A 56152-nucleotide genomic window follows, 5' to 3' on the forward strand; every position below is an offset into this window, starting at 1 on the left:
ATAACCATGAACTACAAGCAGTTAATGATATAGCAAACGCCAGAAGGAGAAGGGAAAATTTCATCACAAATCTTACAATATTCAAAATAATTCCTTTATAAAGCTTAGTAACCTGTTTATTATTTATAGCTAGTTGTGGATTATATACTAATAATTAATGAAAGTGCAGAGTGCTTTTTATTGATATGACAAAATCAGGGTGACATTAATGACCAAAACTGTAAATTATGATGAACTTAATCATGAATTAAACTTAAATAAAATGGGTATTACTGCTGCTGAATTACATGGTTTTATTTCGGGTATTTTAGCCGGAGGCAATCATGATGAAAGTTGGCGCCCTTTAGTTGAAGATATGCTCAATAATGGGCAAAAAATACCAGAATCTTTAAATAAGAAAATGGTGGAACTTTATTGTATTACCAAGCAACAATTTTTGGATGATGATTTTGAATTTCAATTGCTACTTAACGAACATGATCTTTTTTCACAAATAGATGATTTAGTCGGTTGGGTTAACCATTTTTTATTAGGGATTGGATTAGTTCAACCAAAATTAAATCGTATTCAAGGTGATGTAGGTGAAGCAATTTATGATTTAAGGCAAATTGTGAAGCTAGGTTACGATGAAAACGAAGATCAGCAAGAGTTAGGCTTTGCATTTGAAGAGATCAAAGAGTATGTTCGCATGACTTCGATTCTCTGTTTTGATGAATTTAATGAGGCTGATATCGCACCAACCATTCATTAATATTAACTTGTTTTTAAAAGGTTATCACTATGCTAAATATCGATACCAAAAAAGAGCTTTTTTCTCGTCGAGAAAAGCTTCTTTCGCAGATGCAACCTAACAGCGTCGCACTTTTTTTTGCCTCACCCGAAGTCGTCAGAAGCAATGACACGCATTATCCTTATCGGCAAAATAGTGATTTTTGGTATTTTACCTGTTTTGATGAACCCGAAGCCGTATTAGTGATGATTAAACAACAAGATAATCATGTTCGATATGTGCTGTTTAATCGTAAAAAAGACCCTCTGGCTGAAACATGGACAGGCTATCGTTTAGGGCAGCAAGCTGCGTTAGAAACCCTTGGCGTTGATGAAGCGCATCCTTTTGATAAAATTGATACTATTTTGCCTGAGTTGTTGAATGGTAAACAGGCAATTTATCATGCTGATTTGCAATATGATTATGCTGACACGATTGTCAAAAAAGCCCTTACGATTTTAAAACAAGGTGCAAGATTTAAGCTTTCAGCACCCAGTAGTGTGATTGATTGGCGTCCTATTGTGCATGAAATGCGGATGTTTAAATCTAATTTTGAAATAGACCTTTTACGTCAAGCGTGTAAAATTAGTGCCCAAGCCCACTGTCGAGCCATGCGTAGCTGTAAACCTTCGATGTATGAATATCAGTTAGAGGCAGAAATTTTACATGAATTTGCCTGGCATGGTGCGCGTTCTCCTTCCTATAATACAATTGTAGGAGCCGGAAACAATGGTTGTATATTGCATTATGAAAATAACAGTGCGCTTTTAAACGAGGGTGATTTAGTGTTAATCGATGCCGGCTGTGAATATCAATATTATGCAGGGGATATAACACGGACTTTTCCTGTTAATGGTCAATTTAGCCAAGCGCAACGGGATATTTATCACATTGTTTTAGCTGCTCAATATCAAGCAATTGATCTGTTTAAACCCGGAACATCGATTATGGAAGTAAATGATCATGTTGTTAAAACAATGGTGACGGGCTTAGTTAAATTAGGCATTATGCAAGGGGATGTCGATTCGCTCATTGCTGATAAAGCTTATACCGCATTTTATATGCATGGTTTAGGGCATTGGCTCGGCATTGATGTACATGATGTCGGTAGTGGAAGGGATCGTATTTTAGAGCCGGGTATGGTGTTGACTGTTGAGCCGGGGCTTTACATCAATCACGATGCAGATGTGCCGGAGTGTTATAAAGGTATTGGTATTCGTATAGAAGATAATATTTTAATCACAACATCGGGTAATGAAGTATTGACCAGTGATGTGCCAAAAGAACCAGAGCAAATCGAAAAATTGATGTTATCGGATCAATAATCTTATCGCTAAAGCAATAATCTTCAAACTGTGATTATTGCTTTTGTTTTGATTATAGATAATAAAATCGTATTTTATTATTTTAAGAAACTGTTCAGACGATTAATTATCTAATCTGATTGATTTATCCCGATTAAAAATTATTTTTATTTTTAAATCTTTTGCTATTTTACCTTCGTATTTCCACGTTTTCATCGCTGTGATAACTGAACGATTAAAAATATTGTTCGGTTTGGTTTCGATAATTCGAATATTTTCGACCCGCCCATTACTATTGATATCAAAGAGTACAACGACATAGCCTTCTATGCGCATATCAAGTGCCCGACGAGGATATTCTGGCTGATTACGACTAATTGGCGAGGGATTACCCGAATGTTGACGGCTATCAGAAATGGAAGATGCGACGGCTGTTTTGGCAAAGTTATCCGTGATCACTTCTTGTCTGACTTGCTGACGAGACTCTTTTTGAATCGGTTTGGATTCCGTTCTTGGTTTGGGTTTTGGCTTCGGTTTCGGTTTTTGCTCGATGACAATGTTATTTTCGGGCATGACTTCCGGTTTTTTTTCAACGATAGGTTCCGGTTTTTCTTCATTAGTCATTTGGGTTTCAATAACTGGCTCAACTATCGGTTCTGGTATTGGTTTATTATCGATAATGTCACTTTCTTTTACCCCTTTGATATCAGGTGTATTTTCAACTAATGATTGTTCAGGCGCTGCCATTTGCGATATATCAATCATGATCGCTTTAATTGAGTTGTCACCTTCATCAACGATGATATTTTTGGCAAAAAGCATAGGGCTGAACAGCAACGCCAGTAAAAATAGATGTGACACAATCGAAAGTGACGTGAATAAATAAACACTCTTGGGTTTGATATGTGTTGGCGATTGAGGCGCTTTTTCGTTGCTAATGTCTATATCAAAATTGATTTTCATAACAATTATCATGTTTAACTTAGGGTAATCATTCTAAATGAAAATGCTTATCATTTGTAGTCTTTTTTAAAATATGCTAATCCAACACCTTGTTGCTCGGCAATATTTATCAGATAATAGCAATTAAATATCTATTTTTTTAGTGGTTTGGGTGATGAATAATCCTTCAATGAGTCAAATACTCGATCTTGTAAAAGATGACTTAGTTAAAGTTAATGAGGCAATTCAGGCGGAGCTTAGTTCGGATGTTGTGCTTATTAATCAATTAGGTAATTATATTATTAGTAGTGGCGGTAAGCGTATTCGCCCTATTATTGCGTTGTTAGTTGCCAAAGCACTTAATTATCAAGGTGACAAGCACATCGTTGCCGCTGCGTTCATTGAATTTATTCATACTGCTACATTATTACATGACGATGTCGTTGATGAGTCCGATCTCAGGCGTGGAAAGTCAACCGCGAATGCATTATTTGGTAATGCAGCCAGTGTTTTAGTTGGTGATTATATTTATACGCGTTCTTTCCAAATGATGGTACGGACTGAATCTTTCAAAGTTTTAACTATTATGTCGGCAGCAACAAATGTGATTGCTGAAGGTGAAGTGCAACAATTAATCAATTGTAATGATCCCGATATTACTAAAGAACAATATTTAGAAGTCATTTATCGTAAAACCGCTCGTTTGTTTGAAGCAACTTCTCATTCGGCAGCGGTATTAGCTGGCGCCAATGCAGAACAAGAATTTGCCTTACAAGAATATGGAAAATATTTAGGTACGGCCTTCCAAATTATTGATGATTTATTAGATTATAGTGCTGATAGTAATCAAACCTTAGGTAAGAATTTGGGTGATGATCTTAATGAAGGCAAACCAACTTTACCATTGTTACATGCGATGCGTCATTGTCAAAATGCTGAGGAAGCCAAGTTGATTCGTCAAGCCATCGAGCAAGGAAACGGGCGACATTTGTTGGATCGTATTTTGCAGATCATGAATGAGTGTGGTTCACTTGAATATACTTTACAAATAGCACAGCAAGAAGCCCAAAAGGCTTTTGATGTGATTGCTATCCTGCCAGACTCTCCCTATAAAAAAGCATTGCAAGATCTCGCATTGCTCTCAGTAAAAAGAGAAAATTGACAGGAGTTAAATCGAAGTATGGATTGAAAACATTCCTACTCGTACTTATATGGACATTTTATATTAAATCATCATTAGCAATGATCAAAAATTGATTTCTTTAGATTTCATCGTATGTTGTGAAATGACGAGCAATTTTTTCTGATTATATTAACAAGGTAATTAGGCATGTTTAAACGATCTTGGCCGGTCTTTATTATTTTTATCTCTATGATTTCGTTACAATCAAGTGCATCTATGGCCAAATATCTTTTTCCGGTATTAGGCCCTGAAGGGATGACTGCTTGGCGATTAACTTTTTCATCCTTGATGCTTATCATTATTTTTAAACCATGGCGTAAACCCATTACTAAACAAGCTTTTAAGTATGTGTTTTTATATGGTGTAGCAACCGGTTGCATGAATTTGGCTTTTTATAGTGCCATTGCCAGAATTCCGCTTGGTATTACCGTTGCGATAGAACTTACTGGACCGATAGTTGTCGCAATGTGTTATTCGCGTCGGTTAGTTGATTTTATTTGGTTAGGCGTTGCAGTTATCGGGCTTGCGATACTTTTACCGATTCATCAAGCTTCTGGTGATTTAGATCCCGTTGGCATTTTAATGGCATTATTAGCCGGTTCAGGTTGGGCATGTTATATTGTCTTTGGGCGTAAAGCTGGGGCATTATATGGTTCATCAAGTGTTGCGATAGGGTCTTTGATAGCGTCGTTATTTGTATTTCCTATTGGTGTGTGGGATAGTGGGAGTGCTATGTTTTCTTTGGAACTTCTTCCTTTAGTGTTTGTGGTTTCATTATTGGCGTCGGCCATTCCTTATGGATTAGATATGATAGCGTTGCCAAGATTACCCGCTCAAACATTTAGTACATTAATGAGTTTGTCGCCAGTTTTTGCTGCTTTGTCAGGCTTCATTGTTTTGCAAGAGCAATTAACGCGCTATCAATGGTTAGCCATTACATTTATTATTGTTTCATCAATCGGGACGGTATTGACAATGAGCCGACCAACTAAAATTAAATCGGTTAATCCATAATGTTTTTACCAGCATTACGCAGATTAATACGCAATGCTCGTGTAAATATCGCTTGTTATACTTTGTTTAAAGCATAACAAGCGAGTTGATATCAGCTTATTAGCGGTGGGGGAAGCCCATTCCGCCACCCATAAGTCCTTTCATTTGGCGCATCATTTTCATCATGCCGCCGCCTTTCATTTTTTTCATCATTTTTTGCATATCTTCAAACTGTTTAAGTAGTTTGTTGACGTCTTGTACTTGAGTACCTGATCCATTAGCAATTCGACGTTTTCGAGATCCTTTGATGATTTCAGGATTGGCTCTTTCTTTTAACGTCATTGAACTAATAATCGCCTCCATTTTAATGGTAATTTTATCGTCCATTTGCGCTTTAATGTGTTCAGGTAGTTGCCCCGCACCGGGAAGTTTTGCCAACATAGCTCCCATTCCACCCATATTTCGCATCTGTTTAAGTTGATCTTGGAAATCGTTAAAATCGAACTTGTCGCCTTTTTTTAACTTCTTGGCAATTTTTTCTGCTTTTTCACGATCAACATTCTGTTGCAACTCTTCGATTAAGGAGATGACATCTCCCATACCTAAAATTCGTGAAGCAATACGATCTGGGAAGAATGGCTCTAAAGCATCTGTTTTTTCTCCCATTCCTAAGAATTTAATCGGTTTGCCCGTAATATGACGAATCGATAACGCCGCACCACCACGGGCATCACCATCAACTTTGGTTAAAATCACACCGGTAAGTGGCAAAGCATCATTGAAGGCTTTTGCGGTATTGGCGGCATCTTGCCCTGTCATTGCATCAACAACAAATAACGTTTCGATTGGGTTGATAGCCTGATGCAGTTCTTTGATTTCATCCATCATGTTGCTATCAATATGTAAGCGTCCCGCTGTATCGACAATTAACACATCGAAGAACTGAAGTTTAGCGTGAGAAATGGCTTTATTAACAATATTCACTGGTTTTTCGTGAATATCCGATGGGAAAAATTCCACATCAATGGCTTTTGCAAGCGTTTCTAATTGTTTAATTGCAGCCGGACGATAGACGTCAGCAGACACAACCAGCACTTTCTTTTTTTGCTTTTCTTTTAAAAATTTAGCTAATTTAGCGACGCTGGTGGTTTTACCTGCCCCTTGCAAACCAGCCATCAAAATAACAGCGGGGGGCTGTGTTGCCAAATTGAGGGTGCTATTAACTTCACCCATAGCCGATGTGAGTTCAGCCTGCACTATTTTGATAAATTCTTGACCCGGTGTTAAGCTTTTAGAAACGTCCAGACCAACGGCTTTTTCTTTTACTTGATTAATAAATTCACGTACAACAGGAAGTGCTACGTCGGCTTCAAGTAATGCCATACGTACATCACGTAGTGCTTCTTTAATATTATCTTCAGACAGTCGTCCTCGACCACTGATATTACGGAATGTCTGCGATAAACGGTCGGTTAAATTCTCAAACATGTTAACTCTCAATAAACAAAAAAATTGTGATTATCATAACAGAAAATCTTAAGAAGTCCCATGATCATAATTTTGTTCTTACTTGACACTAAATAGTGTTCCTGTTCAAATGTTGAAAATTAACTTAGCATAATATTCCCCTTTATTTTTTTAGCAAGGGCAGATGATTACAGGAGATATTGATATGAAAAAAATCATTAATACAGATAACGCACCCGCAGCAATAGGACCTTATGTACAAGGCGTTGATTTGGGTAATATGTTATTTGCATCAGGACAAATACCGTTAGATCCAGTTACCGGTAAAATGTCAGATTGTGTCAAAGAACAAGCTAAACAAAGTTTAGCAAATGTAAAAGCTATTATCACGGCGGCGGGTTATCAAGTTAGTGATATCGTTAAAACCACCATTTTTTTAGCTGATATGAATGATTTTGCGGTCGTTAATGCAATTTATGACGCCTTTTTTACAGAACATCATGCTGCGTTTCCTGCTCGTTCTTGCGTACAAGTCGCCAGAATACCCAAAGATGCTAAGGTTGAAATTGAAGTCATTGCTGTAAAATAAACGCAATACATCCTTTACTCTGAAAAATTTTGGACTTATACCTAGTGCCCAAATCGAATTGGTGTAGTCACTTGGTGACTACTTTTTAATTGCATGAATTTTCGCCCTTCATTTCCGCTTTTTTTAGATAATCCTATAAGGTAGTCAGTATACTCGTTTAGGTGGACAAACATCTTTTATGATCAGCAATATCTAAAGAAATTTTATCGTTTAAGCCTTGCCATATTTATCTTTTTTTACATTAATCATTCAAGTGAATGATTAATCATACCCAGAACGTGTAAACTTCTATTTAATGATTGATTGCCGATTGAGTTGATGCAATAATCTACAATTATTTATCATTAGTTGCCGTGTAATTAGGTTGCAAATATGTTTGAAAAAGTTGAGTCGTACGCAGGGGATCCTATTTTATCATTAGTTGCTGAGTTTAATCAGGATAACCGAATGAATAAAACAAATTTAAGTATCGGTTATTATTATGATGAAAACAGTGTTGTACCTCAATTAGCATGTGTAAAAGTTGCACGGGATTTTATCTATCAAAACGATAAAACTGCATCACTTTATTTACCGATGAGTGGATTACCTGATTATTGTCGAGCTATTCAATGTTTGCTATTTGGTGAAGCACACAGCGCTCTTAAAGATAAACGCATTGCAACCATTCAAACTTTAGGTGGTTCAGGTGCATTAAAAATAGGTGCTGATTTTTTGTTTCGCTATTTTCCGAAATCAGAAGTTTGGGTCAGTGATCCAACATGGGAAAATCATATAGACATTTTTCATGGTGCTGGATTTAAGGTAAATAAATATCCGTATTTTGATTCACAAACTTGTGGCGTTAAGTTTGATGCAATGCTTGAAACTTTACATCAATTACCGGCTAAAAGCGTTGTTTTGCTACACCCTTGTTGCCATAATCCAACCGGTGCCGATTTAACACATGCACAGTGGGATCAGGTTATTGATATATTAAAAACACGCGATCTTATTCCCTTTATGGATATTGCCTATCAAGGATTTGGTAAGAGTATCGAAGATGATGCATATGCAATTAGACGAGTGGCAGAGTTAGGAATATGTGGTTTTGTGTGTAACTCTTTTTCAAAAACATTTTCGTTATATGGTGAAAGAGTGGGTGGTTTATCCGTTTTATGTGATAACGGCGAAGTCGCTAATCGTGTACTTGGACAACTTCAAGCAACCGTACGTCGAAATTATTCAAGTCCTGCGGCCTATGGTGCTCATCTTGTTAGTTATATTTTGAATAATGTCGAACTTAAAACCCAATGGATTAATGAAGTTACTGCAATGCGTGAACGTATTATTTCAATGCGAATAAAGCTTGTTGAATTACTAAATAAGTTAGTACCCGAAAACAATTTTGATTATCTGATCAAACAGCGAGGTATGTTTAGTTATACTGGATTTTCTGAAGAACAAGTCACACATTTAAAAAATAACTTTGCTGTTTATTTGGTGGGCAGTGGACGGATGTGTGTGGCGGGTTTAAATCACCATAATATTCATCGAGTAGCAGAAGCGTTTGCTACATTAAAATAACCATGTAATTAATTAGAGGAGTATTTAATATGTTCCGAAAAATGTTAATGTTAATGCTAGGGTTAGTTATGGCAACGTTTGTCGTGGGTTGTAATACGGTAAGTGGTGTCGGTAAAGATGTTCAATCTGGTGGTAAAGCAATTACCCATACGGCTAATGAAGTGAGCGATAGATTATAAATGGAGTAGTGAGTCGAAATATACATAATTTATCATTCACATTTACTTCTAAAATAAATCTATTTTTCTCATAAAAGCACAGTTCGTCAAGTTGACGAACTGTGCTTTTAATCAAGTAACTGTTGGATATTTAATAATATATATTAATTCATATTGCGTCAGATCTTATTTTTTTTGAAATGAATATTTACATAAAATGATTTTTGATAAGTTATTAAATTGAGACAAGCTAATACTAATACAAAAAAATTGTAAGGATTAGAGGGTTAATTCATTGTAGTCGACATTGGTATTTTTTAACTTATTTTTTATTAGCTATTAACTTTATGATTGATTACATATGATGTTTTCGCTGTTTTTAGGAAGAATTTGTTTATAGTAATTCACATCATTTTATTCCATATATTGATAAGTTGTTTTTATTTGAACTAATTGGGAATTCGCTGTTAATTGTTATAAACATCTATTTAACTTACTTATTTTCTAAAACAATATAAATTTGCTAACGCATTCGTTTTTTTACAGATTATCAATACTATTTTTATAGTAGGCGATCATGGTCTATACCAAAATCTATTGGTTCAATTTTTTAGACCAGTTTGATCGAAAAAAGATGTAGAGAGCATTTATTCATACACTTATTTTGATACCTTTTATGTTAAAGTCTGTGAGCGTTAAAAATACCATTTATTAATGGTCGTCCAACGGAAGCAAATTATGATAGTATTAGCCGTTAATTTTTTTGAGGAATGATTATGTCATTTAATTTTGAAAATTCCCTAAAGGGTAAAGTAAAAAAAGCGGTTATCCCTGTTGCTGGTCTAGGAACACGCATGTTACCCGCAACTAAAGCAATTCCTAAAGAAATGTTACCTGTTGTGGATAAACCACTTATTCAATATGTGGTTAATGAATGTATTGCAGCTGGTATTACCGAAATCATTTTTGTTACGCATTCATCCAAAAATTCAATAGAAAACCATTTCGACACCAGTTTTGAATTAGAAGCCATGTTAGAAGCACGGGTGAAGCGTCAATTGTTGCAAGAAGTACAAAGTATACTTCCTAAACATGTAACGATAACAAGTGTTCGTCAAGGTTTAGCTAAAGGGCTTGGTCACGCTGTTTTATGTGCCTATCCTTTAGTGGGCGATGAACCTTTTGCAGTAGTATTACCGGATGTGATTATTGATGAATATGAAAGCGATCTGACTTGTGACAATTTAGCTGCCATGATTCATAATTATCACGAAACTAAACATAGTCAAATCATGGTTGAACCTGTGCCTAAGGAGTTAGTGTCTTCATATGGTATTGTCGATTGTCGTGGTGAAGAACTTGCCGCAGGGAATGTGGCACAGATGTATAGTGTGGTTGAAAAACCGTCGGTTGAGGATGCGCCATCAAATCAGTCTGTGGTTGGGCGTTATGTATTATCTGAGAAAATTTGGCCATTACTTGCTAAAACGCCATTAGGTGCTGGCGGTGAAATTCAATTAACAGATGGCATTGCAATGTTACTTGAAGAAGAGCCTGTCGATGCGTACTGTATTAAAGGACAAAGTCATGATTGTGGTAATAAACTTGGTTATATACAAACGTTTGTTCAATATGCCATGCGTCACAAAACATTAGGTAAAGATGTTTCTGATTGGTTGAAATCACTTTAATTGGTTTGAATTGTTTTATTAACCTAAAAAAGGACGCTTAATCGCGTCCTTTTATTATTGAATATATATAGTTGCTACTTAAGCTTCGGCGTTGTCATTATCCAGAGTGACATTCGGATCGTTAAAGACATTCATATTCATCAATCCTACTTCACGATCTGTGGCAACCGCTGCGGTCATTGCCCCCGATACGTTAGCTAAAGTTCGAGCCATATCAATAATTGGATCGACAGCGAGTACCATACCAATTAACGGGAAGTATTCGACCATTCCCATCCCAGATAAAACCACTGTTGCTGCAACGGTTGCTGTTCCTGGAATGCCTGCAATTCCTATTGATCCAATGACAACGACTATTACAAGCATAATGTAAAATTGAACATTGGTATCTATTCCAACCATATGCGCAACCATTACCGCTAATAACGCAGGAAAAAATCCAGCACAACCATTCATACCCATGGTGCTGCCAAGTGAGCCAACTAAGTTTGCTGTACCGGTGTTGACCCCCATTCTGACGGTTAATGTTGAAATAGTCATTGGTAAGGTGCCCACTGACGAGCGGCTAGTGAATGCTAATAGCCATGTTCCTAATGCTTTTTTGATAAACATTACTGGTGAAATACCATGAATTAAGACAATTAATACATGTACGATAAGCATAACGAGAGTTGCAATATAAACCGCTGCAACAAAACTTGATACTTCAACAATTGCAGGAATACCATTAGATATGATTGTACGGGCGAGTAACGCAATGACAGCATACGGCATATATTTAATAATGGTCATTGCAATTGACATAACAATTTTATATAGCGCTTCAATAAATGTTTTAAACAAGGCAATCGGTTGAGGGTTTTTCTTTTCCATTCTATTGGCGGCAAGCCCCATTAATGCTGAAAAGATAACTAATCCTACAATATTTTCTTTTGCCATGGCTCCGATAATATTGCTAGGGATCAGATTAACGAAGGTATCAATAATATTGGTATAATGTTTAGCTTGAGCGTGATGTACTGATGTTGAGCTTATTTCACCGAGTTCAAAAACGTTAGCTAAAACAATGCCGACTATACAAGCGATTGCCGTGGTGAAAAGTAACCAAAAAATTCCACGGAATGCTATTTGGGGTAAATTCTTTTTTCCCGAAAAATCAATAATAACTTTAACAATTGAGACAAATACCAGTGGAATCACTAGCATACGTATAAAGGCAATAAAGGCACGCCCAAAAAGACCATACCATGTTGCAATCTCTTGCATCCAAACTGTTGAACTTTTTGGAAAACCTGCCGACCATTGGATTCCCAGACCAAGAACCGCCCCAAGTATCAAGCCAACTAACATGCGTACAGAAAAATTAACTTTTTTGTCTTGTAATGGTTTCATTATGACAAAAAAACAGATGAGTAATAACCCAAGACCAATTAATGTTTGGTAATAAGTAATGGATAGGAACTTTTCAAAAAAAATACCGTGAAAAATGGCATCTGACATAATCGATCCTCGCCCTTTTAGGGTGTATATAATTAAATAATTATCAATAATGCTTTAATTTTATCTATTAATCAATTTGTTAAGTGCTTTAAGAGTTTGTGTTGAGACTAAAGCCGTTGATTAACAAATTTAATTTTTTTATTGACTATTTTTGAGTGATTAGTAAACACTCTTTTCATCATCTCTATTTGGCAATAGAACCTGCAATATTTAAAATATCCCAAGGCCGTGAAAAAGGTGGTGCATACAGAAAATCTAACATTGTAAGTTCGTCAATCTTCATTTGTGACCATATTGCTGTGGCTAATACATTTATTCTCAATGCAGAACCAGTGCCGCCGACTAATTGTCCCCCCAAAATCTTGCGTGTTTCAGCATGATAAATAAGTTTAGCCGTAACGGGTGATTGACCTTCGACATAATTACTGTGGTTTTTATCGTTTACTAAAACCGTTTTATAGGGGATACCTAATTTGATGGCTTCATTTTCAGTTATTCCTGTTCGTCCTGCTTCAATATCAAATACTCGGAGTGCTGATGTGCCTAATGTACCAGGAAATTGACAATTGCCACCTGCAATGTTTTCACCTACAATTTTCCCCAATTTGTTTGCGCCAGTTGCTAATGGAATATAGACTTTAGTTTGGCTGACTTTATGGAACAGCGTGGCACAATCTCCAGCGGCATAAATATCAGTGATATTTGTTCTACCTAAATCATCGGTAATAATGGCACCATTATTTAGGGTATTAATGCCAATGTTTTTGTAGATTTGACTATTTGGTCTAACACCGGTAGCGATAATAACCAGATCAGCAGGATATTGTCCTTTATTTGTAATAACCTGCGTCACTTTATCTTGACCAACAAAACCTTGGACACTTTCTTGTAAATGTAAGTCACAATGTTGCTCAATATTTTCCTGAATAATGTCAGTAAGTTGCTCATCGAATGCTTCGACTAATACTCGATTGTCTAATTGAATTAATTTTACTTTCTTTTTTAATGCAACCAGTGATTCGGCTATCTCCAATCCAATATAACCAGCTCCAACAATAATAATATTTTTGCATTCCGGTTTTGACAGTGCTTCTTTGATTGCTAATCCATCATAAAGATTGCGTAACGTAAAAATATTTTCCAGCTGATCATTCGCCAGTGTTGGAATAATTGGACTTGCACCTACAGCAAATAGCAATTTGTCATAGCTATCTTCAATGTTTTCACCGTTACTTAAATCTTTAATAAGTAATTTTTTTTGTTTAACATCAACAGATATCACTTCATGCCGTGTTTTTATTTCAATACCATCTTTTTGAAATTGTTCAGGTGTTCGGGATATCATTTCATTAGCATCAGTAAAATGATTGCCAATATAATAAGGTAAGCCACACGCACCGAATGAAACAATATCCGATTTTTCATAGATACGAATTGTTGCATTAGGGTTTATTCTTTTGGCTTTAGCTGCAGCACTCGCCCCAGCTGCTTGAGCTCCAATAATGATTATTTTCATCTATTATTCTCCTTTGTGCGCCTATTTTGAACACTTATCTGCTCATTGATCAAGGTAAAGTAACAAAGCATATCGATAAGTATTCATAATTGTCCATTTTAATTGTAATAAATGTACAATGATGTGTTAAATTTAACATTTCACTTGCAAATATAGTTTTAATCTTATTTTAAATCAAATTAATCGAAAAAAAAGTCGGATCGGTTTTTAAGATTCCGTCTGATGTATGAGATCGATGATAGTATTAATATGTTGTTGTGAATCATTTAATGCAGGGATGTAATGAAAGTGTTTTCCTCCTGAATTAAGGAATATTTCTCGATTTTCTTGATCTATTTCATAACAAGTTTCAATACAATCCGCAGAAAATCCTGGGCACATCACATGAACACGAGTCACGCCATTTAAAGCTAAATTTCTAAGTATGTCACTCGTGTTTGGTTCCACCCATTTTCCTTTTCCAAATTTTGATTGATAGGCCATTTGTATTGGCAGCGTGATGTCGTTCGCTAAACACTTTTCAATTAATAATAAGGTGGTGAGTTCACATCGCTCGATATAATCATCATGGCGTTTAATAATATAGCGCTCAGGCATACCATGATAAGAAAGGAGTAAAACATCGGGTTGCCCTTGTTCTAAAAAAGCCTGTTTTATCTGTAAATAGAGTGCATTAATGTAACTTGGGTGATCAGCATAGTCTCGAATATAGTGAATATTACTTCTTATAATATTGGTATCATTTAATTGTTTGATTTTATCCAGAACGGCAAGTGTTGTGGTTGTAGAATATTGCGGGAATAGGGGTAACAATGTAATTTTTTTACAGGATTTTAAGTTATTTAAGGCAGCTTGAAGACTCGGCTCACCATACGTCATGGCAAGCTCACATTTTATATTGGGTAAGTGTTGCTGCAATTTTTTGTGTAACAATTTACTGTAATATAACAAGGGGGAACTACCCTCTATCCAGATTTTTTGGTAATGCTTGAGAATGTACGGAATGCGTTTAGGTAAAATAAAATATTTTAAAATTGGATACCAAATAAAGCTGGGCAGATCAACAACATGTCGATCAAGCAAAAATTCTGTTAAATACTGTTTTATAGCATCTGGCGTTGTCGCGCTAGGTGTACCTAAATTAACCAATAATAAACCGTTTTTTTTATCCACAGCTTAGCCTCATTTGATATTAAGATAATGGTTAATAACTACTAAAAGTCTACTGAGTGCTCCTTGATTTTGCTTCAAAACGAGATAGGCATTTTCGCCCAGTTGTACTCGGCGACTATTATCATTTAATAGGCGATCTATTGTTGAATATAAATCATCCGCTGAGTTTGTGCAAACAATCATTCCTTGCGCTTCAATCAACTGTTCACAAATCACTTGGAAATTAAAAAAATATTCACCGGTAATAATAGCAATATGGTGCAGTGCAGGCTCTAAAGGATTATGTCCACCCTGTTTTACTAGGCTACCACCAACAAAAGCGATATCTGCCATTGCGTAAAGCTCTACTAGTTCGCCCATTGTATCGCCCAAAACTATTTGAGTTTGTTCTGTAGGTATTTGATTTGTACTACGCTTTAAATAATTAAAACCATTATCACTAATGAGTTTTTCAACCGTTTTAAAACGTTCAGGATGACGTGGAACCAGAATTAACAATAAATTGGCATGTTTAAGCAGTAATTTTTTAAATGCAGTTAAAATAATTTCATCTTCGCCACTATGGGTACTTGCTGCAATTAACACAGGCCTTTTTAATTGCCATTGTTGTTTTAACTGGTTTATGTTTTGGCGCTGCTCATTGGATAAGTTAATATCAAACTTTATGCTGCCTGTTATTGCTAAATGATCAGCAGGTAAACCAAGTGAAACAAATCGTTCACCATCTTGCTGATTTTGAGCTGCCACCATACTGATTTTCGAAAATAATTGTTTGACTGCTTTGCCTAATTTGCCATAGCGAGCAGCAGATCGTTCTGATAATCTGGCATTTGCAATAATTAAAGGAATTTTTTGTTTATAACATTGGCTAATTAAATTAGGCCAAAGTTCAGTTTCCATAATTATAACAATTTTAGGCTTTGTGGTTTTTAAGAATCGTTTTATGGCTCCGGGCAGATCATAGGGTAGATAAACATGACTGACACTGTCTTTTAATAACGATTTTACTCGCTCAGAACCTGTCGGTGTCATGGTGGTAACAGTGATTGGTAACTGTGGATATTTTTGTTGCAATGCTTTAATTAGCGGAATCGCCGCTATTGTTTCACCTACGGATACGGCATGCACTAAAATACCATTTGGTTTGACTTTATTTTTGCAAAAACCATATCGTTCTAACCAGCGCTGACGGTAGGCTGGCGCTTTACGACTGCGCCATAATAGTTTTAGCCAAACAAATGGCTGAATTAGATATAATAAAAGGGTATAGATAATTTGCATGCACGTTAATGATCTAGATTAAAAAAATGCTGACGATAATAGACAAGTTCTGAAATGGAATCACGAATATCGTCAAGCGCTTGATGGGTACCTTGTTTTGTAATGCCTTTCAAAATTTCGGGTTTCCAACGTTTTGCTAATTCTTTAATAGTACTGACATCTAAATAACGATAATGAAAATATTTTTCTAACTTCGGCATATAGTTAAATAAAAACCGTCGATCTTGACCAATCGTATTACCACATATTGGTGAGCAGTTTTCTGGTACCCATTGTTGTAAGAATGCGATGGTTTGTTGTTCGGCTTGCTGTTCTGAAATAGTACTTTTGCGTACACGGTCGATTAATCCCGAATTACCATGAGTGTTTTGATTCCATTCATCCATGAGCGCTAATTGTTCATCTGATTGATGAACAGCAATAACCGGACCTTCTGCAAGAATATTAAGGTCAGAGTCAGTTACAATAGTGGCAATTTCAATAATACGATCAGTTTTTGGATCAAGTCCCGTCATTTCAAGATCAATCCAAATTAGATTACTACTATTAATTTGAGAGTGTTTGATCATAATTTGCTGTGGAAATTTTCTTTTTAATGCCGAGTAGTGTAGCATATCTGTCAAACTGTTTAGTAAAAAATTCGTAACTGTGGCAAAAAATCAATTATCAAAAAATCAAAAAAGGCGTGTAGCTGCTAAACATCAGCAACGATTAGAGACAAGACAAGATGACAACTTGTCGAGTTTTTCGTTGTCGCGTGAAGGTGTCGTTGTGAGTCGTTATGGTAAATCCGCTGACGTCGAAGATGATACTGGACTAATTTATCGTTGCAGTATTCGCCGTACCTTACCGTCGTTGGTTACCGGTGATAAAGTAATATGGCGAGAGAGTTTGGAACCCAATACTAATGGTATTATTGAGGCAGTACATCCTCGACACTCAGAATTGGTGCGTCCGGATTTTTATGACGGTGTAAAACCTGTCGCAGCCAATGTCGATCAGATTGTCATTATATCGGCAGTTTTACCGGAATTATCCTTGAACATTATTGATCGTTATTTAGTGGCTTGTGAAGCAACCAATATTCAGCCCATAATTGTGTTAAATAAAATTGATTTACTTACCCCTGAACAGCGTACGGAGATTGAAAAGCAGTTATCAATTTATCGGGATATTGGTTATCCGTTATTGTTTGTCTCTTGTCAAAATCAGCAAGGGTTAGCCCCTTTGCAAGATGCGTTGCAAGGAAAAGTGTCTATTTTGGTTGGTCAGTCTGGCGTAGGTAAATCAAGCATTATTAATCTGTTATTGCCTGAACAGGCACAATCAGCTTTAACAGGCGATATCTCTGAATTATCGGGTCTTGGTCAACATACCACAACCTCTACACGGCTTTATCATCTACCCAATGGTGGCGATATTATTGATTCGCCGGGGATTCGTGAATTTGGATTGTGGCATCTTGAACCTGAACAAGTTATTCATGGCTTTATAGAGTTTGATGATTATTTAGGCGGGTGTCAATTCCGTGATTGTAATCACTTAAATACACCAGGGTGCTTGTTACAAAAAGCGGTACAAGAAGGAAAAATAGCACCATCGAGGCTTGATAATTATCATCGTATTTTACTATCCATGAAGGATGTGAAGGCTAAAACAAATAAAAGCTATAAATAGCCTGCTTTTCAATACGTTCAGAAAATGACAGTGAGATTGAATGAGTTAGAAAACATTGCTCATAATCCCAAAACACTTTATTATGAGCAATTAGTATAGCTATTTTAACTATTGGCGCTTTTTAAGTGCAAAACCGATAGCAACATACGCCCAACCTTGGAAAATAAGGTCAATTCCTAAAAACATGCCCAATACCCAAAGACTATCGTATGGCCAGCCGGCAATAATCATTAAACCTAAAATTAGCGTAATAATCCCCGATGCTAAAATCCATCCCCAACGTGGTATTTCTCGGTTATTTAATGAAGCAAATATTTGTGTAAACCCACTGATAACCAGTAAGAGTGAAATCAGTAATGTAAATGCAGAAGAAACGGCAATAGGTTGGAAATACGCCATTAATCCGATAAAGATATACAAAATGCCCATTACCGCCCATAAGGCTGTTTGACCAAATCCTTTAATATTAAAGGCATGTATTATTTGTGCAATACCTGCAATTAAAAGTAATGAACCGATAAAGTAAACAGAAAAGACAGTTGCAATAAACTGGTAGCCTAATGCTAAGCATCCCAAAATAATTAAAATCACACCGATAAAAATAAACCAGCCTGTTTTTTGTTTAAGATCTTGAGTGTTATTTTCAGTAGATATCATATTAAATTCCTATTTTATATGGTTAACTTTCGGTTGTAATCAACATAGCCTTTCAATTCAAACTTGCCAGACGTTTTTAGCGAGCGAAAAGAAAGCATGACGGAGGTAATGCTAAATGTGCAAAGAAAATGCGTACCATTTCCTTTGCGTATAATAATTAATCAATATAATAAAACTAATTGTCCTTTTAATTTTTATCTTTCAGTGCTTCATCTAATGTTGAATAAAACATTAATTTATTCGAAATCGGTATAAACTTGGCTCTGGCTAATGTTTTCAATGGTTGGAATTGTAATTCACAAATAGATAAATCTACTTGTTCTGGCAATTCATCAACAAAATGGCGTAATGCATTAAGCCCACCCGCATCAAGAATAGGCACCGCATCCCACTGTAATACGATGTGCTCATAGCCATTTATTTTCTGATAGATTTCAGAAAAGGTACGTTCAGCAGCGGCAAAAAATAGTGGTCCATTAATGCGAAGTACTAATGTTTTTTCACTGCTTCGATTGAGTTCAACCAATCGTGTCATGTGTGCAATACGACGCATAAATAGGATTGAAGCTAAGACTATGCCAAGTGTTATAGCAATAACCATATCAAATAATACGGTTAAAGACATGCAAATAAGCATGATTAAAATATCATCTTTAGGTGCGCATTTAATTATATATATCACTCGTTGCACAGCGCTCATATTCCATGCCACAATTAATAACAAGGCTGCCATTGCTGATAAAGGGATATAGGATAATAATGGTGCAAAACAAATGAGTGCAAGCAATACTACAATCGAATGCAGCACGGCAGCAATAGGTGATGTTGCGCCTGCTTTGACATTAGCAGCGGAACGGGCTATAGCGGCTGTTGCTGAAATCCCTCCAAAAAACGGCGCAATGATATTGCCTAATCCTTGTCCGATAAGTTCACTATTTGAGTGATGTTTTGTATGGGTCATTTCATCTAATACGACGGCACATAATAATGATTCAATTGCGCATAGCATTGCCATTGTAAGCGAAATTGGAAGCAGAGCGGATAACATTGACCAATCCCATTTAAAATCAGCGTGCTGCCAAGGTAAGATAAATTCGGGTAAAACGGACGGGATACCATGACCGATGCTATTATCAGGTAAAATATAGGTAAATCGAGAACCGATAGTTTCAATTTCATAGCCAAATTGATTCAAAATAAACATGACCAAAATACCCGTTATTAATGCCGGTAAATGCCCGGATATTTTTATTCGAAGTTTCGGCCACACAATCAGTACTATCAGCGTTACAATCCCTACTAAAGTATCGGCAAAATTAATAGTTGGAAAGGTTTTAACTAAAGCGGTTACCTTGCTAATATAGCTTTCCGGCATGTGTTCAAGTGTTAAACCAAAAAAATCTTTGATTTGCATGGTGGCGATAGTTATTGCAATGCCAGAGGTAAAGCCTAAAACAACAGGTAAAGGAATATATTCAATTAATCGACCAAGTCGAATTACTCCCATGATAATTAGAAAGACACCGGATAATAAGGTCGCAACAAGTAATCCAGACAAACCAAATTGTAATGAAACGGGATATAAAATCACGACAAATGCAGCTGTTGGACCCGATACGCTGAAGCGTGAACCTCCGGTTAATGCAATGACAAAACCTGCAATTATTGCGGTGTAAAGCCCATGTTGTGGTGGAACACCACTCGCTATTGCTAAAGCCATGGCTAATGGTATAGCAATAATACCAACCGTAATACCAGCAATTAAATCCTTAAAAAAACGGGTAGATGTGTAACGCTCTTTTATGCACGCTGCGATAAAAGCGCAACAAATTTTGGTGCCAGTTATGCCATATAATTTCATTATTTTTATTCGACTAATAGAAGTTTTTTGAAATGCTTACTAAGATAATCTTTTTTACAAAAATTAAAAGAGTGTTATCAAAATAATTTATATCGTCATTAAATTGCGTTAGGCAATTTTCCAATTGCGGTATAATGAATTTATCAAAGATGATTCTATAAATTGTTGCTAATATGCTTTTTCTATTGATTTGATACCGGTAACGTTTAAAAATAATGTCGTAGACTCATTCGCTTTTCTCGATATGGTATGATTAGTAGGAGCAATGTATGGTAGTAATTAATCAAAACGTGTTTGTTCATTCTTCTAGGGGAATAGGTACAATTATGTTACTTGCTTTCTCTTCATTTTGTTTTGCATTACCACAACTAGCAGGCTCAAAAACCGCCTATCATTATGATACTAAGCAAACCATTACCCCTGCTCCAAAAGGCTATCAAGCATTTTATATTAATCATATTGGTCGTCATGGTTCTCGCTATATTAGTAAATCAAAATATGAAGAGATTGTTTATCAGACATTATTATTAGCCGACAAAGATAATCAACTCACTGATGAAGGAAAATCATTATTCAAGCAAGTTTTGTATATTAAACAGTTGAATAATAATCACTATGGAGAGTTAACCGATTTAGGGCGTCAAGATATTGGTCTCATCAGTCAGCGAATGTTAAAAAATAATCCAACGGTCTTTAAAGGCCATAACATTGCGGTAATTTCATCTACGTCGCCTAGGGCTAAAGAGACGGCTGAAATTTTTGTCCAACCCTTTAAAGCAAAATATCCTCATATTCAAGTCACCAACCAGCCCGAAAATGGACAAACGTTGTTACGCTTTTTTAACTATTCGCCTGCTTATGATAAATATAAACAGAGTAAATCGGTTAAAAATGCCTTAAAAACAATTAAATGTTCACCTAAAACTGTCGCACTGAGTCAAACCGTCGCCTTAAAATTTTTTACCCATAATTTTATTAAAAAATTAAATGTAGGAATGGATATTGGTGAATATAATTCGATTAAAACCGAAGATTTTAGTCTGGCCGTTTATCAACTCTATCAAGAGTTACAGGCATTACCCACAGAGGTATTAGTTAATCATCAACTTAATTTTGATGATTATTTTTCAGAGGAAGCAAATGCGTGGTTTAATACGGTTGTCACTGCCAAAAATTATTTACAAATTGGTCCGGCATTTGATGCCAATGGTATTCAAATTAAAATTGCTGCACCTTTATTAAGGAATATGCTAATGACGGCCGATAACGCAATTACCAATAATAATGTTGATGCTAATTTGCGTTTTGCTCATGCAGAGACGCTTTCACCATTAGCAACGCTAATGGAAATAGAGGGTACAGCAAAAGTTGCCAAGACGCTATTTGATTATCCGACTGTCTGGCATGCAGAAAAAATTATTCCTATGGGCGCCAATATACAATGGATTTTTTATAAAAGTGAACAACCACATCATCCGATACTAGTTAAAATCTTATTAAATGAACAAGAAGTCCATCTGCCAATTAGTACCCAACAATATCCTTATTATCGTTGGCAGGATGTTAAACAGTATTATACCAATAAATTAAATCAATTAGGCTTAAATGAAAATCAATCCGATATCGATATGCTTAAAAAATTAAAATGATTCTAGATTGAGCATATGGTAAATGACTGTTTTACTGAATTAGGTAAAGTAGAAACTATTTCTGCATAAGACTATGATCCGTTAAATGACTAAACCTGAAGCCAGAAGGTTACCGGTCCATCATTAATTAATGATACTTGCATATCTGCTGCAAACTGACCGGTTTGCGTCTTAATATTTTTTTTGCATTGCTCAACAAAGAATTGATACAGTCTATTGGCATCTTCTGGTTTAGCCCCTTTGGTAAAGCTTGGACGCATTCCTTTTTGGGTATCTGCAACTAAAGTAAATTGGGATACAACAAGAACTTCACCTTGAGCTTGATTAACATTAAGGTTCATCTTACCGTCGCTGTCACTGAAAATACGGTAGCCAAGGACTTTTTCACATAATCGAATTGCTTTTTGTTCATCATCATCTTGCTCGACACCGAGTAATATCAACAAACCATGATTAATTTTTCCAATAATCTGATCTTCAACAGTGACAGAAGCTTGTTTAACACGTTGGATTAAGGCAATCATAAAAATATTACTCCGCTTGAGCTTGGTTATCCGATATTCGTTTTTTAGGGCGGTTAAATTCGGTTAAGGTTGCTGCAAATTCAGCGCCAAATAAGACAATACACCAAGAACAGTAAATCCAAACAAGCATGATTGGAATAGAAGATACTACGCCATAGATTAACTGATAAGTTGGAAATGAACTTACATAAAACGCAAAGGCACGTTTACCTATTTCAAACAATATTGCTGCAACAATCGCACCAATGAATGACTCTTTAAAAGGAACGGATTCAGTAGGGATAATACTGTAAAGTAACCAAAATCCAACGACAGAAATAATAAACGGTAAACTACTCAGCATAATATTCCCCGTTGCTCCAGTTGATAACCAGTTTAACGAAAATATATACGAACTGACAGCTACACTTGAGCCCGCTAAAATAGGCCCCAAAGTCAATATTGTCCAGTACATAGTTAGATTATACATAAATGAGCGTTTGCGTTTCGTTCTCCAAATATGATTAAGCGCACTATTAATTGAGTTAATAAGCAATAATGAGGTAACGATTAATCCAACTATACCCACTACCGTCATCTTTTTAGTATTGGTGATAAATTGTTCTAAGTAATTTTGAATGGTATCACTTGCGGTAGGCACGAGATTACTGTAAATGAGCTGTTTTAGCGATAGGCTAATTTCATCAAACATTGGAAAAGCGGATAATAATGAAAAAATAACAGTGATAAGCGGAACAAGTGCCAGTATTGTGGTATAGGCAAGGCTGGCAGAGGATGTGGTCAACTGATCCTGATTGATTTTAGCCCACAACATTTTTAAGAACAACGTTATCTGCTGAAATGTTTTCATGGTTTTTTCTATTTGTTAGAAAGAATACAATTATTGATCCCACTATTTTTTAATGAGTTCAACGCCTTATCAGCTTCGCTTTTGCTAGTATAGGGCCCAGCTGTAACGCGATATAACTGACCAGAAGAAATATTACCATTTATACCTGTCATAGCAAGTTGAGCTTTTAGGGTGTCCGCATTGGCTTTTTCCTTAAAAGCACCACATTGTAATGTCCATTTCGTTGTTGTCGATGAGGTTTGATTGGTATTCGATCGTGTATTGGTGTTATTCGCAAAACTATCTAAAATCTGTTGCCGTTCGCTTGCAACTGAATTCGATGTTGCGTTTGAACTGGCATTGGGCGTTTCTAACGCTTTAAGGTATGTCCAACGTTCCTGAGGTTGCTCTGGTAAGGTAACGGCAGGTGGAGGCGTTTTGACTTTTGGTTGTTCAACGGGTTTGTTAGGTTTATTATTGGTAATTAAATAGAGAATGGCGGAAAATAAGACAATAAGAACAATTGCCATAAATATCATAAATTTTGGCATAAAGCTTGATTTGTTTTTTTTCGGTCGACTTTTTCTTCTCACATAATCACGCTGAACCACAATATACTCTCTTATTTTTTTTATTGATATGGAATAACTGATTATTATACAAATAAAAAAAGTGGCTTACACCACTTTTTAGCATTTTCTTTAACTATAATAGTTAACAGATTCGGGCATTAAGCCAATGCTTTAATCTGTTTAATTAAATTTGCTTTATGACGTGCAGCTTTATTTTTGTGGATTAAGCCACGAGCCGCTTGACGGTCAACAACTGCTTGCATGTCTTTGAATGCTACTTCAGCTGTTTGTTTATCACCAGCTGCAACAGCTGCGTAAACTTTCTTGATATAAGTACGCATCATTGAACGGTTACTAGCATTATGTTTACGGCGTTTTTCGGATTGAACCGCACGTTTTTTAGCTGATTTGATATTAGCCAAAGTCAACTCCCAAGTTTAAATAAAATTACATATTAATAAGGCGGCAAAATATGCCTGATTTTCTGCCAGTTGTCAATGCTGTTACATAAAAAATTTGCAATTTATAAATTACACATTGATGACAAATGTTTACTATTTGAACAATAATCGCTATAACCTAAAAAGAATTTTTATGTTAGAATACGTGAAGTTTATTTTTATTTATATTTTTTTATTAAGAGGAAGTCTCATGTCTGTTATTAGAATGCAAGATCTTGATCTAAAAGGGAAACGTTTATTTATTCGTTCAGATCTTAATGTACCAGTCAAAAATGGTAAAGTCACTTCTGATGCACGTATCAAGGCATCATTACCGACAATTGAAGAAGCAATCAAAAAAGGCGCTAAAGTGATGGTGACTTCTCACATTGGTCGTCCAACAGAAGGAGAATATAACCCTGAATTCTCATTGCAACCAGTCGTTGATTACTTAAAAGAACATGTTTCATTTCCTGTCCGTCTTGTTAAAGATTACCTTGATGGTGTAGATGTTAAAGAAGGCGAATTAGTGGTTCTTGAAAATGTACGTTTCAATGTGGGTGAAGGTAAAGATGATGAAACGTTATCTAAAAAGTATGCCGCACTTTGTGATATCTATGTAATGGATGCCTTTGGAACAGCTCACCGTGCTCAAGCTTCAACGCATGGTGTGGGTAAATTTGCACCTATCGCATGTGCTGGTCCTTTATTAGCTGCGGAACTTGATGCATTAGGAAAAGCACTTGATAACCCAGCTCGTCCAATGGTTGCGATTGTTGCGGGTTCTAAAGTATCAACTAAACTTACTGTACTTGATTCGCTTTCAAAAATCGCTGATCAAATTATTGTCGGTGGCGGTATTGCTAATACTTTCATTGCGGCTGAAGGTTATAATGTAGGTAAATCACTATATGAAGCGGATTTAATCCCAGAAGCGAAAAAATTGATGGCTAACTGCCATATTCCTGTTCCAACTGATGTACGTGTTGCGACTGAATTCAGTGAAACAGCAACGGCTACAGAAAAATCAGTTTCTGATGTTAAAGAAAATGAACAAATTCTTGATTTAGGTGATAAATCAGCTGAAGCATTAGCTGATATTATTAAAAAAGCGAAAACCATATTATGGAATGGTCCAGTTGGTGTATTTGAATTCCCTAATTTCCGTCGTGGGACTGAAATTGTTGCTAAAGCAATTGCTGATAGTGAAGGTTTTTCAATTGCCGGTGGTGGTGATACGTTAGCTGCAATTGACTTATTTGGAATTGAAGATAAAATTTCTTACATCTCAACTGGTGGAGGTGCCTTCCTTGAGTTTGTTGAAGGTAAAAAACTTCCTGCTGTTGCAATGTTAGAAGCGAGAGCAAAAGCATAATATAGATTCAGTAAAAAGGATGAGATGATTACTCATCCTTTATTTTTTATAATAATTAAATCATAGGTAATAAAATGGCTACAAAGATTTCTGATGTCGTTAAACCCGGTGTTGTAACTGGTGATGATGTTCAAAAAGTATTTCAAATCGCTCGTGAAAATAACTTTGCTTTACCAGCAGTTAACTGTGTTGATACCAACACAATTAATGCGGTAATTGAAACAGCGGCAAAAGTAGGTTCCCCTGTTATTGTTCAATTCTCAAATGGTGGTGCACAGTTCATCGCTGGTAAAGGTCTTAAATTAGAAGGACAAGAATGTGCAGTACTAGGTGCTATCTCTGGTGCAAAACATGTTCATTTAATGGCTGAAAAATATGGTGTGCCAGTGATTGTTCACACTGACCACTGTGCAAGAAAATTACTTCCATGGGTTGATGGTTTACTTGATGCTGGTGAAACTCACTTTGCTAAAACCGGTAAACCACTATTTTCTTCACATATGATTGACCTGTCAGAAGAAACATTAAAAGATAACATTGATATTTGTTGTCAGTATCTTGCTCGTATGTCTGCAATGAAAATGACATTAGAGCTAGAATTAGGTTGTACTGGTGGTGAAGAAGATGGTGTGGATAACAGCCATATGGATAGTTCAGCACTTTATACTCAACCTGAAGATGTAGCTTATGCTTATGAGCGTTTAAGCGAAATTAGTCCTCGTTTCACTATCGCTGCATCATTTGGTAACGTGCATGGTGTATATAAACCAGGTAATGTTAAATTAACACCAAAAATTTTAGATAACTCACAAAAATACGTATCAGAAAAATTCAACTTACCTGAAAAATCACTGAATTTTGTATTCCATGGTGGTTCAGGCTCAACACCTGAAGAAATTGCAGAAGCAGTTAGTTATGGTGTTATCAAAATGAATATCGATACCGATACTCAATGGGCTAACTGGGCGGGTATTTTAGATTACTACAAAGCTAATGAAGCTTATTTACAAGGTCAATTAGGTAATCCTGAAGGACCTGATGCGCCAAACAAAAAATACTATGATCCACGTGTTTGGTTACGTAAAGGTCAAGATTCTTTAGTTGCTCGTTTAGAACTTGCATTTAAAGAACTTAATGCTGTTAACGTACTTTAATTACGTTTTCATTTTTAATACAAAGTGGGGGATCTCCTACTTTGTATTAATTGTTCATAAAATAAATCTTGCATTTGTATATCAATTGTAGGATAATTCTGCCCTCATTTAACTTAGGGGAGCTGTCTATTTATATAATAGAAGCGTTTGCACCCGAGAGAAGGAAACCAAAAAATGGCAAAAAAAGTACAGGCTTACATCAAGTTGCAAGTTGCAGCTGGTGCAGCAAATCCTAGTCCACCAGTTGGTCCAGCACTTGGTCAACATGGTGTTAATATTATGGAATTCTGTAAAGCATTTAATGCGAAAACAGAAAGCATGGAAAAAGGTCTACCTATTCCAGTTGTTATTTCAGTCTATTCAGACCGTTCATTCACCTTTGTTACTAAGACTCCTCCTGCGGCAGTACTATTGAAGAAAGCTGCTAAAATCAAGTCTGGTTCAGGTGAGCCTAACAAGAAAAAAGTAGGTAAAGTAACGAGTGCTCAAATTCGCGAAATCGCTGAATTAAAAGCTGCAGATATGAATGGTGCTACCATTGAATCAATGATGCGTTCTATTGAAGGAACCGCTCGTTCAATGGGCTTGGAAGTGGAGGGTTAATCGATGGCTAAATTATCTAAGAAAGCTAAACTTATCCGCGAAAAAGTGAATGCAACTAAACAATATGAAATCAACGAAGCAATTGCTTTATTAAAAGAGCTTGCGACTGCTAAATTTACTGAAAGCGTTGATGTTGCTGTAAATTTAGGTATTGATTCACGTAAATCAGACCAAAATGTTCGTGGTGCAATTGTATTGCCACATGGTACTGGTCGTAGCGTTCGTGTAGCTGTGTTTACACAAGGTGCAAATGCAGAAGCAGCTAAAGAAGCGGGTGCTGAATTAGTTGGTATGGACGATCTTGCGGATCAAATCAAAAAAGGCGAAATGAATTTTGATGTTGTTATCGCATCGCCAGACGCTATGCGTGTAGTTGGTCAATTAGGTCAAATTTTAGGACCACGTGGTTTAATGCCAAACCCTAAAGTAGGTACTGTAACGCCTAACGTTGCTGAAGCAGTAAAAAATGCGAAAGCAGGTCAAATCCGTTACCGTAACGATAAAAATGGTATTATCCATACTACTATCGGTAAAGCTGATTTTGATGCAGCTAAACTTAAAGAAAATTTAGAAGCATTACTTGTTGCGTTAAAACGTGCAAAACCAGCATCTTCTAAAGGTGTCTTTGTGAAGAAAGTAAGTCTTTCTACTACTATGGGCGCTGGTGTTGCTATCGATCAAACAACATTGAATGCATCTGTTTAATTAATCATTATTAATTAAACAAAAAAATCGGTTGGTGTCTGGCCTTAACCAGACCCCGTCCAAGACCGTAGGTGTAATTGACGTTTAATTACTTAATTTTCCTACGTAGACGGTGACAGAACCTGATAAGATATAATACAGGAATTCTGCTCATCGTGGTTGTGCTAACTATATTGTTATAGTTAGTTTAAATAAGTCTAGGCTTTGCCTAGTTTTAATCCAGGAGCAAAACCAATGGCACTAAATCTTCAAAATAAACAAGAAATTGTTGCTGAAGTTAATGAAATCGCCAAAGGTGCGCTATCTGCAGTTGTTGCCGATTCTCGTGGCGTAACTGTAGAAAAAATGACTGCATTACGTAAATCTGCTCGTGAAGCGGGTGTTTATATGCGTGTTGTTCGTAATACGCTATTACGCCGTGTTGTAGAGGGCACTCAATATGAGTGTTTAAAAGATACGTTTGTTGGTCCTACTCTAATTGCGTTTTCAAACGAGCACCCAGGTGCTGCTGCGCGTATTTTTAAAGCGTTTGCAAAAGAAAACGATAAATTTGAGATTAAAGCCGCAGCCTTTGAAGGTGAGTTAATTACTGCAGCGAACATTGATCGCTTAGCAACATTACCTACTTATGAAGAAGCATTAGCTCGCTTGATGTCAACCATGAAAGAAGCCGCAGCAGGCAAATTGGTTCGTACTCTTGCAGCTGTTCGTGATCAAAAAGAAGCTGCTTAATTAGCAGTATGATGACGAATTTTATTAATTAAAAATTGTAAATTTGGGAAACTATATTATGTCTATCACTAAAGAACAAATTTTAGATGCAGTTGCTGAAATGTCTGTAATGGACGTTGTTGAACTAGTATCTATGATGGAAGAAAAATTCGGTGTTTCTGCAGCAGCAGCAGTTGCAGTTGCAGCAGCAGGTCCAGCTGAAGCAGCTGAAGAGAAAACTGAATTTGATGTAATCTTAAAAGATGTTGGTGCAAATAAAGTAGCTGTTATCAAAGCAGTTCGTGGTGCAACTGGTTTAGGCTTAAAAGAAGCTAAAGATCTTGTTGAATCAGCTCCTGCAACAGTTAAAGAAGGTGTTAGCAAAGCTGATGCTGAAGAACTTAAAAAGGCACTTGAAGAATCTGGTGCAGCTGTCGAACTTAAATAAGTTAATCGATAGCAAGCTAAATGGCTGGGGGTTTTACCTCCAGCCTTTTTGCGCTGTAAAAAGTCGAAGAATTTTATTTGAAGACTATCAATAAAAAGCAATAAAGAAATAGTATATTTATTAAGCCTAATCAATTGATATTTATAGATATTTTCGATGAGGTGTCAGGCGTTATTATTCGATTGAAGTGCTCCTGATGAATATTTAATCATGCTAAAATAGCAGATAAGCAAGTTGAGGAACTAATGGTTTACTCTTATACCGAGAAAAAACGAATTCGTAAGAATTTTGGTAAGCGTCCACAAGTCTTGGATATACCGTATCTTCTTTCTATTCAACTTGATTCGTTCCAGAAATTTATTGAGCAAGATCCAGAAGGTCAGTATGGTTTAGAAGCCGCTTTTCGTTCAATATTTCCGATAAAAAGTTATAGTGGTAATGCTGAGTTACAATACGTGAGCTTTAAGATGGGCGAACCTGTGTTTGATGTAAAAGAATGTCAAATTAGAGGGATCACTTACTCAGCACCGTTGCGCGTAAAATTACGTTTAGTTATTTATGATAAAGATGCACCAGAAGGAACTGTAAAAGATATTAAAGAGCAAGACGTCTACATGGGCGAAATTCCTTTAATGACGGACAATGGAACATTTGTAATCAATGGTACCGAACGGGTAATCGTTTCACAATTACATCGTAGTCCAGGTGTGTTCTTTGATAGTGATAAAGGTAAAACACACTCTTCTGGTAAAGTTTTATATAATGCTCGGATTATTCCTTATCGTGGCTCTTGGCTTGATTTCGAATTTGATCCAAAAGACAATCTTTTTGCTCGTATTGACCGTCGTCGTAAACTTCCAGCAACAATTATTTTGCGCGCATTAGGTTATGAAACAGAAGAAATTTTAAATATCTTCTTTGAGAAGACCATTTTTGAAGTTGGCAAATCCAAATTAAAAATGGATTTAGTCCCAGAGCGTTTACGTGGTGAAACAGCCTTATTTGATATTGAATCAAAAGGTAAAGTGTACGCTGAAAAAGGTCGCCGTATTACTGCACGTCATATTCGTGAATTAGAAAAAGATAAAGTAAGCAAAATTGATGTACCTGTTGAATACATCGTTAATAAAGTGCTTGCTAAAAACTATGTTAATGACGCGACAGGTGAAGTCATTGCATTCGCTAATACACCAATTTCATTAGAATTGTTATTAGAATTAACGAATGCAGGCTACAAAAAAATTGAAACATTATTCACCAATGATCTTGATCATGGTGCGTTTATCTCTGAAACATTAAATGTTGATTCAACACGCGATCGTTTAGGTGCATTAGTTGAAATTTATCGCATGATGCGACCAGGTGAGCCACCTACAAAAGAAGCTGCAGAAGCGTTATTTGACAACTTATTCTTCTCTGATGAACGTTATGATTTATCAGCTGTTGGTCGAATGAAATTTAATCGTTCTTTAGGTCGTGATGATATCGAAGGTCAAAGCGTCTTAACTAAAGATGATATCGTTGACGTTATGAAGAAATTAATCAGTATTCGTAATGGTCATGGTGATGTTGATGATATCGACCACTTAGGTAATCGTCGTATTCGTAGCGTTGGTGAAATGGCAGAAAACCAATTCCGTATTGGTTTAGTACGTGTTGAAAGAGCCGTAAAAGAGCGTTTATCTTTAGGTGATCTTGATTCATTAATGCCACAAGATATGATTAATGCTAAACCAATTTCAGCGGCAATCCGTGAGTTCTTTGGTTCTAGCCAGTTATCTCAGTTTATGGATCAAAACAATCCATTATCTGAAATTACGCATAAACGTCGTATTTCTGCATTAGGTCCAGGTGGTTTAACTCGTGAGCGAGCAGGCTTTGAAGTCCGTGACGTACATCCAACTCATTATGGTCGTGTATGTCCGATTGAAACGCCTGAAGGTCCAAACATCGGTTTGATTAACTCGTTAGCGGTCTATTCTCGTACTAATGAGTATGGTTTCTTAGAAACACCATATCGTCGAGTGATTGACGGTGTTGTGACTGATGAAATTAATTATTTATCAGCAATTGACGAAAGTGAATTTGTTATTGCACAGGCAAACTCAAACCTTGATGAGGAAGGTCGCTTTAAAGAAGATTTAGTGACTTGTCGTTTAAATGGTGAGTCGGGCTTATATAGTCCTGAACAAGTTCATTATATGGACGTTTCAACACAACAAATCGTGTCAGTTGGTGCGTCATTAATTCCATTCTTGGAACATGACGATGCAAACCGTGCTTTGATGGGTGCAAACATGCAACGTCAAGCAGTTCCGACATTAAAAGCGGAAAAACCATTTGTTGGTACTGGTATGGAACGTGCGGTAGCTGTTGACTCAGGTGTAACAGCCGTTGCTCGTCGTGGTGGTACTGTTCAATATGTTGATGCGTCACGTATCGTAGTCAATGTAAATGCCGATGAAATGTATGCGGGTGAAACAGGGATTGATATTTATAACTTAACTAAATATACCCGTTCTAACCAAAATACCTGTATCAATCAAATTCCATGTGTGGAATTAGGCGAAAAAGTTGAACGAGGTGATGTACTTGCAGATGGTCCATCAACTGATTTAGGTGAACTTGCATTAGGTCAGAACATGCGCGTGGCATTTATGCCATGGAATGGTTATAACTTTGAGGATTCTATTTTAGTTTCTGAAAAAGTGGTACAAGATGATCGTTTCACCTCGATCCATATTCAAGAGTTATCTTGTGTATCTCGTGATACTAAATTAGGTGCTGAAGAAATCACTGCTGATATTCCAAATGTGGGTGAAGCTGCGCTTTCTAAATTAGATGAATCAGGTATTGTTTATATCGGTGCTGAAGTGAAAGGTGGTGATATTCTTGTTGGTAAAGTGACGCCTAAAGGTGAAACACAATTAACACCAGAAGAAAAATTACTACGTGCAATTTTCGGTGAAAAAGCATCTGACGTTAAAGATACGTCTTTACGTGTACCAAATGGTGTTTCTGGTACGGTTATTGATGTTCAAGTCTTCACTCGTGATGGTGTACAAAAAGATAAACGTGCACTTGAAATTGAAGAGATGCAACTTAAACAAGCAAGAAAAGATTTAACTGAAGAGCTTAAAATCTTAGAAGCAGCTTTATTTGCGCGTATTCGTGATGTGTTAATTTCAGGTGGTATTAAAGCTGATAAATTAGATGCCTTACCACGAGAAAAATGGTTAACAATCGGTATTTCAAACGAAAGCAAACAAGCACAGTTAGAGCAACTTGCTGAACAGCACGAAGAAATTAAACTTGAGTTTAACAAAAAGCTTGAAGCTAAACGCATGAAGATTACACAAGGTGATGATTTACAACCTGGTGTGCTCAAAATTGTTAAAGTTTACTTAGCGGTTAAACGTCAAATTCAGCCTGGTGATAAAATGGCGGGTCGTCATGGTAACAAAGGGGTTATCTCTAAGATTAATCCAATTGAAGATATGCCATATGATGACAAAGGTCGTCCAGTCGATATCGTGTTAAACCCACTAGGGGTTCCGTCGCGTATGAACATTGGACAGATCCTAGAAACCCACTTAGGTATGGCGGCTAAAGGTATTGGTCAAAAAATTGATACAATGCTTAAAGAACAGCAAGAACTTGCTAAATTACGTGAGTTTATCCAAAAAGCATACGATCTTGGTTTAGGTGCTGCACAAAAAGTGAATGTTGCAGAATTTACCGATCAAGAAGTGATGACATTGGCACAAAATTTACGTAATGGTATGCCACTTGCTACACCAGTGTTTGATGGTGCAAAAGAGCAAGAAATCAAGTCATTACTAGAATTGGGTGATTTGCCGACTTCAGGTCAAATTACATTATATGATGGTCGTACAGGTGAACAGTTTGAACGTCCGGTAACGGTAGGTTATATGTACATGCTGAAATTAAATCACTTAGTTGATGATAAGATGCATGCACGTTCTACAGGTTCATATAGTCTGGTTACTCAACAGCCATTGGGTGGTAAAGCTCAATTTGGTGGTCAGCGTTTCGGTGAGATGGAAGTATGGGCACTTGAAGCTTATGGTGCTGCTTACACACTACAAGAAATGCTAACGGTTAAATCAGATGACGTAAACGGCCGTACTAAGATGTATAAAAATATTGTAGATGGTGATCATCGTATGGAACCTGCGATTCCAGAATCATTTAATGTATTGTTAAAAGAGATTCGTTCGCTAGGTATTAATATCGAGTTAGATGAAGAGTAATCTTCATTAACTAAAAATGATTTCTATTTATAGGGATAACTTATTAGCGATAATAAGTTATCTAATTGGTTTAACTCCATAGGAGCCAATTGTGAAAGACTTACTAAAGTTTCTAAAAGCACAGACAAAAACAGAAGATTTTGATGCTATCAAGATAGGTCTTGCCTCTCCTGATATGATTCGCTCATGGTCTTTTGGTGAAGTTAAAAAACCTGAAACAATCAACTATCGAACGTTCAAACCAGAGCGTGATGGATTGTTTTGTGCGCGTATTTTTGGACCAGTTAAAGACTATGAATGTTTATGTGGAAAATATAAACGTTTAAAACACCGTGGTGTGATCTGTGAAAAATGTGGCGTTGAAGTAACACAAGCGAAAGTACGTCGTGAACGTATGGGGCATATTGAACTTGCATCGCCAACTGCACACATCTGGTTTTTAAAATCATTACCATCTCGTATTGGTTTATTGTTAGATATGCCACTTCGTGATATCGAACGTGTTCTTTATTTTGAATCATTTATGGTTCTTGATGGTGGTATGACCAACTTAGAGCGTGGTCAAATCTTAACAGAAGAGCAATATTTAGATGCGTTAGAAGAGTTTGGTGATGAATTCGATGCTCGCATGGGTGCCGAAGCTATCCAAGAGTTGTTGCGTAATATTGATGTACAAGCGGAATGTGAAGCACTACGTGACGAACTTTCAACAACAAACTCTGAAACAAAACGGAAGAAAATCACTAAACGCATTAAGATTATTGAAGCATTCATTCAATCAGAAAATAAACCTGAATGGATGATCTTAAATGTATTGCCTGTGTTGCCACCAGATTTACGTCCATTAGTACCACTTGATGGTGGACGTTTTGCAACATCAGATTTGAATGATCTTTATCGTCGAGTGATCAACCGTAATAACCGTTTAAAACGTTTATTAGACTTAGCTGCGCCAGATATTATTGTACGTAATGAAAAACGTATGTTACAAGAATCTGTCGACGCATTATTAGATAATGGTCGCCGTGGTCGTGCTATTACCGGTTCAAACAAACGTCCATTAAAATCACTTGCCGATATGATTAAAGGTAAGCAAGGTCGTTTCCGTCAAAACCTATTAGGTAAACGTGTTGACTACTCAGGTCGTTCTGTAATTACAGTGGGACCATACTTGCGTTTACATCAATGTGGTTTACCGAAAAAAATGGCACTTGAGCTTTTCAAACCATTTATCTACGGTAAATTAGAGCGTCGTGGCTATGCAACAACCATCAAAGCTGCGAAGAAAATGGTTGAACGTGAAGATGCGATTGTTTGGGATATCTTAGATGAAGTTATCCGTGAACATCCCGTATTACTAAACCGTGCACCAACACTTCACAGATTGGGTATTCAAGCATTTGAACCTATCTTAATTGAAGGTAAAGCGATTCAGTTACATCCATTAGTTTGTGCGGCATTCAATGCTGACTTCGATGGTGACCAAATGGCGGTTCACGTACCATTAACGTTAGAAGCGCAATTAGAAGCGCGTGCGTTAATGATGTCAACCAACAACATTCTTTCGCCTGCGAGTGGTGAGCCTATTATTGTTCCTTCACAGGACGTGGTATTAGGTCTTTACTATATGACTCGTGATAAAGTCAATGCGAAAGGTGAAGGCATGATTTTAACCGGTCCTAAAGAAGCAGAAAAACTGTATCGTTTAGGTCTTGTTGAGCTACATGCTAAAGTTAAAGTGCGTATCACTGAAAGCCAACGTAATAGTGTTGGTGAGTGGGAAGAAACAACTTCAGTTATTGATACTACTGTTGGGCGTGCTATTTTATGGTTGATTATGCCAAAAGGGATGAGTTACTCAGTGATTAACCAACCACTTGGCAAAAAAGCAATTTCACGTATTTTGAATATTTGCTATCGTCAACTAGGTATGAAAGAAACCGTTATTTTGGCTGACCAAGTGATGTATACCGGTTTTGCTTATGCTGCACGTTCTGGTGTTTCAGTTGGTATTGATGATATGGAAATTCCGGCTAAGAAATTACAAATCATCAACGAAGCTGAAATTGAAGTTGCTGAAATTCAAGAGCAATTCCAATCAGGTTTAGTCACAGCAGGTGAACGTTATAATAAAGTTATCGATATCTGGGCAGCAGCCAATGAACGTGTTGCAAAAGCCATGATGGATAACTTATCAACTGAAAAAGTGATTAATCGTGAAGGTAAAGAAGAAGTACAATCTTCTTTCAACAGTATTTATATGATGGCCGACTCAGGTGCGCGGGGTTCTGCAGCACAGATTCGTCAGTTAGCAGGTATGCGTGGTTTGATGGCAAAACCGGACGGCTCTATTATCGAAACACCAATTACAGCAAACTTCCGTGAAGGATTAAACGTACTTCAGTACTTTATTTCTACCCATGGTGCTCGTAAAGGTCTTGCTGATACAGCGTTAAAAACGGCGAACTCTGGTTATTTGACTCGTCGTTTAGTTGATGTTGCACAAGATTTAGTTGTTATTGAAGACGATTGTGGCACATTAGAAGGTGTAGTGATGACGCCAGTTATCGAAGGTGGAGATGTTAAAGAGCCACTTCGTGAACGTGTATTAGGTCGTGTAACGGCTGAAGATGTGTTAAAACCAGGCAGTGCCGATATCTTGATTCCACGTAACACATTACTTGATGAAAGCTATTGTGATTTACTAGAAGCTGAATCGGTTGATAGTGTTAAAGTCCGTTCTGTCGTTTCGTGTGATACTGATTTTGGTGTTTGTGCGAAATGTTATGGTCGTGACTTAGCACGTGGTCACTTGGTGAATAAAGGTGAAGCAATCGGTGTTATCGCAGCTCAATCAATCGGTGAGCCGGGTACACAGTTAACCATGCGTACGTTCCATATCGGTGGTGCGGCATCAAGAGCGGCAGCAGAATCAAGTGTTCAAGTTAAAAACAAAGGTAGTATTAAATTAACTAATGCTAAATTTGTGACTAACCCAGACAAGAAATTGGTTATTACATCACGTAATGCTGAGTTAACGATTATCGATGATTTAGGTCGAATGAAAGAGACTTACAAAGTTCCTTATGGTTCGATTTTAACAAAAGGTAATGGTGCAGCAGTCGATGCTGGTGAAACAGTTGCTAACTGGGATCCGCATACAATGCCAGTTATCTCTGAAGCGAAAGGCTTTGTTAAATTTGTTGATATGGTTGATGGTCAAACTATTACCCGTCAAACCGACGAATTAACAGGTTTATCATCGATTGTTATTTTAGATGTCGCGGAGCGAACAGGTGTAGGTAAAGATTTACGTCCTGCAATCAAAATTGTTGATGCTAAAGGTAAAGATATCTATGTTGCAGGTACTGAAATGCTTGCACAATACTTCTTACCAGGTAAAGCATTAGTTCAATTAGAAGATGGTGCAGAAATCAATGTGGGTGATACGCTTGCACGTATTCCACAAGCCTCTGTAGGGACTAAAGATATTACCGGTGGTTTACCACGCGTAGCTGACCTATTTGAAGCTCGTAAACCGAAAGAATCAGCTATTCTTGCTGAAATTGATGGTATTATTTCGTTTGGTAAAGAGACCAAAGGTAAACGTCGCTTGATCATCACGCCATTAGATGGCAGTGAACCATATGAAGAGATGATTCCTAAATGGCGTCAACTTAACGTATTTGAAGGCGAACAAGTTGGACGTGGTGATGTGATTTCGGATGGTCCTGAATCAGCACATGATATCTTACGTCTACGTGGTGTAAATGCGGTAACACGTTACATTGTTAACGAAGTTCAAGAAGTTTATCGCCTGCAAGGTGTAAAAATCAATGATAAACACATTGAAGTTATCGTTCGTCAGATGCTGCGTAAAGCAACGGTTATTCATCCGGGTGGTTCTCGTCTACTTGACGGTGAACAACTTGAAGTTTCACGCTTGAAGATTATTAATCGTGAACTTGAAGCACAAGGTAAAGAACCAATTGTTTATTTACACGATCTACTTGGTATTACTAAAGCATCATTAACAACTGAATCGTTTATTTCTGCGGCATCGTTCCAAGAAACGACTCGCGTATTAACCGAAGCAGCTGTTGCTGGTAAAAACGACGAATTACGTGGCTTAAAAGAAAATGTCATTGTTGGTCGATTGATTCCGGCTGGTACTGGTTATGCTTACCATAAAGAGCGTTTACGTAAACGTGCAATGCCATCAAGTGATGATATTCAAACAACAATTTCTGCTGAAGAAGCAACAGCTAACTTAGCTGAGTTACTTAATTCTGCAGAAGAAAACCAATAGTCAGTAGGACGAGTTATTAAAATAGCACGTGATTGCACGTGCTATTTTTTTATCTCAAATGAAATGAAAGGAGTTTTATATGTATATTGTTATGAACCGTTTTAAAATAAAACGAGGTAGTGAAGAGACTTTTATTGACATATGGCGTAATCGTGATAGTCATTTGAAAGAGATGAAAGGATTTAATCGCTTTTACTTTCTACAAGGAAAAACTGAGCAGGATTATACTTTATTTTCTTCATTTGCCGAGTGGGAATCTAAGGCTGATTTTGAAGCTTGGGTAAACTCAGATCACTTCAAACACACTCATCGTAATACGAATAATCGACCGAATAATAGTGATATCTATTTTGAACCGGCACAATTAGAATGTTTTGATGTTTTACTAAAATAATAAATTTGATGAAACAAACAAAAATCTAATATTCCGATTCATCATTAATTCATTAAGGTTATGTGAGCAATAATCTAATAGTGACATAAGGAATTAAATAATAAGTTATGATTATACTTCGCAAAGTTTATAAAAATGGCTATAATACAATCTAACTATTATAAAATATTGGTGTGATTAGCGTATATTTATTCTAAAAAATACAAAACCAATGAAAAATTAAGCTAATCCACATTGAATTACTTTTTTCCTGACTATCTTTTCTTTATTACTTATAGTGTTCTTTTTTGGTTCTGATTTAATTCATGTTTATATATTAATGATATTCAGTGCTCATTTCATATATTGATCTATATTTTGATGTCCTTAGTTTAATTGTTAATGGTTTCAATTAGTTGTGTTTTTCTACATTACCTATTAATTAGACAATTTTATAAGGGGTTTACGATGAAATCAAAACTTGTGTTACTCATTATTGCGTTACTTATTGTTGCCGGATTCATTTTTTTTAAAAACTACAATAGTATCCAAACCCAAGATGAAAAAGTGGCAGCTTCATGGTCAGAAGTTATTAACCAGTATAAACGTCGAGCAGATTTAGTCCCTAATTTGGTTAATACTGTTAAAGGGTATGCGACACACGAGAAAGAGGTGTTTACACAAGTCACTGACGCCCGAGCCAAAGTTGGTTCAATACAATTAAACGCAGATCAACTTACCGATCCTACTTTATTTTCTAAATTTCAACAAGCTCAATCTGAATTGAGTTCTGCATTAAGTCGTTTGATAGCAGTCAGTGAAAATTATCCAGAGCTTAAAGCTAATACATTATATCAAGATTTAATGAGCCAACTTGAAGGTACTGAGAACCGTATTGCTGTTGCTCGAGGACGCTATATTGAAGCAGTGCAAAATTTCAATATTTATATCCGTCAATTACCCACAAAATGGGTAGCAGATGTTTTAGGTGTGAAACCAAAACAACAGTTTAGTGTTGAAAATGAAAAACAGATTTCTAATGCACCTGCAGTTAATTTTGGGTAGTGAATATAATGAAGAGATACTTTCCAGTTAGCTTATTGTTAATATTCAGTTGGTTTTGTTTTGGGCTGACTGAAATTCCACAATTTACCCGGCGGGTGATTGATACGACAAATACACTGACACCATCACAAATTGATGATTTAGAATCGAGTCTAATTGAATTTGAAAAACCAAGAGCTGATGGTGCACAAATTATCATTTTAATGATTGCAAAGCTTGAAGATGAAACCATTGAACAATGTGCAACTCGAGTTTTTGCTCAATGGGGAATAGGAAAAAAAGGACAAGATAATGGTATTTTATTATTAATCGCTAAAGACGATAGACGTATGCATATTGAAGTTGGTTATGGGTTAGAGGGAACCATAACCGATTTAATTGCTAGCCATATTATACGTGAACAATTAACACCGGAATTCAAACAAAATAACTATTATCAAGGTATCAAAAATGCTATATCCGTCTTGAAACAAAAAATAGATAACTCAGAACCCCTAGGTAATGAAAATAGCAATGAATCCGATATTGGTACGCTTCTTGCTGGTGAATTTGGTGCTAAATTATTTAATTATGGTTTGGTCTCTTTTTTCATTTGCTTTGTTATCAATAGTATTATTCCGCTAGGATCGTCTAAACGCTCTGCCAGTCGAAATTTGGGTACTGGGCTACTTAATGGATTATCAGTAGGTGGGTTTACCTTATGGAATGGTCATTCTATATCCATTGCTTTTATCTTACTATTCTTGGCGTTTGTCATGAGTACGATTGCGAGTGGATTTTTACGAATAAATGGTAGCAGTGGTTCAGGTGGCGGCGGATTCCGTGGAGGAGGTTTTGGAGGTGGTGGGTTTGGAGGCGGCTCAGGAGGATTTAGCGGTGGCGGAGGTGGTCGTAGTGGTGGTGGTGGCGCTTCTGGTAGCTGGTAAATTGATTAGAAATCGTTTTAATTTGTTTGTTAAAATTGGCTTATAATTATCAAATAAAAATTTCAAATTTGATGTTTTTTATATTATTGAAATAATGGAGTAATAAAAATATCAAGCCAATAATCAACGACTAAAACAAATTATCTTATACGATCCCATTGACGAAACCTTGATTTAAAGGTAATATGCGCGCCTTACGGCATCGTGTAGTTTTTAACTATACTAAATAATTTTTTAAGGTAGATGTGCATATTTTATGCAAAATAAATTGCCATTAACGATCGATCCTATTAAAGCTGCACAGAAACGACTTGATTATGTTGGATATTATCCAGCAAAAAGTGCAACAAGGATTGAAAGTCCAAAAAGTGATATCGAGTGCCGCTTATCCTTTGATTATGATGAGCAAAAACTCTGTGTTATCAACATTGATGCGAAGATAACGTTGGAACTGATTTGCCAACGTTGTTTTAAACCTTTTATCACTGAAATTCATGTGATGAATAAATTTAGTCCTGTAAAGAGCGATGCTCAAGCAGAGACACTACCGGAACATTATGAACCTGTTCTGATGAACGAGTTCGGTGAAGTGGATATATTAGCGTTACTTGAGGACGAAATTATTCTCTCGTTACCAATTGCGCCGGTACATGATAGTAAACACTGCGAAGTGTCAGAGGCAGATATGGTATTTGGTGATATTCCAAAAGAGAATGAAAAGCCAAATCCATTTGCAATTTTAGTTAGTTTAAAGAATAAGGGGTAAATCCATGGCTGTTCAACAGAATCGTAAAACTCGTGCAAAACGTGGTATGCGTCGTTCACATGATGCATTAACTGTTGCTAATATCTCAGTTGATGAATCAGGTAAAACACATTTACGTCATCACGTAACCGCTGATGGTTATTATCGTGGTCGTAAAGTGATTTCTAAATAATTACTGCGAATTTAGAAATCCTCAGGTGACATTTTGGATAATCTAACCATCGCGTTAGATGCTATGAGCGGGGACTTCGGTCCTCGTATTGTTGTTCCTGCTGCAATACAAGCATTAAATCGTTATCCAAATCTTTCTATTTTTCTGGTAGGTAATCTAACAGAAATAAGCTCCTTTTTGTCTAAAGAAAACACCAAACTTATTGCACAGTATCAAAATGATGGTCGATTGGTATTGATAGAATCAACCACTGTGATTACGAATGACATGAAACCCTCTTACGCAATTCGTCATAGTCAAGGCTCTTCAATGAGAATCGCATTGGAACTTGTCAAAGATAACTCTGCTCAGGCATGTGTTAGTGCGGGTAATACGGGCGCTTTGATGGGGTTGTCTAAACTATTATTACATTCTCTAACCGGTATTGACCGTCCCGCTCTGGTTGCGACTATACCAGCATTAAATAATCATGATACAGTCGTTTTGGATCTTGGCGCTAACGCTGAATGTGATAGTGATATGTTAGTACAATTTGCGATAATGGGTGAGATTCTTGCCAAAACCGTACTTAAGATCGAAACTCCACGAGTTGCATTACTTAACATTGGTGAAGAGGATATTAAAGGATTAGATAAAATTCGTGCAGCAGCGGCAGTTTTAAAATCGAATGAACAAATTAATTATATCGGTTATTTAGAAGGCAATGATCTTTTAACTGGTAAAACCGATGTATTAGTCTGTGATGGATTTGTGGGTAATGTAACATTAAAAACGGTAGAAGGCTTAATCAAAATTTTTATGTCTTCGCTCAAATTATCCTTAAATCATAATTCATTTTTAATGAAATTACTGAGCAAATGGATACAAAGAAAGATTGCAAAAAATTTTTGTTATTTGGATCCTGGGCGATATAATGGAGCCTGTTTACTTGGACTTCAAAGTATTGTGATTAAAAGTCACGGTAGTGCCAATCAAAAATCTTTTTTTGCAGCAATAGAACAAGCTATTTTGGCTATACAAACAAATATACCAGAGAAGATTGCAACCAGTCTTTCTTCCGCACTACCTAAGAGCGAATAATTAGATGTATACAAAGATATTAGGAACAGGAAGTTATCTTCCAAAACAGATACGAACCAACGCAGATCTTGAAAAAATGGTTGATACTAGTGATGAATGGATTACGACACGCACTGGCATCAAAGAAAGGCGTATTGCCGCTCCAGATGAAACTGTAACAACAATGGCCTATGAAGCGGCAATTAATGCTATTGACATGGCAGGTATCGATAAAAATGATATCGGTTTGATCATTGTTGCAACAGCAACTTCAGTGAATGCTTTTCCAAGTTCTGCAACTGAACTACAAGCTAAACTTGAAATAGGTGATGTGATTGCCTTTGATGTTTCGGCTGCATGTTCAGGATTTGTTTATGCGTTAGATATTGCGGATAAATATGTAAAAAGTGGTGCGATCAAATATGCTTTAGTAGTGGGGTCTGACATGTTAACACGTGGTGTTGATCCGGATGATCGTGGCACTATTATTATTTTTGGTGATGGAGCAGGTGCTGTTGTTGTAGGCGCATCTGAAGAGCCTGGTATTATTGCTTCACATTTACATGCCGATGGACGTTACGGGGATCTATTAAAATATCCTTATGTTGATCGCCGTGATATGAATGATCCTGTTTATATGACGATGCATGGTAATGAAGTGTTTAAAATAGCAGTTAAAGAACTCTCAAATTTAGTTGATGAGCTTTTAACTGAAAATGCTTTTAATAAAGCCGATTTAGATTGGTTGGTGCCTCACCAAGCAAATTTAAGAATTATTTCAGCGACAGCTAAACGATTAGATATGGATATGAGTAAAGTCATTGTAACGTTGGATAAACAAGGAAATACTTCAGCTGCATCGGTACCTTGTGCATTAGATGCAGGTGTCCGAGATGGACGCATTCAACGTGGCCAATTAATTCTATTAGAGGCATTTGGTGGCGGTTTTGTATGGGGCTCTGCGCTCATTAGATTTTAACTAATCAATTATTTTTATGTGATCAAGGATTTTAAAATGACCAAATTTGCAATGGTATTTCCAGGACAAGGTTCACAAGCGGTAGGTATGCTAAAAGATCTTGCTGATAATTATCCAATTGTGAAATCAACTTTTGATGAAGCTTCACAGGTATTAGGCTATGACTTATGGACACTTGTACAAGATGGTCCAGTAGAAGAATTAAATAAAACTTGGCAAACACAACCTGCGTTACTTGCTGCATCTGTAGCAATTTATCGGGTATGGCAGAGTGTAAATGGTGCACAACCAGATTTTATGGCAGGCCATAGTTTAGGTGAATATTCAGCATTAGTTTGTGCAGGTGTTATTGATTTTAAAGATGCTATCAAATTAGTCGAACTACGCGGACAACTTATGCAAGAAGCCGTACCAACAGGTACAGGCGCAATGTATGCAATCATTGGACTTGATAATGAATCAATTCGTAAAGCATGTGAACAAGCCGCTCAAGGTCAAATTGTTGCACCTGTTAATTTCAACTCACCGGGTCAAGTTGTTATTGCTGGTAATAAAGAAGCGGTTGAACGTGCTGGTGCTTTATGTAAAGAAGCAGGTGCTAAACGCGCATTACCTCTTGCCGTGAGTGTTCCTTCACATTGTGCATTGATGAAACCGGCAGCAGATAAATTAGCAATAGCATTAGAAAACATTACTTTTAATACGCCAAAATTTGCAGTAATTAATAATGTCGATGTTAAAGTTGAATCATCTGCAGATCAAATTAAAGCAGCGCTTATTGCTCAGCTTTATAGTCCTGTTCGATGGACTGAAACAGTTGAAGAAATGGCAAAACAAGGTATAACCATTTTAGTTGAAATGGGACCAGGTAAAGTATTAACAGGATTGACTAAACGTATTGTTGATTCATTGTCTGCTTGTGCAGTCAATGATAAAGCTTCATTAGATGTTGCGTTAGAAAATACTAAATAAAAATTTAAAAGAGGTAGTTATGAACCTATCAGGAAAAATTGCTTTAGTTACAGGTGCCAGCCGCGGAATAGGTAAAGCGATTGCAGAAAAATTAGTTGCATGTGGTGCAACAGTTATTGGTACAGCAACAACGGAAAAAGGTGCTGAAGCAATAAGCCAATATTTAGGCTCACACGGTAAAGGTTATGCTTTGAATGTGACAGATGAAGCATCAATTGAATCGGTTATTGGTGCAATTAAAACGGAATTTGGTGATATTGATATTTTGGTTAATAATGCAGGTATTACCCGTGATAATTTATTAATGAGAATGAAAGAAGATGAATGGCAAGATATTTTGAATACCAATTTAACTTCTGTGTTTCGTCTCTCAAAAGCCTTAATGCGAACTATGATGAAAAAGCGTTATGGCAGAATTATTACTATCGGTTCAGTTGTGGGAACGATGGGTAACGCCGGTCAAGCGAATTATGCGGCAGCAAAAGCAGGTTTAATTGGTTTTAGTAAATCATTAGCTCGTGAAGTCGCATCACGAGGAATTACAGTCAATGTTGTTGCGCCAGGCTTTATCGCAACAGATATGACAGAAGCACTTACTGATGATCAGAAAGCGTTAACATTAGCACAAGTCCCTACAGGGCGTTTAGGTGAACCCGCTGAAATTGCAAGTGCTGTGGCATTTTTGGCATCTGATGAAGCTTCTTACATCACGGGTGAAACTTTGCATGTCAATGGTGGCATGTATATGGTGTAATTGATTGGAATAGTGTAAAATAAGTTAATATTTTGACGATTCGAACAAAAATTAAGCAATTGGGTTGAAAAATGATTTGCATCTTTTTCAACATTTTATAAACTTACATTCACCGCCACTTTCGGCGATTTTTATAGGAAAAAAAAGAGTATGAGCACTATTGAAGAGCGAGTTAAAAGTATTATTGTTGAGCAACTTGGTGTGAAAGAAGACGAAGTAAAAAATGAATCTTCTTTTGTGGAAGATCTTGGCGCTGACTCTCTTGATACTGTTGAACTAGTTATGGCTTTAGAAGAAGAATTCGATACAGAAATTCCTGACGAAGAAGCTGAAAAAATCACAACTGTTCAATCAGCAATTGATTATATTACTGCAAATCAATAATTTTAGCTGAGTTTTCATAATAGGCGGTCAACTGATCGCCTAGTTTATATTTATGTCTTTAACTTGTTGAAGTATATCAACTTGATGTTTATTATTAGAAAACTCAAAGTAAAAATTTCATTGATTCAAATTTCATCTCAATCCTTTTCTGGAGGACAATGTGTCTAAACGCAGAGTTGTTGTTACTGGAATGGGCATGATATCTCCAGTTGGTAATACAGTTGAATCCACATGGCAAGCTTTATTAGCAGGTCAAAGTGGTGTTGAACTCATCGAACATTTTGATACAGCCCCTTTTGCAACGCGCTTCGCAGCGATGGTTAAAAACTTTAATGGCGAAGATTATAATATTTCACGTAAAGATGCACGTAAAATGGATTATTTTATCCAATATGGCATAGCCGCTGGTATTCAAGCAATGCAAGATGCTGGCATCGAAATTACGGAAGAAAATTCAGAACGTATTGGCTGCGCTATTGGTTCAGGTATTGGTGGACTTGGATTAATTGAGGAAAATCACAGTGCGCTAATTAATGGCGGACCACGTAAAATTAGCCCATTTTTTGTTCCATCAACCATCGTTAATATGATTGCTGGTCATTTATCTATTATTTATGGATTAAAAGGACCGAGTATTACTATAGCTACCGCTTGTTCTTCTGGCGTTCATAATATCGGACATGCAGCAAGAATGATTGCTTATGGTGATGCAGACGGCATGCTTGCCGGTGGTGGCGAAAAAGCTAGTACACCGCTTGGTATTGGTGGTTTTGGTGCAGCACGTGCATTATCAACCAATAATGACAATCCTAAAGCGGCGAGTCGACCTTGGGATAAAGACCGTGATGGTTTTGTACTTGGCGACGGTGCAGGAATCATGTTTTTAGAAGAGTATGAGCATGCTAAAAAACGTGGTGCTAAAATTTATGCTGAAGTTGTCGGTTTTGGAATGAGCGGCGATGCTTACCATATGACTTCACCTCCAGAAGATGGTAGTGGTGCAGCTTTAGCGATGAAATGTGCAATTCGTGATGCAGGTATTACACCTAATCAAGTTGGTTACATCAATGCGCATGGGACATCGACTCCTGCAGGTGATAAAGCTGAAACTCAAGCAGTAAAAAGTATTTTTAAAGAAAATTCAAGCAAAGTTATGGTCAGTTCAACAAAATCAATGATTGGTCATTTACTCGGTGCAGCTGGTGCTGTTGAATCAATCTTTACTGTACTTGCATTACGTGATCAAGCTGTACCGCCAACAATTAATTTAGATAATCCTGATGAAGGATGTGATCTCGATTATGTTCCTCATACAGCTCGTCAAGTTAAGAATTTAGAGTATGCACTGTGTAACTCGTTTGGTTTCGGTGGAACGAATGGTTCAGTGTTATTCAAAAAAATCTAATTTCTTATTCTGAAATTATTCGTCGGTAATTTTTATTATCGACGAAAGCCTTCCTGAAAATTATTTTAGATGTGTTAAATCTTATCGACAAAGAGAATAAGAATATTTATATAGCTTGTGATATAATCTGATATAAATTTTAAAGCATTATCATTACTGGAAATTATGGCAGAACCTCAATTTATTCATCTCCATTTGCATAGCGATTTTTCTATGGTTGACGGAATTGCGAAAGTAGGCACATTAGTAAATGAGGTGAGCAAGTTACAGATGCCAGCCTTTGCGATTACCGATTTTACTAATTTATGTGGTCTTGTAAAATTTTATGGCACAGCAATGTCAAAAGGCATCAAACCTATCATTGGTGCTGATCTTGCTATAAAAAATCCACAAATGCCAGATGATATTTTTCGGTTAACTTTACTTGCAGCCAATAATGATGGATATAAAAATCTTACCTTACTGATTTCCAAAGCTTATGAAAGAGGTTACATCGGTGATATTCCGGTTGTTGATCAAGAATGGTTAACAGAGTATCGATCTGGATTAATTGTTTTAGCAGGTCGTGAAAGTGATATTGGTATCGGAATCATTCGCAATAATCAATCAATTATTGATAATGCTATTCAATTTTATTGTGAAAACTTTCCAGATCATTTTTACTTTGAATTAGTACGTACCAAACGTGTTAATGAAGAACTATTTATTCATAGTGCGGTTAAACTTGCAGAACAATATGCATTACCTGTTGTGGCAACTAATGATGTAAGATTTTTGGTTCCTTCTGATTTTGAAGCTCACGAAATTCGGGTTGCTATTCACGATGGTAATACCCTTGAAGATCCTAATAGACCCAAACACTACTCAGCTGAACAATATTTACGTTCAGAACAAGAAATGTGCGAACTGTTTTCTGACATTCCAGAAGCATTAGAAAATAGTGTTGAAATAGCCAAACGTTGTAATGTGTCGATTCGATTAGGGGAGTATTTTTTACCTAAGTTCCCAACAGGGAATATGTCTACAGAAGATTTTTTAGTTCACAAATCACGTGAAGGTTTGGAAGAAAGATTAGAACTTTTATTTCCTGATCCTAACGTTAGACAACAAAAACGACCAGAATATGATGAACGTTTAGAAACCGAATTAAACGTAATCAACCAAATGGGGTTTCCTGGCTATTTCCTGATCGTTATGGAATTTATTCAATGGTCTAAAGATAATGATATTCCTGTCGGTCCGGGTCGTGGTTCAGGGGCTGGTTCTCTTGTTGCTTATGCACTGAAAATAACGGATTTGGATCCGTTAGCCTTTGACTTACTTTTTGAACGTTTTTTAAATCCTGAACGGGTATCAATGCCAGATTTTGATGTTGATTTCTGTATGGAAAAACGTGATTTAGTGATTGATCATGTTGCTGACATGTACGGTCGAGATGCAGTTTCACAAATTATTACATTTGGTACAATGGCTGCTAAAGCCGTTATACGCGATGTGGGACGAGTGCTGGGACACCCTTATGGATTTGTTGATCGTATCGCAAAGCTCATACCTCTTGACCCCGGAATGACCCTTGCAAAAGCGTTTGAAATCGAGCCTCAATTGCAAGAAATTTATGACAATAATGAAGATGTCAAATCGTTAATTGATATTGCCAGACAATTAGAGGGGGTGACACGAAACGCAGGTAAACACGCCGGTGGGGTCGTGATTTCACCAACTAAAATTACAGATTTTTCGCCTATCTATTGTGATTCTGAAGGTCATCATCCCGTTACACAATTTGATAAAAATGATGTTGAATATGCAGGACTGGTCAAATTCGACTTTTTAGGATTACGTACATTAACCATTATTGATTGGGCAATCAAAATGATTAATGAGCGTCAGGCAAGAGAAGGTCTGGAAGCGGTTGATATTACACGCATTCCGCTTGATGATCAGAAATCGTTTGATTTACTGTTAAATGCTGAAACGACCGCTGTTTTCCAGCTTGAATCGCGCGGTATGAAAGATCTCATCAGACGTTTAAAACCTGACTGCTTTGAAGACATGATTGCATTAGTCGCATTATTTCGACCAGGACCTCTACAATCAGGAATGGTGGATAATTTTATCGATCGTAAACATGGTCGTGAAGAAGTGTCTTATCCCGATATTAATCATCAGCACGAATCCTTGAAGCCTATATTAGAACCAACCTATGGCATTATTCTCTATCAAGAACAGGTCATGCAAATAGCACAAACGTTATCTGGTTATACCTTAGGTGGTGCGGATTTATTACGTCGAGCTATGGGTAAGAAAAAGCCAGAAGAAATGGCTAAGCAACGTTCTGTATTTAAAGAAGGCGCTGAGAAGCAAGGCGTAGATGGAGAACTGGCTATGCGGATTTTTGATTTAGTTGAAAAATTCGCAGGTTATGGTTTTAACAAATCACATTCGGCTGCTTATGCACTTGTTTCTTATCAAACTCTCTGGTTAAAAACACACTATCCTGCAGAGTTTATGGCGGCAGTTATGACGGCTGATATGGACAATACCGATAAAATCGTTGGTCTGGTCGATGAATGCCTACGTATGGGACTCAAAATTAATCCGCCGGATATTAACAGTGGGTTGTATCATTTTCATGTGAATGAAAAAGGTGAAATTGTTTACGGTATTGGTGCAATAAAAGGTGTGGGCGAAGGTCCGATTGAGGCGATAGTTGAAGCGCGCAATAGTGGTGGATATTTCAAAAATATTTTTGAATTATGTGCACGAACAGATATGAAAAAAATTAACCGTCGTGTTTTAGAAAAACTCACCATGGCTGGCGCTTTTGATAAATTAGGTCCACATCGAGCAGCGATTTTAAATAGTATTAACGACGCTATGCAAGCGGCGGATCAATATGCTAAAGCACAAGATATTGGTCAAGAAGATATGTTTGGTGTATTAGCTGAAGAACCAGAACAAGTTGAACATGCTTATGCAGCTGTTCCAGAACTGCCAGAACAAGTTTTGCTTGATGGTGAACGTGATACTTTAGGGCTTTATTTAACGGGGCATCCGGTTACACAATACCTGAAGGAGTTAAATCGTTATGCTGGAGGTTTACGGATAAGTGAAGCTTCTCCAACGGGTTGGGGAAAAATGGCCACTTTTGCTGGTATTGTTGTTGATGCTAGAGTTCGCATTACTAAAAAAGGAAACAAAATCGGTTTATTTACGTTGGATGATCGCTCAGGTCGTATTGACGGTATGCTTTTTACTGATGCACTGGAAAAATTTGAGCATTTATTGGTTAAAGATAAAATTTTGATAGTCACCGGTCAAGTCAGTCATGATGATTTTAATGGTGGATTCAAAATGACGGTACGTGATATGGTCGACTTGAAGGATGCCCGAGCGAAGTATGTTAAAGGTTTGGTGGTAACATTAACTGACAGTGAAGCTGACAGAGCAATGTTGCAGCGTCTACAACAACTATTTGAACCCTATCGACATGGTAGTGTACCTGTAAATCTTTACTATCATAGGGATGACTCGATCGTTAGAATACAATTCGGTACAACTTGGCGAGTTATTCCTGAGGATGCTTTGATTGTAGAGCTTAAAACCTTGCTAGGTAATGATCGTATTGAATTTGAATTTTAGTAAATTAGTATAAAATTATTCCTATTAAGTAAAATAAAGGAATATAGCAAATCTACATTTAAGGATAAAAATAAGTTGTTCTTTTTTATATCCCAGTCGATAACTGATAAATGTAGATGACTTTAATTAGTATTACATAGTAAAATTGACTTAATTTTATTTTAAGAATTAGTCTTTATACTATATTAAATAATGTATTTATTACAAATACAAAATAAATTAAGAGGCAATCATAAGCGTTATGAACAATTTTTTGGAATTTGAAAAGCCGATAGCGGAATTAGAAGCAAAAATTAATTCCTTAAAGAATATTGATTCACAACAAGTTGAATTAGATATCAATTTAGACAAAGAGATTAAACAACTAAATAAAAAAAGTCGAGAGTTAACAAAAAAAATATTTGCAAATTTATCTCCATGGGAAATCGCACAATTAGCCAGACATCCAAATAGACCCTATACACTTGATTATATCAAAGAAATTTTTACTGATTTTGATGAGTTAGCAGGTGATCGTGCTTATGCTGATGATAAAGCAATCGTCGGTGGTATTGCTCGTATTGATGATCGACCAGTTATGGTAATTGGTCATCAAAAAGGTCGTGAAACAAAACAGAAAATATATCGTAACTTTGGTATGCCTGCACCTGAAGGTTATCGAAAAGCATTACGTTTAATGCAATTAGCTGAACGTTTTAAATTACCTATTATTACTTTTATTGATACGCCGGGAGCATATCCTGGTATTGGTGCCGAAGAGCGAGGACAAGCTGAAGCAATAGCTAGAAATTTACGCGAAATGTCTCGTCTTAACGTTCCAACTATTTGTACTGTTATTGGTGAAGGCGGTTCTGGTGGAGCACTCGCGATTGGTGTTGCTGATAAAGTGAACATGTTGCAGTACAGTACTTATTCGGTTATTTCTCCTGAAGGGTGTGCATCTATTTTGTGGAAAAGTGCTGATAAAGCTCCTGTTGCTGCTGAAGCAATGAATATGACAGCTGATAAATTACTTAAATTGGATCTAATTGATTCAATAATTCCTGAACCACTAGGTGGTGCTCATCGTGATTATTTTGCGGTATCCGATTCTTTGAAAAAACAGTTAATTAATGATCTTAATGAACTTGAAGAAATGGATTTATCCGTACTGCTTGAAAGAAGATTTCAACGCCTTATGAACTATGGTTATGCAAGATAGCCTTATTGGAATACTATTATTATGGAAAAAAAGACGGGTTTAAAACGTATAATCAATGCAACAAAGTACTCTTTTAAAGGGTTTAAATCAGCGATCAAATATGAAACCGCATTTCGTCAAGAATTATTGTTGTTGATTGTGGCTTATATTGTGGTCATGCTAATTGATTTCACGATATATGAACGTATTTTATTATTAGGTTCTATTGGTGTTGTGATGATTGTCGAGCTTATCAACAGTGCCATTGAATGTGTGGTAGATAGAATCGGTAGTGAAAGACACGAGTTATCGGGTCGTGCTAAGGATTATGGATCTGCAGCCGTGTTTTTATCGTTATTATTAACGGTAATTTTATGGATTTACTTATTTTCCTGCCACTTTTTTCCCTAAATTCTTTCTAACTCATTGACAATTTGAATGATAATAGTGCGAGTGAAATACTCGCATTTCATTCTTTTTTATTCCGATACTAGCTCTTTAATGGTGAAGTTGCCTGTTTTTTCTGTATCCAGCTTCTCTTTTAACCAAGGCATGATCGATTGCATTTGCTCATGTAGCTTCCAAGGCGGATTAATTACAATCATACCGGATGCTGTCATTCCTTTCTGATTATTGTCAGGTTTTAGAGCAAGCTCAAACTGTGAAATTCGCTTAATTCCTAAATTTACAATTCCATCAATCATCCTTTGGGTCTGTGTTCGTGATACGACAGGATACCAGATAAGATAAACACCAGTCGCAAAACGTTTATACGCTTCATTTATCGCCGTTGGAATTTTTTGATAATCATCTTTGATCTCATATGAAGGATCAATTAATATCAGTCCTCGGCGTGATTCGGGAGGTAATTTTGATTTTAATTGTGCAAAGCCATCTTCACGTAATACTCTTGCGCGTTTATCCTTATTAAATTCCTGCCTTAACAAAGGATAGTCGGTTGGATGTAATTCGGTAAGATTAAGTTTATCTTGTTCCCGAAGTAGCTGTTTAGCAATGAGCGGTGAACCAGGATAATACTTTAAAGTATCAAATGGATTGTAGCGCTGAAGAATTGATAGATAAGTATCAAGTTGTTTTGGAAGATCCGGTTGTTGCCATAATAAATTAATCCCAGATAAATATTCTCCCGTTTTCTCAGCATGTTCACTTTTTAATAAATATCGCCCCGCACCACTGTGAGTATCCAGATATAAAAAAGGTTTTTCTTTTTCCTTTAACGATTCAATACATAGTGTTAATACAATATGTTTTAAAACATCTGCATGATTACCAGCATGGTAGCTATGACGATAACTTAACATTAAAAATTTAGCCTCATTTGTTTATTATTTTGCATGTGAAATAGATAAAGCTTAATAAAGTAGGCAAGTCATTTTCATTAATTTTCAATTAAAGTTGAATACTGATGTTATCATCAGAAATTGATAGCCATATAAACTATATTTTGCGATATCGGTGTAACCTAAATATAAGGAGAATGAGTATTATAAGTCAGAAAGGGATTTTTTCAACTTTGTAGCCTTAAAGTGTATATGGCAAGAGATTATACGTAATGTGTGCTCGTCATCTCACATTTAGGACAACATTTTTTGTTTAAGTTGTGTACCACATTTGCGACATAAATAATTTATATTATTGTGCTGAACTTTATTGTGTCTAATCTTTGTTAATCGATGCTCCTGACACTCACAATAGTATAAATAAAAGTCTCGTTTAACATCGAAATTATGAGTTGTTTTAGGCATTTTACCTAGGATATTTGACATAACATATTGCCATTCTTTGCCATGAGGCTTTACGTTGCCAAATTTTTTAAAAACAATTAGGTGCGCTAACTCATGGGGCACAACTTCTTCAATAAATACTTGTCCATTGTCGGCAAGCATTGTTGAATTCAATTGGATTTCCCAACGCATTAGAAAAGCACTTCCTGCCACACTTCCTTTAGGTTTATAAATTATTTTAGGTTCGGTAAATTGCATATTTAGCAATTGATTAGCTTGCGCTAAGTATTTTCTTAGGCAAGCTATAACTTGGTTGTGCAAATTTATGGGGATACGTTTAAAGTCCGGCTGCATCTCGTAATTGAGCCGCTTTATCTGTTTGTTCCCAAGGAAAAATATCTCGTCCAAAGTGACCATAACTTGCTGTTTTTTGATAAATTGGTTGAATTAAATTTAGCATTTTAATCAGTCCATAAGGTCTTAAATCAAAAAATTCCTTAATTAATGCAACAATTTTATCATGCGCAATTTTTTCCGTGCCAAATGTATTAACATAAATTGAAGTTGGATTAGCAATACCAATTGCATAAGATAGTTGTAATTCACATCTATCAGCTAATCCAGCAGCAACAATATTTTTTGCAACATAACGAGCAGCATAAGCAGCCGAACGGTCAACTTTTGATGGATCTTTACCAGAAAAAGCCCCACCACCATGACGAGCTGCTCCACCATAAGTATCCACAATTATTTTACGTCCGGTTAACCCACAATCCCCCATAGGTCCGCCAATAACAAAACGCCCAGTTGGATTGATGAAATATTTAGTTCGGGAAGTTAACCACTCAGCTGGTAAGGTTGGTTTGATGATCTCCTCCATTACCGCTTCATGTAATGCATTTTGTTCAATATCTTCTGCATGTTGAGTGGATAAAACAATCGTATCAACACCTTTAATTATGCCATTTTCATAAATTAATGTTACTTGGCTTTTGGCATCAGGTCTTAACCATGGAAGTATTCCTTTCTTTCTAACTTCAGCTTGGCGATGCATAAGCTCATGAGCATAACTGATTGCTGCTGGCATAAAGTTTGGCATTTCATTGGTTGCGTAGCCAAACATTATCCCCTGATCACCTGCTCCTTGCTGTAAAGGATCTTCACGATCTACACCTTGGTTAATATCGGGTGATTGTTTTCCAATTGCATTTAAAACAGCACAAGAATTAGCATCAAATCCCATTTCTGAACTGGTATATCCAATATCACTAATTGTTTTTCGGGTTAACTCTTCTATATCTACCCATGCTGAGGTTGTAATCTCGCCACCAACAAGTGCCATACCTGTTTTTACATAGGTTTCACATGCAACACGAGCTTTAGGATCCTGCTTTAAAATAGCATCAAGTACCGCATCTGAGATTTGATCGGCAATTTTATCTGGATGACCTTCTGAAACTGATTCAGAAGTGAATAGAAATTCTGACATTCAATACCTTCTTAAATTTATTCGTACGAATAACATATAAATTCAAAATAGCGCTCATTTTAGCAGTTTTACCATCTAGACGTCTAGTTAAAAAATTTTTCTGAGTGTCTTTTCTTCAATGACTGGTAATAAAATAACTTGCATTAATTTTTAATCAATTTACGATAGTTTGCGTTTTTACCTATCAATTAGCTAAACATCTACAGAAATATGAAAATAAAAAATACAACTCCTACAGTGCTAGTCTTTGATTCCGGTATTGGTGGATTATCGGTATATGACGCCATTTACAAGAAGATGCCTAATCTACATTACATTTATGCATTTGATAATGAAATGTTTCCTTACGGCGATAAGTCATCCGAATTTCTTATTGATAGGGTCACGTCAATTATTGGACATATTTCGAAACATTATTTAATTGACATAGCTGTTATTGCATGTAATACAGCAAGTACTATCTGTTTACCGAGTTTAAGATCCCAATTTTCTTTTCCTATTGTAGGTGTTGTTCCTGCTATTAAACCAGCTTGCCAAATTACCCAAAACAAATGTATCGGACTGCTGGCAACAAAGGCAACCATTGAACGCGCTTATACAACAAATCTCATTCAAGAATTTGCAACGGACTGTACAGTTAAACTACTTGGCTTATCTGAGCTTGCATTTATTGCAGAAAATAAATTGCAAGGTGTTACTGTCGATATAAATCAATTACAAACTTTACTTGCGCCGTGGCTTTCTGAACCTGTTATACCAGATACTATTGTATTAGGTTGTACTCACTATCCATTTATCAAAGAAGAGTTACAAATAATTTTTCCTAATGCGACATTTATTGATTCAGGAAATGCTATTGCTACTCGTGTCTATAATTTACTCAACGAACAATTTGATTTAAATGCAGAAAACAAGAGTGCTAAGGAAAATATTGTAATGAGTACCAACTATAACCAATATGTTGAAAAATTAACTGACAAATTAACTAAATATAAACTTAATAAATATCAATATATTAATATTTAGCGTGTTTAAACCTTACTCGAACAGAGCAAAGATCTGCTTTTTTTGCTTGTAAAAAAAAATGAAGTGCCTATAATGCGCATCCACTGACACAGCGTCAGCGAAAGCAGGCGGTAAAAGAGGTTAGTGAGCAGGATCAAAAAATTTGAAAAAAGATCTTGACGAATAAAAAGGTGTAGCGTAGTATACGCAGCCCTTGAGACAGTAAAAGCGAAAGCGAAAAAAAACTGTCAGCTCTTTAAAAAGAAGAAACAGACAATCTGTGTGGGCACTTGCGAGACGAAAGAATAAAGTCTAC

The 56152-nt window shown here is 36.5% G+C and carries 50 protein-coding genes (1 of these 50 running past the window's edge); 33 read left to right on the top strand and 17 right to left on the bottom strand.

What is annotated here, in order from left to right; translation table 11 throughout:
- Positions 1-85, bottom strand: partial view of a hypothetical protein gene (locus tag J3U14_RS09495; protein ID WP_267352127.1) — the start only. Its footprint begins 260 nt before the window's first position; 85 of the gene's 345 nt are visible here — the first part of the coding sequence; its start codon is at positions 83-85; the stop codon falls past the left edge of the window.
- Between the two features lie 123 nt (positions 86-208).
- Between J3U14_RS09495 and J3U14_RS09500 the strand changes: the two genes are divergently transcribed.
- Positions 209-751 (top strand): UPF0149 family protein, encoded by a 543-nt coding sequence (locus J3U14_RS09500; RefSeq protein WP_267352129.1) that lies wholly within the window; start codon positions 209-211, stop codon positions 749-751.
- A gap of 29 nt (positions 752-780) precedes the next feature.
- The gene (pepP, locus tag J3U14_RS09505; RefSeq protein ID WP_267352131.1) at positions 781-2094 is read left to right on the top strand and encodes a Xaa-Pro aminopeptidase; all 1314 of its coding nucleotides are present in this window, start codon (positions 781-783) and stop codon (positions 2092-2094) included.
- A gap of 102 nt (positions 2095-2196) precedes the next feature.
- Here pepP and J3U14_RS09510 read toward each other — a convergent pair whose 3' ends face one another.
- Positions 2197-3036 carry a TonB family protein gene (locus J3U14_RS09510; protein ID WP_267352132.1) on the bottom strand — a complete coding sequence of 280 codons (840 nt, stop codon included), beginning with the start codon at positions 3034-3036 and terminating at the stop codon, positions 2197-2199.
- Positions 3037-3190: 154 nt separating this feature from the next.
- On the opposite strand from J3U14_RS09510, the gene ispB reads away from it, so the two are divergent.
- Both ispB and J3U14_RS09520 read left to right on the top strand, forming a co-directional pair.
- The gene (ispB, locus tag J3U14_RS09515) at positions 3191-4177 is read left to right on the top strand and encodes an octaprenyl diphosphate synthase (protein ID WP_267352134.1); all 987 of its coding nucleotides are present in this window, start codon (positions 3191-3193) and stop codon (positions 4175-4177) included.
- Positions 4178-4345: 168 nt separating this feature from the next.
- The gene (locus tag J3U14_RS09520; protein WP_220215998.1) at positions 4346-5212 is read left to right on the top strand and encodes an EamA family transporter; all 867 of its coding nucleotides are present in this window, start codon (positions 4346-4348) and stop codon (positions 5210-5212) included.
- A gap of 99 nt (positions 5213-5311) precedes the next feature.
- Here the strand turns inward: J3U14_RS09520 and ffh are convergent, their stop codons facing one another.
- Positions 5312-6679 carry a signal recognition particle protein gene (gene ffh / locus J3U14_RS09525; RefSeq protein ID WP_267352135.1) on the bottom strand — a complete coding sequence of 456 codons (1368 nt, stop codon included), beginning with the start codon at positions 6677-6679 and terminating at the stop codon, positions 5312-5314.
- Positions 6680-6863: 184 nt separating this feature from the next.
- Here ffh and J3U14_RS09530 point away from each other — a divergent pair, with 184 nt between their 5' ends.
- From J3U14_RS09530 to galU, 4 genes are all read left to right on the top strand, one after another.
- Positions 6864-7247, top strand: coding sequence for a RidA family protein (locus J3U14_RS09530; RefSeq protein WP_267352136.1), 384 nt, complete (start codon positions 6864-6866; stop codon positions 7245-7247).
- A 372-nt stretch (positions 7248-7619) separates the two neighbouring features.
- Positions 7620-8813 (top strand): aromatic amino acid transaminase, encoded by a 1194-nt coding sequence (locus J3U14_RS09535; protein WP_267352137.1) that lies wholly within the window; start codon positions 7620-7622, stop codon positions 8811-8813.
- 29 nt (positions 8814-8842) lie between these two features.
- On the top strand, positions 8843-8992 hold the full coding sequence (locus J3U14_RS09540) for an entericidin A/B family lipoprotein (protein WP_267352138.1): 150 nt from the start codon (positions 8843-8845) through the stop codon (positions 8990-8992).
- 755 nt (positions 8993-9747) lie between these two features.
- The gene (gene galU / locus J3U14_RS09545; RefSeq protein WP_267352139.1) at positions 9748-10662 is read left to right on the top strand and encodes a UTP--glucose-1-phosphate uridylyltransferase GalU; all 915 of its coding nucleotides are present in this window, start codon (positions 9748-9750) and stop codon (positions 10660-10662) included.
- Between the two features lie 78 nt (positions 10663-10740).
- On the opposite strand, the gene J3U14_RS09550 is transcribed toward galU, so the two are convergent.
- The 5 genes from J3U14_RS09550 to orn form a co-directional block, all read right to left on the bottom strand.
- Positions 10741-12162, bottom strand: a complete 1422-nt coding sequence (locus tag J3U14_RS09550; RefSeq protein ID WP_267352140.1) for a cation:dicarboxylate symporter family transporter — start codon at positions 12160-12162, stop codon at positions 10741-10743.
- A 184-nt stretch (positions 12163-12346) separates the two neighbouring features.
- Entirely contained in the window at positions 12347-13678 is a 1332-nt protein-coding gene (locus J3U14_RS09555; RefSeq protein ID WP_267352141.1) for a CoA-disulfide reductase, read from the bottom strand.
- Positions 13679-13885: 207 nt separating this feature from the next.
- Positions 13886-14851, bottom strand: a complete 966-nt coding sequence (hemH, locus tag J3U14_RS09560; RefSeq protein ID WP_267352142.1) for a ferrochelatase — start codon at positions 14849-14851, stop codon at positions 13886-13888.
- Between the two features lie 9 nt (positions 14852-14860).
- Positions 14861-16132 carry a lipid IV(A) 3-deoxy-D-manno-octulosonic acid transferase gene (gene waaA, locus J3U14_RS09565; RefSeq protein ID WP_267352143.1) on the bottom strand — a complete coding sequence of 424 codons (1272 nt, stop codon included), beginning with the start codon at positions 16130-16132 and terminating at the stop codon, positions 14861-14863.
- 5 nt (positions 16133-16137) lie between these two features.
- Complete coding sequence (gene orn, locus J3U14_RS09570; protein WP_065559759.1) at positions 16138-16701, bottom strand: oligoribonuclease; 564 nt, start codon at positions 16699-16701, stop codon at positions 16138-16140.
- Positions 16702-16780: 79 nt separating this feature from the next.
- Between orn and rsgA the strand changes: the two genes are divergently transcribed.
- Positions 16781-17809 carry a small ribosomal subunit biogenesis GTPase RsgA gene (gene rsgA, locus J3U14_RS09575; protein ID WP_267352144.1) on the top strand — a complete coding sequence of 343 codons (1029 nt, stop codon included), beginning with the start codon at positions 16781-16783 and terminating at the stop codon, positions 17807-17809.
- A 108-nt stretch (positions 17810-17917) separates the two neighbouring features.
- Here rsgA and J3U14_RS09580 read toward each other — a convergent pair whose 3' ends face one another.
- On the bottom strand, positions 17918-18466 hold the full coding sequence (locus J3U14_RS09580; protein WP_220215987.1) for an HdeD family acid-resistance protein: 549 nt from the start codon (positions 18464-18466) through the stop codon (positions 17918-17920).
- A 187-nt stretch (positions 18467-18653) separates the two neighbouring features.
- Positions 18654-20327 (bottom strand): C4-dicarboxylic acid transporter DauA, encoded by a 1674-nt coding sequence (gene dauA / locus J3U14_RS09585; RefSeq protein ID WP_267352145.1) that lies wholly within the window; start codon positions 20325-20327, stop codon positions 18654-18656.
- A gap of 269 nt (positions 20328-20596) precedes the next feature.
- Here dauA and J3U14_RS09590 point away from each other — a divergent pair, with 269 nt between their 5' ends.
- Complete coding sequence (locus J3U14_RS09590) at positions 20597-21976, top strand: histidine-type phosphatase (protein ID WP_267352146.1); 1380 nt, start codon at positions 20597-20599, stop codon at positions 21974-21976.
- Positions 21977-22065: 89 nt separating this feature from the next.
- Here the strand turns inward: J3U14_RS09590 and dtd are convergent, their stop codons facing one another.
- The 4 genes from dtd to rpsT form a co-directional block, all read right to left on the bottom strand.
- Positions 22066-22500 (bottom strand): D-aminoacyl-tRNA deacylase, encoded by a 435-nt coding sequence (gene dtd / locus J3U14_RS09595; protein ID WP_220215984.1) that lies wholly within the window; start codon positions 22498-22500, stop codon positions 22066-22068.
- A gap of 7 nt (positions 22501-22507) precedes the next feature.
- Positions 22508-23350: a virulence factor BrkB family protein gene (locus tag J3U14_RS09600; protein WP_267352147.1), complete on the bottom strand. Its 843-nt coding sequence runs from the start codon at positions 23348-23350 to the stop codon at positions 22508-22510.
- Between the two features lie 8 nt (positions 23351-23358).
- Positions 23359-23859, bottom strand: a complete 501-nt coding sequence (locus J3U14_RS09605; protein ID WP_267352148.1) for an SPOR domain-containing protein — start codon at positions 23857-23859, stop codon at positions 23359-23361.
- 200 nt (positions 23860-24059) lie between these two features.
- Positions 24060-24323, bottom strand: a complete 264-nt coding sequence (gene rpsT / locus J3U14_RS09610; protein WP_025316521.1) for a 30S ribosomal protein S20 — start codon at positions 24321-24323, stop codon at positions 24060-24062.
- 229 nt (positions 24324-24552) lie between these two features.
- Here rpsT and pgk point away from each other — a divergent pair, with 229 nt between their 5' ends.
- From pgk to J3U14_RS09720, 22 genes are all read left to right on the top strand, one after another.
- The gene (gene pgk, locus J3U14_RS09615) at positions 24553-25716 is read left to right on the top strand and encodes a phosphoglycerate kinase (RefSeq protein ID WP_065559751.1); all 1164 of its coding nucleotides are present in this window, start codon (positions 24553-24555) and stop codon (positions 25714-25716) included.
- 74 nt (positions 25717-25790) lie between these two features.
- Entirely contained in the window at positions 25791-26870 is a 1080-nt protein-coding gene (gene fbaA / locus J3U14_RS09620; protein ID WP_065559750.1) for a class II fructose-bisphosphate aldolase, read from the top strand.
- A 174-nt stretch (positions 26871-27044) separates the two neighbouring features.
- The gene (gene rplK, locus J3U14_RS09625) at positions 27045-27473 is read left to right on the top strand and encodes a 50S ribosomal protein L11 (protein ID WP_065559749.1); all 429 of its coding nucleotides are present in this window, start codon (positions 27045-27047) and stop codon (positions 27471-27473) included.
- 3 nt (positions 27474-27476) lie between these two features.
- Positions 27477-28178 (top strand): 50S ribosomal protein L1, encoded by a 702-nt coding sequence (gene rplA / locus J3U14_RS09630; protein WP_065559748.1) that lies wholly within the window; start codon positions 27477-27479, stop codon positions 28176-28178.
- 234 nt (positions 28179-28412) lie between these two features.
- Complete coding sequence (gene rplJ / locus J3U14_RS09635) at positions 28413-28910, top strand: 50S ribosomal protein L10 (protein ID WP_025316516.1); 498 nt, start codon at positions 28413-28415, stop codon at positions 28908-28910.
- A 58-nt stretch (positions 28911-28968) separates the two neighbouring features.
- Positions 28969-29337 (top strand): 50S ribosomal protein L7/L12, encoded by a 369-nt coding sequence (gene rplL, locus J3U14_RS09640; RefSeq protein ID WP_065559747.1) that lies wholly within the window; start codon positions 28969-28971, stop codon positions 29335-29337.
- A 245-nt stretch (positions 29338-29582) separates the two neighbouring features.
- Positions 29583-33611, top strand: a complete 4029-nt coding sequence (gene rpoB, locus J3U14_RS09645) for a DNA-directed RNA polymerase subunit beta (protein ID WP_065559746.1) — start codon at positions 29583-29585, stop codon at positions 33609-33611.
- Positions 33612-33702: 91 nt separating this feature from the next.
- Entirely contained in the window at positions 33703-37920 is a 4218-nt protein-coding gene (gene rpoC, locus J3U14_RS09650) for a DNA-directed RNA polymerase subunit beta' (RefSeq protein WP_065559745.1), read from the top strand.
- Positions 37921-37999: 79 nt separating this feature from the next.
- A complete protein-coding gene (locus J3U14_RS09655) occupies positions 38000-38314 on the top strand; it encodes an antibiotic biosynthesis monooxygenase family protein (protein ID WP_065559744.1) in 315 nt (104 codons plus the stop codon).
- A 447-nt stretch (positions 38315-38761) separates the two neighbouring features.
- Positions 38762-39358, top strand: coding sequence for a LemA family protein (locus tag J3U14_RS09660; RefSeq protein ID WP_267352149.1), 597 nt, complete (start codon positions 38762-38764; stop codon positions 39356-39358).
- A gap of 8 nt (positions 39359-39366) precedes the next feature.
- Entirely contained in the window at positions 39367-40284 is a 918-nt protein-coding gene (locus J3U14_RS09665) for a TPM domain-containing protein (protein ID WP_267352150.1), read from the top strand.
- 256 nt (positions 40285-40540) lie between these two features.
- The gene (yceD, locus tag J3U14_RS09670) at positions 40541-41050 is read left to right on the top strand and encodes a 23S rRNA accumulation protein YceD (RefSeq protein ID WP_267352151.1); all 510 of its coding nucleotides are present in this window, start codon (positions 40541-40543) and stop codon (positions 41048-41050) included.
- Between the two features lie 4 nt (positions 41051-41054).
- Complete coding sequence (rpmF, locus tag J3U14_RS09675; protein WP_025316508.1) at positions 41055-41222, top strand: 50S ribosomal protein L32; 168 nt, start codon at positions 41055-41057, stop codon at positions 41220-41222.
- A gap of 33 nt (positions 41223-41255) precedes the next feature.
- Positions 41256-42302, top strand: a complete 1047-nt coding sequence (gene plsX, locus J3U14_RS09680; protein ID WP_267352152.1) for a phosphate acyltransferase PlsX — start codon at positions 41256-41258, stop codon at positions 42300-42302.
- Positions 42303-42306: 4 nt separating this feature from the next.
- Positions 42307-43260, top strand: a complete 954-nt coding sequence (locus J3U14_RS09685; protein ID WP_267352153.1) for a beta-ketoacyl-ACP synthase III — start codon at positions 42307-42309, stop codon at positions 43258-43260.
- A 36-nt stretch (positions 43261-43296) separates the two neighbouring features.
- Positions 43297-44232, top strand: coding sequence for an ACP S-malonyltransferase (gene fabD, locus J3U14_RS09690; RefSeq protein WP_267352154.1), 936 nt, complete (start codon positions 43297-43299; stop codon positions 44230-44232).
- A gap of 19 nt (positions 44233-44251) precedes the next feature.
- Complete coding sequence (fabG, locus tag J3U14_RS09695) at positions 44252-44986, top strand: 3-oxoacyl-ACP reductase FabG (protein WP_267352155.1); 735 nt, start codon at positions 44252-44254, stop codon at positions 44984-44986.
- A 150-nt stretch (positions 44987-45136) separates the two neighbouring features.
- A complete protein-coding gene (gene acpP, locus J3U14_RS09700; protein ID WP_065559736.1) occupies positions 45137-45370 on the top strand; it encodes an acyl carrier protein in 234 nt (77 codons plus the stop codon).
- A gap of 160 nt (positions 45371-45530) precedes the next feature.
- Positions 45531-46775 (top strand): beta-ketoacyl-ACP synthase II, encoded by a 1245-nt coding sequence (gene fabF / locus J3U14_RS09705; RefSeq protein ID WP_267352156.1) that lies wholly within the window; start codon positions 45531-45533, stop codon positions 46773-46775.
- Positions 46776-46940: 165 nt separating this feature from the next.
- The gene (dnaE, locus tag J3U14_RS09710) at positions 46941-50417 is read left to right on the top strand and encodes a DNA polymerase III subunit alpha (protein WP_267352157.1); all 3477 of its coding nucleotides are present in this window, start codon (positions 46941-46943) and stop codon (positions 50415-50417) included.
- Positions 50418-50658: 241 nt separating this feature from the next.
- A complete protein-coding gene (gene accA, locus J3U14_RS09715; protein WP_267352158.1) occupies positions 50659-51618 on the top strand; it encodes an acetyl-CoA carboxylase carboxyl transferase subunit alpha in 960 nt (319 codons plus the stop codon).
- 21 nt (positions 51619-51639) lie between these two features.
- On the top strand, positions 51640-52008 hold the full coding sequence (locus J3U14_RS09720; protein WP_065559732.1) for a diacylglycerol kinase: 369 nt from the start codon (positions 51640-51642) through the stop codon (positions 52006-52008).
- A gap of 68 nt (positions 52009-52076) precedes the next feature.
- On the opposite strand, the gene J3U14_RS09725 is transcribed toward J3U14_RS09720, so the two are convergent.
- From J3U14_RS09725 to metK, 3 genes are all read right to left on the bottom strand, one after another.
- Positions 52077-52919 carry a 23S rRNA (adenine(2030)-N(6))-methyltransferase RlmJ gene (locus J3U14_RS09725; RefSeq protein WP_267352159.1) on the bottom strand — a complete coding sequence of 281 codons (843 nt, stop codon included), beginning with the start codon at positions 52917-52919 and terminating at the stop codon, positions 52077-52079.
- A gap of 273 nt (positions 52920-53192) precedes the next feature.
- Entirely contained in the window at positions 53193-53696 is a 504-nt protein-coding gene (locus J3U14_RS09730) for a SprT family zinc-dependent metalloprotease (RefSeq protein ID WP_267352160.1), read from the bottom strand.
- Positions 53680-54831, bottom strand: a complete 1152-nt coding sequence (metK, locus tag J3U14_RS09735; protein ID WP_267352161.1) for a methionine adenosyltransferase — start codon at positions 54829-54831, stop codon at positions 53680-53682. The genes J3U14_RS09730 and metK overlap by 17 nt, the downstream gene beginning before the upstream one ends.
- Before the next feature lie 210 nt (positions 54832-55041).
- On the opposite strand from metK, the gene murI reads away from it, so the two are divergent.
- Positions 55042-55857, top strand: a complete 816-nt coding sequence (murI, locus tag J3U14_RS09740; protein ID WP_267352162.1) for a glutamate racemase — start codon at positions 55042-55044, stop codon at positions 55855-55857.
- Positions 55858-56152: the final 295 nt, after the last annotated feature.

The organism is Gilliamella sp. B3801, assembly GCF_026536645.1.
GTDB classification, from domain to species: Bacteria; Pseudomonadota; Gammaproteobacteria; order Enterobacterales; family Orbaceae; genus Gilliamella; species Gilliamella apicola_I.

What these genes read in the sequence shown, in the direction of transcription:
- fabD (WP_267352154.1), top strand. Translation starts at nt 43,297, where the DNA reads ATGACCAAATTTGCAATGGTATTTCCAGGACAAGGTTCACAAGCGGTA.
- J3U14_RS09580 (WP_220215987.1), bottom strand. Translation starts at nt 18,466, where the DNA reads ATGATATCTACTGAAAATAACACTCAAGATCTTAAACAAAAAACAGGC.
- J3U14_RS09660 (WP_267352149.1), top strand. Translation starts at nt 38,762, where the DNA reads ATGAAATCAAAACTTGTGTTACTCATTATTGCGTTACTTATTGTTGCC.
- metK (WP_267352161.1), bottom strand. Translation starts at nt 54,831, where the DNA reads ATGTCAGAATTTCTATTCACTTCTGAATCAGTTTCAGAAGGTCATCCA.
- rpmF (WP_025316508.1), top strand. Translation starts at nt 41,055, where the DNA reads ATGGCTGTTCAACAGAATCGTAAAACTCGTGCAAAACGTGGTATGCGT.
- galU (WP_267352139.1), top strand. Translation starts at nt 9,748, where the DNA reads ATGTCATTTAATTTTGAAAATTCCCTAAAGGGTAAAGTAAAAAAAGCG.
- pepP (WP_267352131.1), top strand. Translation starts at nt 781, where the DNA reads ATGCTAAATATCGATACCAAAAAAGAGCTTTTTTCTCGTCGAGAAAAG.
- dauA (WP_267352145.1), bottom strand. Translation starts at nt 20,327, where the DNA reads ATGAAATTATATGGCATAACTGGCACCAAAATTTGTTGCGCTTTTATC.
- J3U14_RS09500 (WP_267352129.1), top strand. Translation starts at nt 209, where the DNA reads ATGACCAAAACTGTAAATTATGATGAACTTAATCATGAATTAAACTTA.
- murI (WP_267352162.1), top strand. Translation starts at nt 55,042, where the DNA reads ATGAAAATAAAAAATACAACTCCTACAGTGCTAGTCTTTGATTCCGGT.
- accA (WP_267352158.1), top strand. Translation starts at nt 50,659, where the DNA reads ATGAACAATTTTTTGGAATTTGAAAAGCCGATAGCGGAATTAGAAGCA.
- J3U14_RS09605 (WP_267352148.1), bottom strand. Translation starts at nt 23,859, where the DNA reads ATGGCAATTGTTCTTATTGTCTTATTTTCCGCCATTCTCTATTTAATT.
- J3U14_RS09550 (WP_267352140.1), bottom strand. Translation starts at nt 12,162, where the DNA reads ATGTCAGATGCCATTTTTCACGGTATTTTTTTTGAAAAGTTCCTATCC.
- dnaE (WP_267352157.1), top strand. Translation starts at nt 46,941, where the DNA reads ATGGCAGAACCTCAATTTATTCATCTCCATTTGCATAGCGATTTTTCT.
- J3U14_RS09590 (WP_267352146.1), top strand. Translation starts at nt 20,597, where the DNA reads ATGGTAGTAATTAATCAAAACGTGTTTGTTCATTCTTCTAGGGGAATA.
- ispB (WP_267352134.1), top strand. Translation starts at nt 3,191, where the DNA reads ATGAATAATCCTTCAATGAGTCAAATACTCGATCTTGTAAAAGATGAC.
- J3U14_RS09730 (WP_267352160.1), bottom strand. Translation starts at nt 53,696, where the DNA reads ATGCAGCCGGACTTTAAACGTATCCCCATAAATTTGCACAACCAAGTT.
- fbaA (WP_065559750.1), top strand. Translation starts at nt 25,791, where the DNA reads ATGGCTACAAAGATTTCTGATGTCGTTAAACCCGGTGTTGTAACTGGT.
- J3U14_RS09535 (WP_267352137.1), top strand. Translation starts at nt 7,620, where the DNA reads ATGTTTGAAAAAGTTGAGTCGTACGCAGGGGATCCTATTTTATCATTA.
- J3U14_RS09685 (WP_267352153.1), top strand. Translation starts at nt 42,307, where the DNA reads ATGTATACAAAGATATTAGGAACAGGAAGTTATCTTCCAAAACAGATA.
- rplJ (WP_025316516.1), top strand. Translation starts at nt 28,413, where the DNA reads ATGGCACTAAATCTTCAAAATAAACAAGAAATTGTTGCTGAAGTTAAT.
- dtd (WP_220215984.1), bottom strand. Translation starts at nt 22,500, where the DNA reads ATGATTGCCTTAATCCAACGTGTTAAACAAGCTTCTGTCACTGTTGAA.
- yceD (WP_267352151.1), top strand. Translation starts at nt 40,541, where the DNA reads ATGCAAAATAAATTGCCATTAACGATCGATCCTATTAAAGCTGCACAG.
- pgk (WP_065559751.1), top strand. Translation starts at nt 24,553, where the DNA reads ATGTCTGTTATTAGAATGCAAGATCTTGATCTAAAAGGGAAACGTTTA.
- J3U14_RS09720 (WP_065559732.1), top strand. Translation starts at nt 51,640, where the DNA reads ATGGAAAAAAAGACGGGTTTAAAACGTATAATCAATGCAACAAAGTAC.
- J3U14_RS09530 (WP_267352136.1), top strand. Translation starts at nt 6,864, where the DNA reads ATGAAAAAAATCATTAATACAGATAACGCACCCGCAGCAATAGGACCT.
- J3U14_RS09520 (WP_220215998.1), top strand. Translation starts at nt 4,346, where the DNA reads ATGTTTAAACGATCTTGGCCGGTCTTTATTATTTTTATCTCTATGATT.
- ffh (WP_267352135.1), bottom strand. Translation starts at nt 6,679, where the DNA reads ATGTTTGAGAATTTAACCGACCGTTTATCGCAGACATTCCGTAATATC.
- fabG (WP_267352155.1), top strand. Translation starts at nt 44,252, where the DNA reads ATGAACCTATCAGGAAAAATTGCTTTAGTTACAGGTGCCAGCCGCGGA.
- rplK (WP_065559749.1), top strand. Translation starts at nt 27,045, where the DNA reads ATGGCAAAAAAAGTACAGGCTTACATCAAGTTGCAAGTTGCAGCTGGT.
- J3U14_RS09600 (WP_267352147.1), bottom strand. Translation starts at nt 23,350, where the DNA reads ATGAAAACATTTCAGCAGATAACGTTGTTCTTAAAAATGTTGTGGGCT.
- J3U14_RS09655 (WP_065559744.1), top strand. Translation starts at nt 38,000, where the DNA reads ATGTATATTGTTATGAACCGTTTTAAAATAAAACGAGGTAGTGAAGAG.
- acpP (WP_065559736.1), top strand. Translation starts at nt 45,137, where the DNA reads ATGAGCACTATTGAAGAGCGAGTTAAAAGTATTATTGTTGAGCAACTT.
- J3U14_RS09725 (WP_267352159.1), bottom strand. Translation starts at nt 52,919, where the DNA reads ATGTTAAGTTATCGTCATAGCTACCATGCTGGTAATCATGCAGATGTT.
- rpoB (WP_065559746.1), top strand. Translation starts at nt 29,583, where the DNA reads ATGGTTTACTCTTATACCGAGAAAAAACGAATTCGTAAGAATTTTGGT.
- J3U14_RS09540 (WP_267352138.1), top strand. Translation starts at nt 8,843, where the DNA reads ATGTTCCGAAAAATGTTAATGTTAATGCTAGGGTTAGTTATGGCAACG.
- J3U14_RS09510 (WP_267352132.1), bottom strand. Translation starts at nt 3,036, where the DNA reads ATGAAAATCAATTTTGATATAGACATTAGCAACGAAAAAGCGCCTCAA.
- orn (WP_065559759.1), bottom strand. Translation starts at nt 16,701, where the DNA reads ATGATCAAACACTCTCAAATTAATAGTAGTAATCTAATTTGGATTGAT.
- J3U14_RS09665 (WP_267352150.1), top strand. Translation starts at nt 39,367, where the DNA reads ATGAAGAGATACTTTCCAGTTAGCTTATTGTTAATATTCAGTTGGTTT.
- rplA (WP_065559748.1), top strand. Translation starts at nt 27,477, where the DNA reads ATGGCTAAATTATCTAAGAAAGCTAAACTTATCCGCGAAAAAGTGAAT.
- waaA (WP_267352143.1), bottom strand. Translation starts at nt 16,132, where the DNA reads ATGCAAATTATCTATACCCTTTTATTATATCTAATTCAGCCATTTGTT.
- rplL (WP_065559747.1), top strand. Translation starts at nt 28,969, where the DNA reads ATGTCTATCACTAAAGAACAAATTTTAGATGCAGTTGCTGAAATGTCT.
- J3U14_RS09555 (WP_267352141.1), bottom strand. Translation starts at nt 13,678, where the DNA reads ATGAAAATAATCATTATTGGAGCTCAAGCAGCTGGGGCGAGTGCTGCA.